The organism is Aneurinibacillus terranovensis DSM 18919 (assembly GCF_000430625.1).
Lineage (GTDB): Bacteria > Bacillota > Bacilli > Aneurinibacillales > Aneurinibacillaceae > Aneurinibacillus_B > Aneurinibacillus_B terranovensis.
The window spans coordinates 45,519-96,728 of the sequence record NZ_KE387174.1; the positions used below are offsets into that span (position 1 = coordinate 45,519).

General features: G+C 47.8%; 53 protein-coding genes and 1 pseudogene. 50 read left to right on the forward strand and 4 right to left on the reverse strand.

Annotated elements, in window-relative coordinates; all coding sequences use genetic code 11:
• Positions 1-127: 127 nt before the first annotated feature.
• The 13 genes from H525_RS0119065 to aroA all read left to right on the forward strand — a co-directional run bounded on the left by H525_RS0119065 (position 128) and on the right by aroA (position 13,749).
• Positions 128-904, forward strand: coding sequence for a CheR family methyltransferase (locus H525_RS0119065; RefSeq protein WP_027417490.1), 777 nt, complete (start codon positions 128-130; stop codon positions 902-904).
• 196 nt (positions 905-1,100) lie between these two features.
• A complete protein-coding gene (aroC, locus tag H525_RS0119070) occupies positions 1,101-2,261 on the forward strand; it encodes a chorismate synthase (RefSeq protein WP_027417491.1) in 1,161 nt (386 codons plus the stop codon).
• A 2-nt stretch (positions 2,262-2,263) separates the two neighbouring features.
• Positions 2,264-3,376 (forward strand): 3-dehydroquinate synthase, encoded by a 1,113-nt coding sequence (gene aroB, locus H525_RS0119075; RefSeq protein ID WP_027417492.1) that lies wholly within the window; start codon positions 2,264-2,266, stop codon positions 3,374-3,376.
• Entirely contained in the window at positions 3,377-3,772 is a 396-nt protein-coding gene (gene aroH, locus H525_RS0119080) for a chorismate mutase (RefSeq protein WP_027417493.1), read from the forward strand.
• Between the two features lie 257 nt (positions 3,773-4,029).
• Complete coding sequence (gene trpE, locus H525_RS0119085; RefSeq protein WP_027417494.1) at positions 4,030-5,547, forward strand: anthranilate synthase component I; 1,518 nt, start codon at positions 4,030-4,032, stop codon at positions 5,545-5,547.
• The gene (trpD, locus tag H525_RS0119090; protein WP_027417495.1) at positions 5,540-6,565 is read left to right on the forward strand and encodes an anthranilate phosphoribosyltransferase; all 1,026 of its coding nucleotides are present in this window, start codon (positions 5,540-5,542) and stop codon (positions 6,563-6,565) included. Before trpE ends, trpD begins: the two co-directional genes overlap by 8 nt.
• On the forward strand, positions 6,555-7,367 hold the full coding sequence (trpC, locus tag H525_RS0119095; protein ID WP_027417496.1) for an indole-3-glycerol phosphate synthase TrpC: 813 nt from the start codon (positions 6,555-6,557) through the stop codon (positions 7,365-7,367). The genes trpD and trpC overlap by 11 nt, the downstream gene beginning before the upstream one ends.
• On the forward strand, positions 7,364-8,092 hold the full coding sequence (locus tag H525_RS0119100; RefSeq protein WP_027417497.1) for a phosphoribosylanthranilate isomerase: 729 nt from the start codon (positions 7,364-7,366) through the stop codon (positions 8,090-8,092). The genes trpC and H525_RS0119100 overlap by 4 nt, the downstream gene beginning before the upstream one ends.
• Positions 8,073-9,278, forward strand: coding sequence for a tryptophan synthase subunit beta (trpB, locus tag H525_RS0119105; protein ID WP_027417498.1), 1,206 nt, complete (start codon positions 8,073-8,075; stop codon positions 9,276-9,278). The genes H525_RS0119100 and trpB overlap by 20 nt, the downstream gene beginning before the upstream one ends.
• The gene (gene trpA / locus H525_RS0119110) at positions 9,275-10,096 is read left to right on the forward strand and encodes a tryptophan synthase subunit alpha (protein WP_081413510.1); all 822 of its coding nucleotides are present in this window, start codon (positions 9,275-9,277) and stop codon (positions 10,094-10,096) included. The genes trpB and trpA overlap by 4 nt, the downstream gene beginning before the upstream one ends.
• Before the next feature lie 37 nt (positions 10,097-10,133).
• A complete protein-coding gene (gene hisC, locus H525_RS0119115) occupies positions 10,134-11,213 on the forward strand; it encodes a histidinol-phosphate transaminase (RefSeq protein ID WP_027417500.1) in 1,080 nt (359 codons plus the stop codon).
• Between the two features lie 145 nt (positions 11,214-11,358).
• The gene (locus tag H525_RS0119120) at positions 11,359-12,456 is read left to right on the forward strand and encodes a prephenate dehydrogenase (protein ID WP_027417501.1); all 1,098 of its coding nucleotides are present in this window, start codon (positions 11,359-11,361) and stop codon (positions 12,454-12,456) included.
• Between the two features lie 9 nt (positions 12,457-12,465).
• Positions 12,466-13,749, forward strand: coding sequence for a 3-phosphoshikimate 1-carboxyvinyltransferase (aroA, locus tag H525_RS0119125; RefSeq protein WP_027417502.1), 1,284 nt, complete (start codon positions 12,466-12,468; stop codon positions 13,747-13,749).
• 194 nt (positions 13,750-13,943) lie between these two features.
• Here the strand turns inward: aroA and H525_RS26720 are convergent, their stop codons facing one another.
• The gene (locus tag H525_RS26720) at positions 13,944-14,108 is read right to left on the reverse strand and encodes an aspartyl-phosphate phosphatase Spo0E family protein (protein WP_081413511.1); all 165 of its coding nucleotides are present in this window, start codon (positions 14,106-14,108) and stop codon (positions 13,944-13,946) included.
• 153 nt (positions 14,109-14,261) lie between these two features.
• Between H525_RS26720 and H525_RS0119135 the strand changes: the two genes are divergently transcribed.
• From H525_RS0119135 to H525_RS29215, 11 genes and pseudogenes are all read left to right on the forward strand, one after another.
• Positions 14,262-14,717, forward strand: coding sequence for a hypothetical protein (locus H525_RS0119135; protein ID WP_027417503.1), 456 nt, complete (start codon positions 14,262-14,264; stop codon positions 14,715-14,717).
• Between the two features lie 222 nt (positions 14,718-14,939).
• Positions 14,940-15,542, forward strand: a complete 603-nt coding sequence (locus H525_RS0119140; protein WP_027417504.1) for an RNA polymerase sigma factor — start codon at positions 14,940-14,942, stop codon at positions 15,540-15,542.
• Positions 15,532-16,155, forward strand: a complete 624-nt coding sequence (locus tag H525_RS0119145) for an anti-sigma factor family protein (RefSeq protein WP_027417505.1) — start codon at positions 15,532-15,534, stop codon at positions 16,153-16,155. Before H525_RS0119140 ends, H525_RS0119145 begins: the two co-directional genes overlap by 11 nt.
• A 43-nt stretch (positions 16,156-16,198) precedes the next feature.
• The gene (locus H525_RS0119150; protein ID WP_027417506.1) at positions 16,199-17,287 is read left to right on the forward strand and encodes a tetratricopeptide repeat protein; all 1,089 of its coding nucleotides are present in this window, start codon (positions 16,199-16,201) and stop codon (positions 17,285-17,287) included.
• 200 nt (positions 17,288-17,487) lie between these two features.
• Positions 17,488-18,570: a hypothetical protein gene (locus H525_RS0119155; protein WP_027417507.1), complete on the forward strand. Its 1,083-nt coding sequence runs from the start codon at positions 17,488-17,490 to the stop codon at positions 18,568-18,570.
• 151 nt (positions 18,571-18,721) lie between these two features.
• Positions 18,722-18,937, forward strand: coding sequence for an IDEAL domain-containing protein (locus H525_RS0119160; protein WP_051331171.1), 216 nt, complete (start codon positions 18,722-18,724; stop codon positions 18,935-18,937).
• 154 nt (positions 18,938-19,091) lie between these two features.
• Positions 19,092-19,544: a DUF2487 family protein gene (locus H525_RS0119165; protein ID WP_027417509.1), complete on the forward strand. Its 453-nt coding sequence runs from the start codon at positions 19,092-19,094 to the stop codon at positions 19,542-19,544.
• 182 nt (positions 19,545-19,726) lie between these two features.
• On the forward strand, positions 19,727-20,251 hold the full coding sequence (locus tag H525_RS0119170; RefSeq protein ID WP_027417510.1) for a ubiquinol-cytochrome c reductase iron-sulfur subunit: 525 nt from the start codon (positions 19,727-19,729) through the stop codon (positions 20,249-20,251).
• Positions 20,252-20,256: 5 nt separating this feature from the next.
• Positions 20,257-20,928, forward strand: coding sequence for a menaquinol-cytochrome c reductase cytochrome b subunit (qcrB, locus tag H525_RS0119175; RefSeq protein WP_027417511.1), 672 nt, complete (start codon positions 20,257-20,259; stop codon positions 20,926-20,928).
• A 39-nt stretch (positions 20,929-20,967) separates the two neighbouring features.
• A pseudogene (locus tag H525_RS24850) lies at positions 20,968-21,750 on the forward strand (c-type cytochrome); the annotation flags it as partial.
• The gene (locus tag H525_RS29215) at positions 21,745-22,146 is read left to right on the forward strand and encodes a c-type cytochrome (protein ID WP_342664299.1); all 402 of its coding nucleotides are present in this window, start codon (positions 21,745-21,747) and stop codon (positions 22,144-22,146) included. The pseudogene H525_RS24850 and the gene H525_RS29215, both read left to right, overlap by 6 nt.
• On the opposite strand, the gene H525_RS0119185 is transcribed toward H525_RS29215, so the two are convergent.
• Positions 22,135-22,326, reverse strand: coding sequence for a diadenylate cyclase domain-containing protein (locus H525_RS0119185; protein WP_027417512.1), 192 nt, complete (start codon positions 22,324-22,326; stop codon positions 22,135-22,137). The genes H525_RS29215 and H525_RS0119185 overlap by 12 nt on opposite strands.
• A 250-nt stretch (positions 22,327-22,576) precedes the next feature.
• Between H525_RS0119185 and H525_RS0119190 the strand changes: the two genes are divergently transcribed.
• Both H525_RS0119190 and H525_RS0119195 read left to right on the forward strand, forming a co-directional pair.
• Positions 22,577-23,173 (forward strand): DUF1405 domain-containing protein, encoded by a 597-nt coding sequence (locus tag H525_RS0119190; protein ID WP_027417513.1) that lies wholly within the window; start codon positions 22,577-22,579, stop codon positions 23,171-23,173.
• Positions 23,174-23,229: 56 nt separating this feature from the next.
• Positions 23,230-24,072, forward strand: coding sequence for a sporulation protein YpjB (locus tag H525_RS0119195; RefSeq protein ID WP_027417514.1), 843 nt, complete (start codon positions 23,230-23,232; stop codon positions 24,070-24,072).
• A gap of 21 nt (positions 24,073-24,093) precedes the next feature.
• Here the strand turns inward: H525_RS0119195 and H525_RS0119200 are convergent, their stop codons facing one another.
• Positions 24,094-24,951, reverse strand: coding sequence for a YitT family protein (locus H525_RS0119200; protein WP_027417515.1), 858 nt, complete (start codon positions 24,949-24,951; stop codon positions 24,094-24,096).
• 463 nt (positions 24,952-25,414) lie between these two features.
• Between H525_RS0119200 and H525_RS0119210 the strand changes: the two genes are divergently transcribed.
• The 17 genes from H525_RS0119210 (at position 25,415) to H525_RS0119290 (ending at position 43,174) form a co-directional block, all read left to right on the forward strand.
• Positions 25,415-25,723 (forward strand): nucleotide pyrophosphohydrolase, encoded by a 309-nt coding sequence (locus tag H525_RS0119210; protein ID WP_035102049.1) that lies wholly within the window; start codon positions 25,415-25,417, stop codon positions 25,721-25,723.
• 90 nt (positions 25,724-25,813) lie between these two features.
• Positions 25,814-26,614 carry a 4-hydroxy-tetrahydrodipicolinate reductase gene (dapB, locus tag H525_RS0119215; RefSeq protein ID WP_027417517.1) on the forward strand — a complete coding sequence of 267 codons (801 nt, stop codon included), beginning with the start codon at positions 25,814-25,816 and terminating at the stop codon, positions 26,612-26,614.
• Positions 26,615-26,627: 13 nt separating this feature from the next.
• Positions 26,628-27,074 carry a methylglyoxal synthase gene (locus H525_RS24855; RefSeq protein ID WP_035102032.1) on the forward strand — a complete coding sequence of 149 codons (447 nt, stop codon included), beginning with the start codon at positions 26,628-26,630 and terminating at the stop codon, positions 27,072-27,074.
• Positions 27,046-27,783 (forward strand): bacillithiol biosynthesis deacetylase BshB1, encoded by a 738-nt coding sequence (bshB1, locus tag H525_RS0119225; protein WP_035102034.1) that lies wholly within the window; start codon positions 27,046-27,048, stop codon positions 27,781-27,783. The genes H525_RS24855 and bshB1 overlap by 29 nt, the downstream gene beginning before the upstream one ends.
• Positions 27,780-28,919: an N-acetyl-alpha-D-glucosaminyl L-malate synthase BshA gene (bshA, locus tag H525_RS0119230; RefSeq protein WP_027417519.1), complete on the forward strand. Its 1,140-nt coding sequence runs from the start codon at positions 27,780-27,782 to the stop codon at positions 28,917-28,919. The genes bshB1 and bshA overlap by 4 nt, the downstream gene beginning before the upstream one ends.
• Positions 28,920-29,149: 230 nt before the next feature.
• Positions 29,150-30,445 (forward strand): CCA tRNA nucleotidyltransferase, encoded by a 1,296-nt coding sequence (locus tag H525_RS0119235; protein ID WP_027417520.1) that lies wholly within the window; start codon positions 29,150-29,152, stop codon positions 30,443-30,445.
• Positions 30,432-31,409 carry a biotin--[acetyl-CoA-carboxylase] ligase gene (locus tag H525_RS0119240; RefSeq protein ID WP_027417521.1) on the forward strand — a complete coding sequence of 326 codons (978 nt, stop codon included), beginning with the start codon at positions 30,432-30,434 and terminating at the stop codon, positions 31,407-31,409. The genes H525_RS0119235 and H525_RS0119240 overlap by 14 nt, the downstream gene beginning before the upstream one ends.
• Before the next feature lie 185 nt (positions 31,410-31,594).
• Positions 31,595-32,548 (forward strand): 3-methyl-2-oxobutanoate hydroxymethyltransferase, encoded by a 954-nt coding sequence (gene panB / locus H525_RS0119245; RefSeq protein WP_081413512.1) that lies wholly within the window; start codon positions 31,595-31,597, stop codon positions 32,546-32,548.
• On the forward strand, positions 32,545-33,483 hold the full coding sequence (panC, locus tag H525_RS24860; RefSeq protein ID WP_081413513.1) for a pantoate--beta-alanine ligase: 939 nt from the start codon (positions 32,545-32,547) through the stop codon (positions 33,481-33,483). The genes panB and panC overlap by 4 nt, the downstream gene beginning before the upstream one ends.
• Positions 33,398-33,781, forward strand: coding sequence for an aspartate 1-decarboxylase (panD, locus tag H525_RS0119255; RefSeq protein ID WP_027417523.1), 384 nt, complete (start codon positions 33,398-33,400; stop codon positions 33,779-33,781). Before panC ends, panD begins: the two co-directional genes overlap by 86 nt.
• Positions 33,782-33,863: 82 nt before the next feature.
• Complete coding sequence (locus H525_RS0119260; RefSeq protein ID WP_027417524.1) at positions 33,864-35,357, forward strand: tetratricopeptide repeat protein; 1,494 nt, start codon at positions 33,864-33,866, stop codon at positions 35,355-35,357.
• A 75-nt stretch (positions 35,358-35,432) separates the two neighbouring features.
• A complete protein-coding gene (gene dinG, locus H525_RS24865; protein ID WP_035102035.1) occupies positions 35,433-38,279 on the forward strand; it encodes an ATP-dependent DNA helicase DinG in 2,847 nt (948 codons plus the stop codon).
• 56 nt (positions 38,280-38,335) lie between these two features.
• Complete coding sequence (locus tag H525_RS0119270; protein WP_027417525.1) at positions 38,336-39,220, forward strand: ComEC/Rec2 family competence protein; 885 nt, start codon at positions 38,336-38,338, stop codon at positions 39,218-39,220.
• Positions 39,221-39,231: 11 nt separating this feature from the next.
• Complete coding sequence (locus H525_RS0119275; RefSeq protein WP_035102037.1) at positions 39,232-39,852, forward strand: redox-sensing transcriptional repressor Rex; 621 nt, start codon at positions 39,232-39,234, stop codon at positions 39,850-39,852.
• 155 nt (positions 39,853-40,007) lie between these two features.
• Complete coding sequence (ku, locus tag H525_RS0119280) at positions 40,008-40,847, forward strand: non-homologous end joining protein Ku (RefSeq protein ID WP_027417527.1); 840 nt, start codon at positions 40,008-40,010, stop codon at positions 40,845-40,847.
• A gap of 111 nt (positions 40,848-40,958) precedes the next feature.
• Positions 40,959-41,822: a non-homologous end-joining DNA ligase gene (gene ligD, locus H525_RS0119285; protein ID WP_027417528.1), complete on the forward strand. Its 864-nt coding sequence runs from the start codon at positions 40,959-40,961 to the stop codon at positions 41,820-41,822.
• 56 nt (positions 41,823-41,878) lie between these two features.
• Positions 41,879-43,174, forward strand: coding sequence for an amidohydrolase family protein (locus H525_RS0119290; RefSeq protein ID WP_027417529.1), 1,296 nt, complete (start codon positions 41,879-41,881; stop codon positions 43,172-43,174).
• Positions 43,175-43,263: 89 nt separating this feature from the next.
• Here H525_RS0119290 and H525_RS0119295 read toward each other — a convergent pair whose 3' ends face one another.
• Positions 43,264-43,446 carry a hypothetical protein gene (locus H525_RS0119295; protein ID WP_027417530.1) on the reverse strand — a complete coding sequence of 61 codons (183 nt, stop codon included), beginning with the start codon at positions 43,444-43,446 and terminating at the stop codon, positions 43,264-43,266.
• Positions 43,447-43,563: 117 nt separating this feature from the next.
• Between H525_RS0119295 and H525_RS0119300 the strand changes: the two genes are divergently transcribed.
• The 7 genes from H525_RS0119300 to yhfH all read left to right on the forward strand — a co-directional run bounded on the left by H525_RS0119300 (position 43,564) and on the right by yhfH (position 50,992).
• A complete protein-coding gene (locus tag H525_RS0119300; RefSeq protein WP_027417531.1) occupies positions 43,564-44,046 on the forward strand; it encodes a cell wall elongation regulator TseB-like domain-containing protein in 483 nt (160 codons plus the stop codon).
• Between the two features lie 118 nt (positions 44,047-44,164).
• The gene (locus H525_RS0119305; protein ID WP_027417532.1) at positions 44,165-44,686 is read left to right on the forward strand and encodes a hypothetical protein; all 522 of its coding nucleotides are present in this window, start codon (positions 44,165-44,167) and stop codon (positions 44,684-44,686) included.
• Complete coding sequence (locus H525_RS0119310) at positions 44,679-46,208, forward strand: AAA family ATPase (RefSeq protein WP_027417533.1); 1,530 nt, start codon at positions 44,679-44,681, stop codon at positions 46,206-46,208. The genes H525_RS0119305 and H525_RS0119310 overlap by 8 nt, the downstream gene beginning before the upstream one ends.
• Positions 46,209-46,363: 155 nt before the next feature.
• The gene (locus H525_RS0119315; protein ID WP_027417534.1) at positions 46,364-47,542 is read left to right on the forward strand and encodes a pyridoxal phosphate-dependent aminotransferase; all 1,179 of its coding nucleotides are present in this window, start codon (positions 46,364-46,366) and stop codon (positions 47,540-47,542) included.
• 306 nt (positions 47,543-47,848) lie between these two features.
• The gene (gene aceB / locus H525_RS0119320) at positions 47,849-49,450 is read left to right on the forward strand and encodes a malate synthase A (protein ID WP_027417535.1); all 1,602 of its coding nucleotides are present in this window, start codon (positions 47,849-47,851) and stop codon (positions 49,448-49,450) included.
• 20 nt (positions 49,451-49,470) lie between these two features.
• The gene (aceA, locus tag H525_RS0119325) at positions 49,471-50,763 is read left to right on the forward strand and encodes an isocitrate lyase (protein ID WP_027417536.1); all 1,293 of its coding nucleotides are present in this window, start codon (positions 49,471-49,473) and stop codon (positions 50,761-50,763) included.
• A 103-nt stretch (positions 50,764-50,866) separates the two neighbouring features.
• Positions 50,867-50,992 carry a protein YhfH gene (yhfH, locus tag H525_RS26725; protein WP_081413515.1) on the forward strand — a complete coding sequence of 42 codons (126 nt, stop codon included), beginning with the start codon at positions 50,867-50,869 and terminating at the stop codon, positions 50,990-50,992.
• Positions 50,993-51,210 lie beyond the last annotated feature (218 nt).

Here is a 51,210-nt window from a genome sequence, read left to right on the forward strand (position 1 = left end):
CCCTGCAGAAAAAGGACGAGCGGCAACGCCCGCGAGTTTTTCTCATTTTTCCTGTACAATAAGAAGGAGAAGGCGAACATTGCACGAATAAATAGAAAATGGTTTGGGAGACAAAGGGGATGTGGCGATGGAAGATAAAGATTTTCTCCAATTTATAGAGAAAGTAAAGAAAAAAACAGGCATTGACCTGGCATTGTATAAAGAGGCACAAATGAAACGCAGATTGACTTCGTTGCGGATGAAGCGGGGATTCAATGATTTTTCCGGTTTCTTTGAAGGAATGGTAAAAAATCCGGAACTGTTTAACGAATTTTTGGACCGGATGACGATTAACGTGTCCGAATTTTTTCGTAATCCGAGCCGATGGAAGGTGCTGGAAACAAAAATCATTCCCCGCCTGCTGAAGGAAAAAGGAAAGATTAAATGCTGGAGTGCGGCTTGTTCAACAGGCGAAGAACCGTATTCACTCGCGATGTTATTTTCGCGGTTTATGCCGCTTTCCCAAGTGGATATAACGGCGACCGACCTTGACGAGGGCGCCATTGCCAAGGCGAAACGCGGCCTTTATGCCGAACGTTCTTTGCAGGATGCGCCGCCGGATTTGGTAAACAAATATTTCCGCAAAGAACCTCCGATGTTTGCGATTTCTGACGAGATCAAGCGAGTGATCAAATTTAAAAAACACAACATGCTTGCCGACCCTTTTGACAAAAATTACGATTTAATCGTCTGCCGGAATGTCATGATTTATTTTACGGAAGAGGCGAAGAACGAACTCTACCATAAATTCAGCGATTCTTTGCGGCCCGGCGGTGTGCTGTTCGTCGGTAGTACCGAACAAATTTTTCAGCCGCAGCAGTACCGTTTTGAGTCGGAGGACACGTTCTTTTACAAAAAAGTATAGGTGGCTGGAATGGAATGGTCCGTTTTATTTTTTGTACGTCTTTCCTTTGCGAGGAAGCTGCAACTGACCGTGTTCTGCCAAAAAAGGGGTACCCTGTCCGAAACATCTGGGTAGCTCGACATTCCCCCCCTATGATTTTCCGAATTGCTATACTATAATAGCACATAAAAGCGTTAAAGGATGGGAGAGAAAATTCATGCGTTATTTAACAGCAGGAGAGTCACACGGACCACAACTAACCGCAATTATTGAAGGGGTTCCCAGCAATTTGCCCCTTTCCATTGAGAAAATTAATGAACAATTGCTGCGGCGGATGAAAGGGCACGGCCGTGGGCGGAGGATGCAAATCGAAAAGGATGAAGTAAAAATCGTTGCAGGCGTTCGCCATGGAAAAACAACCGGGGCGCCCATTTGCCTCGTTGTGGAAAATAAAGATTGGACGCACTGGGAAAAAATTATGAGTGTGGAGCCGATCGATGATGAGGAAGATAAGCGCCGTGTAGCACGCCCTCGCCCGGGTCATGCGGATTTGAACGGGGCTCTGAAATACAATCAGCGTGATATGCGAAATATTCTTGAGCGGTCCAGCGCCCGTGAAACAGCGATTCGTGTAGCAGTCGGGGCGGTAGCCCGCCAATTGTTAGAACAATTCGACATTGTTGTTGCAGGTCAAGTGCTGCGCATTGGAGAAGTGGAAGCCAAACGGCTTCAGCTTGATCTTAAAGAGTTAATTCGCGTCACAGAGGAATCCCCTGTGCGCTGCGCCGATCCGGAAGCTACACAGAAAATGATGGATTTAATCGATAAGGCAAAGGCGGACGGCGATTCTCTTGGCGGTATTGTCGAGGTGCAGGCGGACGGTCTTCCGGTCGGGCTGGGAACCCATGTGCAGTGGGATCGCAAGCTTGACGGGCGCCTTGCCCAGGCCGTTATGAGCATCCAGGCATTTAAAGGCGTCGAAATCGGTATCGGTTTTGAAGCCGCTGAACGTCCGGGATCCCAGGTTCACGATGAAATCATTTTAAATGAACAAGGAACGTATACCCGTGGCACGAATCGGGCGGGTGGACTTGAAGGCGGAATGACGAACGGGATGCCAGTTGTTGTTCGCGGGGTGATGAAGCCCATTCCAACGCTATACAAGCCGTTGAATAGCGTGGACATCGATACGAAAGAACCGTTCGCCGCCAGCATCGAGCGTTCGGATAGCTGTGCGGTTCCCGCCGCGAGTGTGGTGGCCGAGGCTGTCGTGTGTTGGACGCTGGCCGAAGCGATCATGGAAAAATTCGGCGGGGACTCGCTAGAAGAGATGAAAGATAACTACAAGCGATATGTTGAATATGTGGAGAGGTTTTAAAGATGGAAGATACCCGGTCATTGAAATGCCTTGAAGTCGCTTTAGGGGAACGGTCCTACCCGATTTGGATCGGCCCGGGTGCGGTCGATGAATTGCCCCGCCTTTTCAGGGAACAGGGGATCGGCACGAACAGGCGGCTGTTTATAATTACAGATGAGAATGTTGCCCCCTTGTATTTGAACAAGGTTGAACATATGTTGACCGTTGCAGGTTATATCGTATCGCACGCTGTCGTTGCCGCGGGTGAAAAAGCAAAAAGTTTACCCGTATTTGAACAGATGATCACCCGTGCGCTAGAAGCGGGGCTTGACCGCAAATCTGTTTTTATTGCCTTGGGCGGCGGGGTAGTCGGGGATTTGACAGGTTACGTAGCCGCCGCGTACATGCGAGGTGTAGACTTCGTACAGGTGCCCACCACTTTACTGGCACACGACAGCAGTGTGGGCGGCAAGGTCGCGGTTAACCATCCGCTGGCCAAAAATGTGATTGGAGCTTTTCACCAGCCAAAATTTGTTGCGTATGACACGGCTCTACTTACGAGCCTGCCTGCGCGGGAAGTGGCAGCCGGCTTTGCCGAAGTAATTAAGCACGGCCTGCTGTGGGACGAATCGTTCGTAACGTGGATAGAAGAACATGCGGCGGGTTTACAGGCGCTTGACCACTCGCTGCTCCAGGAAGCGATTTACCGGGCCTGCAGCATTAAAGTGGCCGTTGTGTCGAAAGATGAGCGGGAAAGCGGCCTGCGCGCGATTTTAAACCTTGGGCACACGTTTGCCCACGCATTTGAATCACTCACAGGGTATGGAACAATAAACCATGGAGAAGCTGTCGCCATTGGTATGGTGGCTGCCGCCCGTCTGGCTGAAAAACTCGGATTGGCTGAAAATATTAGCCGTCGAACGCAAACCATTCTGGAAGATTTCAAGCTGCCCGTACGGTTAACCGAAGATTTAGACATCCCAACCATTATTGAAGTCATGCGCCGCGACAAAAAAGGGGAGAACGGGAAACTTGTATTTGTTCTGCCCGCTGCAATCGGCAAGGTTGTCATAAAAAAAGATGTGCCGGAAGCACCGGTGTGTGAAGTGCTACATGAATTAAAAGGAGGAAGCTAAATGGCTGTACGTGGTGTTCGCGGTGCGATTACCGTGCCTGCAAACGAGGAAAAGGAAATACTTAGCGGAACGGAAACGTTAGTTCGAAAAATGATTGAAGTCAACGAAATTGAAGCGGAAGATGTAGCCAGTGTCGTTATCACGGTTACTCAGGACTTAAACGCTGCCTTTCCGGCACGGGCTGTCCGCTGTATTTCCGGGTGGGATCTCGTCCCTCTGATGTGTTCGACAGAGATTTCCGTTCCGGGCGGTCTGGAGCGGTGCATCCGGGTGATGATGCTTATCAATACGGAAAAAACGATTGGGGAAATCCACCATGTCTTTTTAGAAGGTGCCGTTGTTCTGCGCCCGGATTTACACGCTAGAGAAAACAACTTGAAAGAAAGTAAGTGTTGACAGAAAAGTAGAACACATTTATTATAAAAACAACCATAAACAGATATGGTAGAGCAAGCAGAGTTGAGAGATAGACCGACAGAACAGCCCGCCGTTATCGGCCGTTAAGTGTGAGTTGAGAAGAGTAGAGCCTGAGGAGAGACATAATCTGTTTGTATTGAACGGGATACGTCTGTCCGGAGCGTTGTGCTCCGGACTTTATTTGCATATTTTCCTCCAAGGCCCTCTTCATCATGAAAGAAGAGGTGAAGCGCCAAATGTATACTCCAACTGTTGATGAAGTGCTCGAACTTCGTCAAACATACAACCTGATCCCGATTCGCTATACGTTTTTAGCCGATCAGGTTACCCCGATTCAGCTGTATCAGACGCTTCGCGCGGACGATACGTTCCTGCTCGAGAGTGTAGAAGGCGGGGAGCGCTGGGCCCGCTACTCCTTTATTGGCATCAATCCATTTCAAACCGTGAAAACGAAAGACACGACGATTGAATTCACACACCGCTGCGGGAAAACGGAAAAAATGGAGGGCAATCCCCTGGAACTGTTGCGTTCCCGGATTTCCCATTACCGCAGCCCGCAGGACAGTCAATTGCCGCCATTTACCGGAGGGGCAATCGGCTTTCTCGGGTATGATACGATGCAGCATATTGAAAAATTGCCGAAACCCAAAAAAAGTTCGCTGCAGCTTCCGGATATCCATATGTTTTTTGTCGACGAGGTCATTGCATACGACCATTTGAAACAGGAAGTGCAGGTCATTGTCAATCTGTATGTCGAAGAACAGGCGAATGAAGGAGAAATTAAATCCGCCTATGAACAATGCTGCAGGCGCATTATGGAAATTGTCAAACAAATGACAGAACGTTCCTTTTCCTTGCAGCGCGTCGATAATATTCCAAAGTCGGTCGAACCGATTCCGGTTGTTAGCAATATTTCAAAAGAAACTTATCTGGAAATGGTGCGCCGGGGAAAAGAATACATTGCAGCAGGCGATATTTTTCAGGTTGTGCTGTCCCAGCGGTTTCAAGCCCCTGCAAAGTCCGACCCGCTGTTTGTCTACCGGATATTGCGCGTGACAAACCCTTCCCCCTACATGTACTATTTTCAAACGTCAGATGCAACAGTTGTCGGCACTTCGCCGGAATTGCTCGTAAAAGTCACCGGGAATAAAGTGGACGTCCGCCCGATCGCGGGCACCCGGCCGCGCGGAAGTGACCAGGCCGAGGATGAACGGTTAAGGGAAGACCTTCTGGCAGATGAGAAAGAGCGGGCTGAACATTTGATGCTGCTTGACCTGGGGCGCAATGATGTGGGCCGAGTTTCACGTTTTGGCAGCGTTGAAGTGAGCGAACAAATGGTGATCGAATTGTATTCGCGTGTCATGCATATGGTTTCACATGTAAGCGGGCGGCTGGCAGAAGGGAAGGATTCCTTTGATGCCCTGCTGTCATGTTTCCCGGCCGGGACCGTTTCAGGGTCGCCGAAAATCAGGGCGATGGAAATTATTAATGAACTCGAACAGGAATCCCGCGGCATCTATGCCGGTGCCATCGGATATTTTAGTTTCAATGGAAATCTTGATTCTTGCATTGCAATTCGAACCATTGTGTTTCAAGGCGGCCAGGCATATGTGCAGGCCGGGGGAGGCATCGTAGCCGACTCGATTCCGGAAAATGAGTATGAAGAGACGAGAAATAAGGCAAGGGCCATGTTTCATGCATTGAGTTTAGCAGAGCAAATGATGAGAGTAGAGGAGATGAGCGTGGATGTTTAAAGACCTTCTGCACCGGGTTGTGGCCGGTGTATCGTTAACACGCGAGGAAGCGAGTCTCGCGATGCGTCTGATTATGGAAGGGGAAGCGACTCCCCTGCAAATCGCAAGCTTTTTAACGGCACTTCGCATGAAAAATGAAACGGTGGAAGAAATGGTTGGTTTCGTACAGACGATGCGAAACAAGGCAGCGTCCATTGATACATCGCGCGACTATTTGCTTGATACATGTGGAACCGGCGGGGACGGCGGTATTTCATTCAATGTTTCTACCGCTTCTGCCATTGTAGCGGCGGCAGGCGGAGTGCGCATCGCCAAGCATGGAAACCGGGCCGTATCCAGCAAGAGTGGGAGCGCCGATGTACTCGAAGCGCTCGGTGTAAGCATTACGTTAACGCCGGAGGAGGCAACCCGGTGTCTGGAAGAGACGAACCTGTGCTTTTTGTTTGCTCCCCAGTACCACCAGGCGATGAAACATGCGGTAGAGCCCCGCAAACAAATTGGGTTTCGCACCGTTTTCAATCTGCTTGGCCCGCTGACCAATCCGGCAGGAGCTGACCGTCAGCTGATTGGAATCTACGACCACAATCTTGGGCATAAGGTTGCCGAAGTTCTGGCTGAGATGGGTGTCAAGCGTGCGCTTGTCGTTACGGGAGAAGACGGGCTTGATGAAATTAGCATTAGTGGTCCGACCCATGTGGTCGAACTCGACCACGGAACCATTGCAGACTACCGGATTGAGCCTGATATTTTCGGTTTGCCCACCTATCCGCTGCAGGCAGTAGCGGGCGGGGCCGCAGATTTGAACGCTAAAATTATTCGGGCGGTGCTCAACGGTGAAAAAGGGGCATATCGCGACATTGTGCTACTCAATGCCGGAGCAGCCCTGTATTTAAACGAGCAGGTTTCATCGATTGGCGAAGGGGTCAAACAGGCAAGGGATGTTATTGACTCAGGGAAAGCGAAACAAAAGCTGCAGCAGCTTATAGAGGTAACAGGAGGTGTCAGCCATGCTTCATAGAATTGTCGCGCAAAAACAGCAGGAAGTGGCTTTATTAAAAGAACGGCTTACCGTCCGGGATATGGAGCAGCATATTGCGGCACTTCCTCCGTGTATTTCGATGAAAGAACGTTTTCGCAACCGTACGCGTCCTGTCGGTGTGATTGCAGAAGTTAAAAAAGCATCGCCTTCCAAAGGAGTAATTCGGGAGTATTTCGATCCGGTTGACATTGCCAGTCGATATTCGGATGCAAATGTAGAAGCGATTTCCGTTTTAACCGACCAGACTTTTTTTCAGGGTGATGTATCCTATCTTGCTGCAATAAAGCATAATCTCACAAAGCCTATCCCTCTTTTGCGCAAAGACTTCAACATCGACCCGCTGCAAATTTATGAGGCAAGGGCCAATGGGGCGGATGCGGTTCTTCTCATCGCGGCCATTCTCGATAAACAGCGAATGAGTGAACTGGCGCGTGAAGCGGGCAATGTAGGCCTTGAGATTCTCGTGGAAGTGCATACGGAACGTGAACTTGACGGCGTGTTAAGCAGCATTGAACCGGATTTACTCGGCATTAACAACCGCGATTTAAAAACGTTTACCACCTCGCTGTCGAATACGTTCCGGTTAATTACCAAGATTCCTTCGTCTATAATAAGAATCAGTGAGAGCGGAATCCGCACGAAAGAAGATATTGCCCTGCTGCATCAATCCAATGTGGACGGTGTTCTCGTCGGGGAAACATTTATGCGTCAGGCTGACGTTACCGGTGCTGTGTTCAACCTGGTCGGGCCTGCACCGGTGCAAAAGGACGTTCTCGTATGACCGGTTTGTTTACGAAACATCCGCTCGTCAAAATATGTGGAATCACGCAGGCTGATACGATTACAGAAATTGTTGAACGGAGGCTGTCCGTCGATTGGCTCGGTTTTGTCTTCGCTCCAAGCCGCCGGCAGGTTGCCCCGTCGCGCTGGCAGGAGCTGGCTGGCTTGATTCCATCCGATATAAAAACCGTCGGCGTGTTTGTCGATCCGGCGCTGGAAGAAATCGCAGCTGTTTTTAACACGGCGCGGCTTGATATCGTTCAGCTTCACAGTGAAGCTTCCCCGGCTTTTTGTCAACGCGTAAAAGAACAATTTGGCTGCCAATTAATTAAGGTGTTTGGGATTAACGAACCTGGCGGCATGCAGCATAACTCTGACAATCCCTGTGACGATGAGGAATATAAAATCAGCTCTGTGCTTGATTCTTACCTGGGAATCGTCGATTATGTACTGCTAGATACTGTTACAACGTCTCAGGCAGGGGGAACAGGCAAAGCGTTTGCGTGGGATGAAATGACCCCATACCGTGCATGGTGCGAAACCCACGGGTTGCCGCTTATCGTTGCCGGGGGCATCAACGAGCGAAATGTTGCCGAACTGGTACGAAAATATAATCCCGACGGTATCGATGTTTCAAGCGGGGTAGAAACCGATGGCAGGAAAGACGCGGACAAAATTCAAACTTTAATAGAAAGGGCGTTATGCGATGAACGGAGCAGAGCTTGAAAAGAAAATAAGAGGAAGATTTGGCGCTTTTGGCGGCCGCTATGTTCCGGAGACGCTCGTCAATGCGCTCGACGAGCTGGAAACCGCCTATGAAAAAGTGATGACCGACCCCGGATTTCAGAAAGAACTGTCTGCATTTCTGCGCCAATATTCCGGTCGGCCGACTCCGCTTTATTTTGCCGAACGCCTCACGGAAAAAGTGGGAGGTGCGAAAATCTACTTAAAACGGGAAGATTTGAACCACACCGGCGCGCACAAAATCAATAATGCGATCGCGCAGGGCTTGCTCGCGAAGTACATGGGAAAGACGTCAATTATCGCTGAAACCGGTGCCGGTCAGCACGGAGTGGCTGCGGCTACCATTGCGGCACGGCTTGGTATGTCATGCAAAGTATTTATGGGTGAAGAGGACATGAAGCGCCAGAAGCTGAACGTATTTCGTATGGAAATGCTTGGTGCGGAAGTGGTACCGGTGTATTCCGGCACTCGGACACTAAAAGATGCCACGAGTGAGGCGATCCGCTACTGGGTAAGCACGGTTGATACGACGTTTTACATGATTGGCTCGGTTGTCGGTCCCCACCCTTATCCGCAGATGGTTCGCGATTTTCAGCGGATTATTGGAGACGAGACGAAAGAGCAAATCCTCACACAAGAGAATCGCCTGCCCGATTATATCGTGGCCTGCGTAGGCGGGGGCAGCAACGCAATGGGCATATTCTACCCGTTTATAGCCGACAAAGAAGTTGCCCTTATCGGCGTTGAAGCCGCAGGTGTCGGGATTGACACCGATAAACATGCCGCCACTTTTTCCAAGGGGAGCCGAGGAATTATTCATGGAGCGATGACGTATCTCCTCCAGGATGAATACGGCCAGATTATTGAGCCCTATTCCATTTCCGCTGGTCTTGACTACCCGGGGATTGGTCCGGAGCACTCCTACCTGCATGACAGCGGCCGGGCAGCATACCGTCCGATAACCGATGATGAAGCGCTCGCCGCCCTCCATTTGTTGTGCGAGGTGGAAGGAATTATCCCGGCTCTCGAGAGCGCCCATGCGGTGGCGGAAGCGATAAAGATTGCACCTGAGCTGGATAAAGACAGCATCATCGTTGTGTGCCTTTCAGGCCGTGGAGATAAAGATGTCACGCAAATCTATGAAAGAGAAAAGGGGGAGCAGGCATGATAACGAGTACTGGAGGCACGAAACGAATCGAGGGTGCGTTCGCAAAAGGGCGGCAGGCATTCATCCCTTTTATTACGGCCGGTTTCCCGACACCTGAAACAACCCTTTCGCTTGGGCTCGCCCTGCAGGAAGCAGGAGCCGATTTACTTGAGCTTGGTGTGCCGTATTCGGATCCTCTTGCCGATGGGCCGACGATCCAGTTTGCTTCCGCACAGGCTCTCACCCACGGTGTTACCATTCAGCGGGTGATTGAACTGGCGGGAGCGATGCGGGAAAAAGGGGTAACCATTCCGATTATTTTATTTACGTACTATAATCCGGTGTTGCGCTACGGGATTGACCGTTTATTTGAGGAAATGGCTGCTGCGGATATAGACGGTATTCTTATCCCGGATTTGCCTTTCGAAGAAGCGGAGGAAGTGGAAGAGATCGCTGCCAGGTATGGCCGTCCTCTCATCTCGCTGGTTGCTCCGACCTCGCAGAAGCGCATTCAAATGATCGCCTCCCGTGCCCGTGGGTTCCTGTACTGTGTCTCTTCGCTCGGTGTAACGGGTACTAGAAAAGAATTGGGAGAGCATATCGTCCCCTTCCTTGAAGAAGTGAAACGCTATTCAGGTGTTCCTGTTGCGGTTGGGTTCGGAATTTCAAGCCGTGAACAGGCCGAGCGGCTGGCGCCATACAGCGACGGGTTTATTGTCGGCAGTGCTCTGATTGAAAAAATCCGTGAACTTTCACCCCGGCTGATCGCTCCTGATTCTTTGGAGGAGGCGTTGAACGACGTAAAAATATTTGTAAAACAGCTTCACTCTGCGGTATGATGAAAGGAATAGACTGCATATTTAATGAGGTGAATATATGATTCCTAAATCGCAGATTGTAAATTTACCAGTATATGAACCCGGCAAACCAATTGAAGACGTAAAGCGGGAGCTAGGCCTCACCGAGGTGATTAAACTCGCGTCCAATGAAAATCCGTTTGGATATTCACCTAACGTACGCGAAGCTCTGCTTTCGCAATTAGACCATCTGCCGATTTATCCGGATGGGGCCTGTCTTGAGTTGCGCGAAGCGGTCGCCTCGTTTCTTGGTGTGAAAGGCGATGAACTTGTTTTTGGCAACGGATCCGATGAACTTGTTGTCCTCATTACGCGTGCCTACTTGCAGGGCGGCACCAATACGATTATGGCTGTGCCAACATTCTCGGTATACAAAACGAACGCGGAGATTGAAGGGGCGGATGTCATTGAAGTACCGTCGATTGAAGGGGCGCACGATCTCGACGGCATGCTTGCCAAGGTTGACGAGCGGACGCGCGTGATCTGGATTTGTAACCCGAATAACCCGACGGGTACGATGATAACCGAAACCGAACTGGTCCGTTTTTTGAATCAAGTTCCGGATCACGTACTCGTAGTTCTTGACGAAGCGTACAGTGAGTACGTGAAAAGTGAGGAATATCCGAACTCAATTAAGTTGATGGACGAATACAAGAATCTTATTATCCTGCGCACCTTCTCAAAAATATATGGGCTTGCCGCCCTGCGCGTCGGTTATGGAATTGCCAGCGCCGAAATCATAGATAAGCTTAATCGCGTACGTGAGCCGTTTAATGTCAATCATCTCGCACAAAAAGCCGCACTGGCTGCGCTGGCGGACCAGGAATTTGTCCGGAGTTGTCAACAGGCCAATGCCGAAGGATTGCAGCAGATGTATGCCGGGCTTGATGAGCTCGGTGTCAAATACTACCGTTCCGAAACGAATTTTGTTTACATTATGCCGGAGCGGGATTCAAGGGAAATCTTTAATGAAATGCTGAAGTTGGGCATTATCATCCGCGCATTTCCCGAAGCAATCCGTGTGACGGTCGGCAGCCGCGAACAGAATGAGAAAATGCTGGCAGCGATGCGGGCAGTGTTGACTCCAACCGCTTCCTGAGCGGGCGGATTAAAAATCTCCTTCAGTCATGGAGTGGCCTTTATAACCGGAGGTCACTCCATGCTGTATAGCAGATGCATCGTCTGAATTTTGTTGCCAAGCTTTCTTTACAGGGGAATTACGAGTGGAGGGTTTAGACAGAACGATGAGACAGGTAGCCATTCTTGGAGTGGGGCTTATTGGCGGTTCGCTGGCTCTTTCCTTAAAAAAGCACGAAGACGTACATATTACCGGTTTTGATGTAACGGAAGATAATTTACGCATGGCCCAATCCCTCGGGGTGATCGACAGAGGGACAACGCAATTGGCTGAGGCGGTCGCCGCAGCTGATTTTATTTTTTTGTGTGCTCCCGTCGGAAAATTGCATGAATTGATTTCCTTTTTGCGGTATACTCCATTGAAAAAAGGAGTCGTCATTTCCGATACCGGGAGCACAAAGGCGTGCATTATGGAGATGTCGGAGGGGTTTGCCAGCAGAGGGGTTTATTTTGTCGGGGGACATCCGATGGCTGGCTCGCACAAATCCGGAGTGGAAGCATCGAATGAGCGCCTGTTTGAGAATGCGTATTACGTACTAACACCGGCCGCTGACACGCCTCCGGAGGTAATTGAGCAGATGAAGGAACTTCTTGCTCCAACCCGGGCGAAGGTGATTGTGCTGGACGCGGGGGAACATGACCGCATCGTCGGTGCAATCAGCCACTTTCCTCATATTATCGCCGCTACCCTTGTTAACCAAGTTGCCGGTTACGATGACGGAAATGACTGGTACAGGCGTCTTGCCGCAGGCGGCTTTCGCGATATTACACGCATTGCGTCGAGCAACCCGCGGATGTGGCGGGACGTACTGCTGAACAATCGTACGGTGATGATTAACCTGGCTCGGGATTGGAGGAGTACACTGGATGACATTATCTCGCTTGTAGAAAAAGCAGACGGCCCCGGAATAGAGAAGTTTTTTGCGGCGGCCCGTTCGTTTCGTGATCAGCTTCCGGAAAAACAAAAAGGAGCGATCCCGCCGTATTTTGAGTTGTATGTGGATATTCCCGACCATCCCGGTATCATCGGGAAAATTACGACAATGTTGGGCGAACACGAAATTAGCATCACCAATATACACATTCTCGAAACCCGTGAGGATATACTCGGCGTTCTACGCGTCTCTTTCCGTAACTTTGAAGAGATGGAAGCTGCCGACGATGTATTGAAAAAAGCAGGATACCAGACATATCAGCGAGAGTAGGGGGTTATCATGAAACAAGTATTGCCTGTTCAAGCGGTGCAGGGAAACGTGAAGGTTCCCGGGGACAAATCGATATCCCATCGTTCCGTTATGCTAAGTTCACTGGCGGACGGGACGACAAACATCTACGGCTTTTTGCCCGGAGCGGACTGTTTAAGTACGATTTCCGCTTTTCGGCGGCTCGGCATCACGATCGAGCAGCATGAAGACCGGGTGACCGTATACGGAAAGGGCTGGTATGGTTTACGTGAGCCGAGCGAGATTCTCGATATCGGAAACTCCGGCACAACGATCCGGCTGATGATGGGGATTCTCGCCACTCTCCCTTTCCACAGTGTATTGATTGGAGATGAATCGATCGCCCGTCGGCCGATGAAACGTGTGACCACTCCCCTGCGTGAAATGGGTGCAGAAATCGACGGGCGTGCAGGCGGGGAATTCACACCGCTTTCCATTCGCGGAGGAAAGCTAAGAGCGATCGAGTATCATTCTCCGGTAGCAAGCGCCCAGGTTAAGTCGGCGATTTTGCTGGCCGGTCTGCAGGCCGATGGAGTCACTACGTTATATGAACCTGAATTATCGCGCGACCACACGGAACGCATGCTTCGCTCTTTTGGTGTCGATGTCGAATCATTCCCGGGTGGCGTCCGGGTGCGCGGCCGACAGACGCTTACTTCACCAGGCGAAATTCATGTGCCGGGTGATATTTCCTCCGCCGCCTTTATCCTTGCCGCCGCAGCGATCCTGCCGGGAAGCCATGTGACCGTGGAAAATGTAGGGATGAATCCGAGCCGGACAGGTATTATTGATGTTCTTCAGGCGATGGGTGCTGACCTCACCCTGCATAACGAAAGGGACATCAACGGCGAACCTGTTGCCGATATTGAATTGAAATACACTCCACTACATGGAACGGAAATTGCCGGGAATCTCATTCCGCGTTTAATTGATGAAGTACCTGTTATTGCGGTTATCGCAAGCCAGGCGGAAGGAACAACGGTGATTAGGGACGCGGCGGAACTGAAAGTAAAAGAAACCAATCGAATTGATACGGTGGTTAGTGAACTGGGCAAAATGGGCGCTCGTATTGAAGCGACAGAGGATGGGATGACGGTTCATGGACCAGTACCCCTGATGGGAACTGTATGTGACAGTCACGGTGACCATCGAATCGGCATGTCTATCGCCATTGCCGGCTTGAAGGCTGCGGGGGAGACCCACGTTCGTGATGCGGAATCCATTGATGTCTCATTTCCTGGCTTTTTTGCTGTCTTAAAAAGCATAAGCTGTTAACTTCAGAAAATAAAAATTGCACAGGAAATTTGTTGACATTTTACTTATATCACCTATAATAATCGTATAGTATGGTTTCTCTCCACTCCTATCCATAATATGGGTTATCCCCATTCCACTCGTCTTGCAGGCGGGTGGTATTTTTTTGCTTGCCGACTGCATCAACCGGCGCAATTCGTAGGGGCAGGTTTTTGTTAAACCGATAATCTTTGCTTCATAATTTCATTAACAAGACAATCGATTTCTTGACTGATTTTAAGCACTTTTTTGTCGAGCAAATTCCTGTTCGATTGCTTATAAATCTGGTGCATCGATGTTCTCTTCTCTATAATCAATTGAATTAACTTATTTTCCTCCATAATTTGACCTCCAAATACGTAAAATCACAAGTTTTATTTTATTATGCGAGGTGAATTTGTAAAAGCCCTAATCATTCGACAAATAGCTACAAAATATTTTTTGTATGTTTTACTACTCGATTCATATGTTTGTACAAAGGAGGGGATATAAACATGTTTCTTCGTTATGTATTGTTCTCAATGAGTGTAATTACGGGTTTAGTCATCCTTAAAATAAATATATTTCCATACCTGCTGTGGCAGTTCGGAACTGTCGGTGACACAGGAGCTGTTCTTTATGAAATGCTTTGTTTAGCGCTTGGCGGTTTGGCGCTTATTGTGTATCTCGCATTTGGCCATTGTGGAAGATACAAGTATCGTCTTCGGGCCGATTTGCATTTTTTAGCTTCTTTATTGTTGCAATGGCCATTTATCATTCCGGGGTGGTCTGATATGCGGCCTCATGCCCCGGCCACATGGATGTACTCCTTTATCGAAGGATGGTGTTCCCTGTTGGCCGAACCGATACGCCTATTGCTGTTCACCTATCCGTGGACCGATATTCTCGCCGTCTTTCTTAGTTTATTGTTAATTTTTGTCGGGCGCAGAGCCAAGTTTTCTTTACCGTAAATTAGGGGGTTTACATTTTTTGTGGAACATCATACGATAGGAGATGTGTCTTATAATAAATTTTTTAGCAAACGGTGCAACCTTTTGCCACCCATCTGTCGTCTAAAATAGAGAAATGTATATTTCATGTCTTGTTTTACATATGGTAATTTGTACCCCGTTTTCTGGTTTTTGCGTACATAATCCGCTGGGGCATGGAATCGAAGGAGGTTACCCGTATTGATGACCGATTCCCAATTAATTCGTGAGATCAAAGATGGGCGAATCGAATATTACGCTGAATTAATTCGCCGGTATGAGCGTAGAATTCTTGCTTTTATTTTACATATGCTTAAAAGCTATCATATGGAAGATCAGGCGGAAGATTTAGCTCAGGAAACATTTTATAAAGCGTTTCGCAATTTACAGTCTTTTCGCGATGTCGAAGCCTCCTTTTCTACTTGGCTTTATACGATTGCACGCAACACGGTGCTTAGTGAACTGCGCAAGAGCCGCAATTCCGAAGTATACTTGGAAGATAATAACCAGCAGCCGGCCCGCATTTCGACAGACAGGCTGCCGGAACAGGAATTATTGCGAACGGAGCGTGTGGATCTCGTTCGCCGGGCGATTAACCAATTACCGGAAAAACAGCGAACCGCTTTAATTTTACGGGAATATGAACAGCTCGATTATAAAGAGATTGCCGATATTCTTGATACAACGATCAGTTCTGTTAAATCGCTCCTTTTCCGTGCAAGGGGGAGCATAAAATCACAGCTTGAGCCATATATTCTTGACTCAAATGATGAACGGGTGAAGGGTGTGGCAAGCAATGGATTGTAAAACCGTACGTCTTTTACTTGATGCTCCTACTCTATCAGCAGAAAATAAACTCAAAGTAGAACAGCATGTGGAAGAATGTCCGGTATGTCGGGAAGATTATTCATTTTACATACGAGTTACATCAGAAAGTGAAGATTCTCCACTACATACGATGAAACTTCCGGCCGAATATGGAGACTTCTCGATAGCAGATGGCGTGATGGCCCGCATTTGGCAGGAAAATAAATGGGCCGACCCTGTTAAACAGAAGGCCGGCCAATTAACGAAAAGAAAGCAGCGGTATTTGCTTTTCATCACCGTGCTTCTTCTGGTGGCAACTCTGTTTCCTATTATTGTAAATGAAGGGGATAACGGGTCGACCTCGTTTGCCCAGAGTGCGGACGGCACGACGGATACCATTTCTTCTTTCGATCAGTTGCAGTTGCAAAATACTGAGTCCGGCCACTCTAAAATTAAATACGGAATTGTCGCAAGTGTTGAAAATCCCATCATTTATCAGGTGGAAGATACGGACAAAGATTTTCGTGTAAATTATGGTTTGCTCACTTCTTTATTTGGTATACTGGTTACCGTAGTCAGTTTAAGCTGGCTGACGCGGTGTAAGAGTAATTAAACCGTTCACAAGAGAACGGTTTTTCTTATATGGAGGAAAATGTATGTACGAACAGTGGCAGAAAGAACTGGATACAGCCATGCAAGTAATAGAGAACGGAAATATTGAAGAAGGCCTTATGCTGCTTGGGGAATTGCGGAATGAAGCGTTTGGGGAGCCTGTTCTGTCGCTGGAACTTGTCCGTCTTTACCATAGTCTGGGACATCATACGACCGCTCTGTTGCTGCTCGATGAGCTGGACAGTTGGAAAGATGAACATGATAGGGAACTGCGTGCAGAGATTCAAATCTATCGCGCCTCTCTTTATATGGATATGGATAGATTAAATGAAGCAATGGAGCTTCTTATTGAATTAAAGGAAACCGTTACGGATGATTATCGTGTGTATGCACTGCTTGGCGAACTTTTTCTTATCGAAGGCCTTCCGGAAGTAGCCATACGATATTTTGAACAAGCGCTTGAAATTGACCCCGGCCAGGAAGAAATTCAATACTGGGCGGGGAAGCTGTATGCGGAGCTGGGCGAAAGTGGCCGCGCACTGTCGCAATGGGAAACGATGGAGGGTTTTGACCGAAATGAACAGATCCTGCTTGAACGGGCTGCTCTTTCGGCAAAGCAGGGGCTGTTTGAAGAGGCGCTTGAGTTGTATGAGCGGATTCTTAAGGAATCCGGCGACCATGTGGAAGCATTGTATGGCTGTGGAGTGGTTGCCTACCAGCTTGGAAACTGGCAGCAGTCTATCAGCCGGTTTGCTAAACTGCTGGATGTAGACGAAGAGTACGTGGCCGCTTATCCGCTGCTGGCGGAGTCATTATGGAAGCTTGGGTTGAAAGATAAGGCCCTGGCCGTTTACCGTCAGGCTCTTCAACTGCAGCCGGAAGAGGAGATTCTTACGGAATGCTATGTAACGAGATTGGCTGAACTGGAAAAATGGGACGAAGTAAATGAATGGGCCACCCATTTGTTAGAAAAAGACGAAGAGGATATGACCGCATGGTACTGGCGCGCGCGTGTAGCTGAAGGAGAAGGCGACCGCGAGCTCGCTCTGCAGTATTATGAGTATGTGATAGACAGCGGCGAAGAAGTATACGACACGGCCCAACGGTATGCCTACCTCCTTGAACACTTATAAAAAGACGACGGCGAACTAACCTCGCCGTCGTCTTTTTTTGCGTCGGCGAACGAACGTAGTTTCAGAGAAGTGTGCAATGGAATCATTTGTTTTTACAAAAAAATAAAAACAAATGATTTCATCTACCTGAATGCAACCTTTTCCAACGGTCAATACTGAACATATATACATACTAAAATCGGGTAAAGGGGCGGCGACTCATGAAGTTATCGGAGACGCTCGGGATCGTGGACATTAAACAGCTTAATCAGCTTGCTTCAACATACCGCTGTGAATGCAATCTCAATTCTAAACATGAACTCATTCAAAGCCTTTTTGTGAAATTAACGCGTAGGTCGTTCTATGGTGAACAATTTCAAAGGCTCAGTCCAAAAGAAAAAAGATTTTTGTTGCAGCTAATCAGCGACCCGAAAAGCACCTACAGTAAAAGCGCCCTTTATGTGAAAGCGCGCTGTGCCTGTGAAAGGGGTCAAACAGACCGGACGCTTATCGATCAGGCGCTTGCCAACGGCTGGTTATATCGCGTTAACCTTCAGACGGAAAGCTACGTGTTTCCGGAAGACGTGCGGGCTGGTTGGCGACGCTGCTTGCTTGAGCAGGGAAGAGAAGCGGTTGAACCGATGCCGGATGCACCGGAACTATACCGCGATGATACATTTATTCTCGCCGGAGATTTGTACATACTTCTCACGCATCTAAAAGAAAATAGCCTTCCCCTGTCTAAGACAGGCACACTTTACCGCAACCATCTCGTAAATATAATGAAAAGGTTTGCCGTACAGGAAGCTTTACCTGAAAAACATGAATGGAGATTCGGCTATGGCAGGAGATTCAGAGACTACCCTGATAGGTTTGGCCTGCTCTATGACTTCGCCTATCAACAGGATCTTATTGAAGAAAATGCCGTGTTGGGGCTTATTCTCACAGAGAAAGGCTCTATGAGTATTCATCCGGACAAATGGAACGTACAGGAGGTTGCGCAATCCCTTGTAACATACTGGCGTAAGACGTTCGGAAAATCTATTTCTGCATTAGACGGGTTATGTATACTAACAGGCGGCATATGCACGGAATGGACGGATGAAAAGATGCTGGCCGACTACCTTTCTGATTGGGTGACTTCCTTTTACTATGACACACCCGTAGAGATTATTAAGCGCCGGGTGCTGGGGATGATGGTCCATACAGGTTTGCTGCGCAAAGGGGTAAGTGGTGAATCAAACACCGTTTACCGGTTTACCGTCTGGGGTAAATCAATACTAAGCAAGTTACTAAATTGTTGATATTTTAGTACCAAACAGGCGGACGAGAATACAATATAGTAGGATGAACAAACGTATATCGACAAATCCAATTTCAAAACGAGATCTGCTTTAAAAATTCCAATTATTGAGTAAATATTGCACAAGATTGACGAAGAGTAAAATCTTTGAAATGGAGGGATCGAAAGTGGAAAAACAAAAATTAGGCATAGCCAGCGGCCCGCTTCTAAGCCTTTTGGCGGAAATGGTATTAGATGAGGCAATTACAAGCTTTCGTATACAGGATTTATATACAAAAATAGATAAAGCACTCGAAGCGAAAGACGAAGAAGCGTTCTATCGATTGACCAGCGAATTAAAACAAGTTGTCCCGACTTTTAAAAAGTAGCGAGACGTCATAATATATGGTACGCTAAAACCCGGATTTATCCGGGTTTTATTTCGCTTGTAATAAAGGATAACCTTATAATTGCGGCTATGGCAATCGTTTGCGCCTTCGGCCTGATGTTAGCCAAGTACTCATTATTTTGGAGGGGATTGAATTGCGTTGGAAAGTGGAAGATATGAAGAAAATTTTGGACATGCAAGATTACATAGATACCGTCATTTACCCTGTGTGTGTGTCGCATGTGCCGTGGGATAAAAAATCGATAGCCGAGCCATTCTGGGTGGAAAAAGTGAGCGCAGCCGCGGAGCAGCAGCTCACCGGACGGGTTCTTCTGTTCCAAACGCTTTCGGCAGTTTGGCACGATCAATACATAGACACCACATTCCCATACGTGATGCAAAATCTGGAAGCTCTGAGAGGCGGTTTCCCTTATTGTCTCGTTGTTACGAATGCAGAAGAACTGGCGGCAAAATTGCGTGAAGCAAATGTGGAAGCGTATGTTGTAAGAGCAGTTCCTGAGGCAGCGGTACAATCGAAAAACTTTTTGGAGAAATCGCTCGTTGAAGGAAACCGGATCGTTCAAAAGATAATTTCCGTATGGAATTAGTATTTTTCGACAATGTTCACACAAATTTTACAATTATAAAGTTAACAAGTTCGGCATAGGGTTAATATATCAAAATATTCTTGACAGTCTAAAACCCATTCAGTATGATGAATCTGTCCTAGTAATAGATGTGTATTTATAAGTCCGAAACGGACGTTATTATAGGGATAGGAGGTTAGAGGATGAGCGAGAAGAAAGACCAGGGGGTCTCCAGACGGCAGTTTCTTAATTACTGTCTGACTGGAGTAGGTGGATTCTTAGCTGCTGGGATGGTGGCGCCAATGCTTCGCTTCGCAATTGATCCGGCTTTGAAAAAAGCGGGATCAGCAGGTGGGATGGTTCCTGTTGCGAGTGAAAGCGATATTACAGAAGAACCTAAAAGTTACAGCTTCAAAGTGAAAGTCAAAGACGTGTGGACCGGCGAACAAGAGACTTCTCAAACGGCCTGGGTCTACAAATATCAGGGGCAAATTATCGCATTGTCCCCCATTTGTAAGCACCTCGGTTGTACCGTTAGTTGGGGTACGAATAAACAATTCCCCAACCAGTACCACTGCCCATGCCATGGAGGGCGTTATGAGAAGAACGGAAAAAATGTTCCGGGTACTCCGCCGATGAAACCGCTTGACCAGTATCAGTTGGCGGTAAAGGATGGAAAAGTGCTGCTCGGCAAAGTAGAGCCTAACAAGATAGCAGGGGGGGCGTAACCTACATGATCCGTAAAATGTATGATTGGGTCGATGAACGTCTTAACGTTACGCCCATGTGGCGTGATATTGCCGACCATGAAGTGCCTGAACACGTTAACCCGGCCCACCATTTCTCCGCGTTTGTTTATTGTTTTGGCGGTCTGACATTTTTTATTACGGTGATTCAGATTTTATCCGGTATGTTTCTTACTATGTACTATGTTCCAGATATTATTAATGCCTATGAATCGGTTAAGTATTTACAAAACGAAGTAGCTTTTGGTGTCATTGTGCGCGGCATGCATCACTGGGGTGCAAGCCTTGTAATCGTAATGTTATTTTTACATACGTTGCGTGTATTCTTCCAGGGAGCGTATAAGCGTCCACGTGAATTAAACTGGGTTGTCGGAATGCTAATATTTTTCATTATGCTCGGTCTCGGGTTTACAGGTTACCTGCTTCCCTGGGATAACAAAGCTTACTTTGCAACAAAAGTAGGGATCCAGATTGCTGACCAGGTACCGTTGGTTGGTCCTTTTATTGCGACATTGCTGCAGGGCGGGGATCTGGTTGGGGCTGAAACGCTGGCGCGTTTCTTCGCCATCCATGTATTCTTCCTTCCGGGCGCCTTATTTGCTCTTCTGGGTGCACACTTTATCATGATTCGGAGACAGGGGATTTCCGGACCACTATAAGATGGAGTTGGGGCTCCATAAGACAAGGGGGGTAATTAAATGTCAAACCATAAAAAGGACATCGAGTATGTGGGGGACTCGCGTGTTCCTGCGAAGCGAACGCCGAATATCTCGCCGTCCTATGCGGAGTTTCCGGGCAAGTCGGAAGCTTTCTGGCCGAATTTTCTGTTAAAAGAATGGATGGTTGCCGCGGTTGTATTAATCGCTTTTCTTGTATTGACTGTAAGTCATCCGGCTCCGCTTGAAGCAAAAGCGGACCCGAATAACGCAGGGTATATCCCGTTGCCTGACTGGTACTTTCTGTTCCTGTATCAGCTTCTCAAATATCCTTGGGCTTCCGGTCCGTACGTAGTATTTGGTTCACTTGTTATTCCGTTGATTACGTTCGGATCGCTCATTCTTGCTCCGTGGATTGACAAAGGGCCCGAACGCAGGCCCAGCAAGCGCCCGATCGCAACGAGCGTCATGCTGCTTGCTATCGTCAGCATTGTTTATCTTACATGGGCGGCAATGGATGAGCATAGTAAATTACATCCGGCAGCGGCTGCAGGTGCCAGCGGCGGATCTGCAGCAAAACCACCGGCTGATTTCAAACCGGCTGCCATTTGGACGGATAAAACCAAAACAAGCTGCCAGGCTTGCCACGGTGCAAACATGGAAGGCGGGGCGGGTCCTGCCTTATGGAATGTGGGAAGCAAATTAAGTGAAAAACAAATCCTCGATAAAATCAAAAATGGTGGGGGAGCAATGCCGCCTGGAGGTATGTTCCAGGGAACAGAGCAAGAAAAACAAGAGCTTGCACATTATCTTTCTACCCTGAAAGGCGGTAATGGAAGCAGTTCCGGTGCATCGTCCGATACATCGTCTGCACCTGCTGCCGGTTCAGATAATAAAGCAGCAGCGCCTGCCGCAAGTTCGCAGCCAGCTGCAAATAACGCTGGCGCAGCAGCACCTGCCGGTGGCACAGCAGCCGCTGGCGGAGCCGTTAGCGTGGCGGCTGGACAGGATCTCGTTAACCAGAACGGTTGTATGGGCTGCCATGGCCAGGACTTAAAAGGCGGAGCCGGTCCTAATCTTCATGGCGTTGTTGACCGGTTAAAGCCGGAAGGTGTGAAAGAGGTTTTAACGAAAGGCCGTAATTCCATGCCTCCGCTCGCTGCTTCCTGGACGGATCAGCAGAAAGATTCAGTAGTTGCTTACCTTAAATCATTGAAGTAATGAAATAAAAGCCGGATGGGACTGCCCGTCCGGCTTTATTTCTTCTATTTTGCCTAATAATATGCAGCCGTTTTCAGTCTTTAGAATTTCCAGACTGTTGTCAAGTTCATGCGTGATCTGCTGCAGGCCATCGTTTAATTGTTGTTTCATGAATGAAAAATCGCAATCACTCTCGTTCATGCTACACGTTTCAACCCCTTATTTGCCATTGGAACGTTTCTGTTATTTCTTTACGGTTAGTATCTATAGGTCGTTGCTTGTTATACCGTACCGATCTTAACCATGTTCGTTCCGTTCCGTGAGCGCCGTGACCGGTGCTGTTCGCTTCTCTGCCGATTGCTTTTTTTCCTTTGGACCAGTAGCATAGAGAGTAAAATGTAGCTAAGATTAATCTATTGAATAATCGTACATAGAAGGTTGGGGAAAAGACGTGAATTTTATGTGGAAGTGGTTTATCGCTTCGCTGCGGACGAAATCGTTTTTGTGGATGATGATTATTATCAACTTTCTTGGCTCTGTTTACGGTTTTTACTGGTACAAAGATCAACTTGAACAGACCCCCGCTTATTTGCGGATTTTTGTTCCGGACAGTCCTACCGCCAGTTCATTATTTACGCTTGTGCTTATTGCCTATCTGATTGGGCGCAGCATTCCCACACTGGAAGCATTCGCAGCTGTAACGAGCTTTAAATATGGGGTGTGGGCGGTAGGCGTTATTTTGGCCGGAGCCGCACTGGGAGACCAACTGGTCTGGCAGCATTACATGCTGATGATTTCCCACGGGGGGATGGCGGTGGAAGCACTGTTGTATGCACGGTTTTATACGATTCAGCTTCGCCACATTTTTTACGTGGCTGTCTGGACGCTGCTTAATGATTTGCTGGATTACACGCTGAAAATCCATCCGTGGTTGGCTGACCAATTAGAACCGTATTATATCACGGTCGGCTGGATCACACTTTGCTTAAGCTTATTCAGCCTGTGGTTGATTTACGCATTGACTAAATTTTATAAAAAGGCAAGATAGCAAGCATATCCTTCCCTTTGTCTCCATACATATGGGATAGAAGGGGAGGACGAGTCGTGAAAAAAACAATTATAATTTCTGTAAGTTTGCTGCTACTCGTTACGGGGATTCTATACGGGCCCGGTATGATCCGGAATAAACCGATTGATCCGCCTCAGCAGACGATGTCTGCTTATCAAAAAATGGACCAGCTTTCGCAGGATATTTATCAGTTGACGAAAGAAGAAAAATATAGCGAAGCCAAACAATTGATTGACGGGCTTGGAATTATGTTCGCGAAGACAACCCCGCCCAAAGGCTTATCCATCGAGGCGCTTGATACAATAACGGAAACGATTGTAAAGGCCAAACGTGCTTTTACGATGGTAAAACCGGATCCAAGTAAATTGCTCTGGTATTCCCTTCAATTGCGCCTTACCATCGATAGTTTGACACATGAAGAGCAGCCGCTCTGGAAGAATTATTACAATGCTTATAAGGAACACCTGAACAAAATGATGCTGCTTGCCGCCAGCCATAAGCAGCACGAGTTCGCTTATGCTTTTGCACAAAATATGCAGCTCTATCAAACACTCAAACCTGCGCTGAGTGTACAGGCTTCCTCGCAGGATATGGAAAAACTCCTTTCAATATACAGCTTTTTCCTCAAGGAGACGCGGAAAGTCGAATACAATTGGGGGGATATTTCCAATGTTTTACAGGAGTTAACTGCGCTTATCGATAAAATCTTCCTCGGTAAGGATGAATCTACGCTTGCCATGGGAGTTCCTCCTGAATCGCCAACGATTTTAATTGCTCTTATCGGCTCCATTCTTTTGCCGGCGCTGAGCTATGTTGCCTGGAAAAAATATAAAGCCGAAAAAAAGGTTCGGCGGTACAAAAAGAGAAGCCACGATTAATGGGCTTCTCTTTTTTTTACATTACTTAACCAGAGGATTTTTATTACCGTCCAATGTAAAGCCTTCCCCAAACACTTCATGTACATCATTAATAATAATAAACGCGTACGGGTCGGTCTCATGTACCATATTCTTAAGGCGAACGATTTCATTGCGGCTAACCACACAGTACAACACCTCTTTATCGATTCCCGTGTAGCCCCCCCGTCCTTTCAGCAGGGTAGCCCCTCGTCCCATTTCTTCCATAATTTTTTGAGAGATCTCTACTGCGTGTTCTGAAATAATCATAATTGCTTTTCCCGCGTACGCTCCCTCCTGGACAAAATCAATGACACGTGCCGCTAAAAATACTGCTACAAGCGTATACATAGCAAGATTCAGATTCAAATAATAGAGTGAAATACCGATGACAACAAAATCAAACATAAACATCGTACGGCCGATGCCCCAGCCAAAGTATTTGTTAAATAAACGGGCGATGATATCTGAGCCGCCGGTTGTTCCGCCAAAACGAAATACAATCCCTAATCCCACTCCGACGGTAACTCCGGCATACAGCGCGGCAAGAAGAGTGTCATTTGGTATTGGGTGGCGAAACGAACCAAACAGTGAGAGGAAAAACGAAACAGACAGTGTGCCGATAATGGTATATACGAGTGACTGCCTGCCTAACGTTCGCCAGCCCAGAATAAGCAGCGGGATATTTAGAATGAGGTTGGTTACTCCGGGGTCCCAATTAAATATGTATTTAAGAAGGAGGGTAATCCCGGTAATGCCGCCTTCGGACAGGCGATTGGCAATATTAAAATAGTTAATGCCAAAGCCCATAATGGCGGATCCAAAAATAATAGCAAGTATATTACGGATATGAAATTTCATAAATGCCTCCAAAAATGGATGGATGATAGGTGACGATTGCTATTATACCGAATGGTGAATCATCATGCCAGAGCTGGGAGGGAATAAAGTATTCCATACACGAGGAATATCACGTTTTTATCACGTTGGCTCCCGCTATATTTTTAACAATTGACAAGGTTAAAAAACCAATTAGAATCCGATCAACAAATAAAATATATTCGAAGGTGAACTTCTTACTGCCTAATGCAGAACCTTCAACTGTCATGGGTTTTCCCATGACAGTTTCCCTTTTTCCGGTCTTTTTTATGGTTTTATCGTTTCATCCTGTGTCTGCAAAAATGAAAATTAATCAAGTTTGTTTATTTAACATGATTGTGAATCAATTGTCAACGTTCTACATTCTGATGTAACATAGAGGAAAGCTGACCCGCAGAGGAGGAAAATAAAAGTGAGTGAACATACACCTTTAACTGTGCAGGAGATGCAGCAGATTGTAGACAGATATATTGGACAATTTAAAGAAGGATATTTTTCTCCACTGGCAATGATGGCCCGCCTGAGTGAGGAGGTCGGTGAGCTGGCCCGGGAGATTAACCACTATTATGGCGAGAAGCCCAAGAAAAAGGATGAAGCAGAAAAGCCAATTGATATGGAGCTGGCTGACTGCATGTTTATTCTGATTTGCTTTGCTAATTCACTCGGCGTTAACCTGGAAGAAGCTTTTTATGCGATGATGGATAAGTTCAATACGCGTGATAAAGATCGCTGGACGAGAATTGACACGGAGTAATCCGGCCACAATCGTACATAATTCAACCAAACACAAGTTGAACGCATTATTACAATATATCAGACATAACCGAAAGAAGAGGGATATAACATGAATGTCATTCGCGTAGCTGTAGCCGGACCAAGAGGCAGGATGGGCTCTGAGGCAGTAAAAATGATTTTGCGGGATGAGACGTTACAGCTCGTCTGCGGAATTGACCCGAAGTATAACGGGGAGGATGTGGGAACCGTGCTAGGAATCGGCCCGGCGGATGCGGTGTTGGTTCCAGACATTAGACAGGCTTTGGATCACTATAAGCCGGATGTGCTCGTCGATTTCACTACACCGCTTGTGGTCAAGCAAAATATGATTGCTGCGATTAAAAAAGAAGTTCGCCCGGTGGTGGGTACAACGGGTCTTTCCCCGGAAGATATCGCCGAATTGGAACACCTCTGCCAGACGAACCGTGTGGGTGCGATTATTGCCCCGAATTTCGCAATCGGGGCAGTTCTCATGATGAAATTTGCCCAGGAAGCGGCTAAATATATGCCCCACGTGGAAATTATTGAACAACACCACGATCAAAAACTGGATGCGCCCTCTGGAACGGCGATTAAAACGGCGGAACTGATCCAAACAGCCCGAATGGAAATGAGGCAGGGGCATCCGGAAGAAAAAGAGGTAATTGAAGGCGCACGCGGCGGCTATTACAATGGGTTCCGGATACACAGCGTCCGCCTGCCCGGCCTCGTGGCACATCAGGAAGTGATTTTCGGTGCGGTCGGGCAAACGCTGACCATTCGCCATGATTCTATCAATCGGGAATCATTTATGCCGGGCGTCAATCTTGCGATAAAAAAAGTGATGAATCATACCGGACTGATTTACGGACTTGAAAATATAATGGAATAAGGGGGAGTGCAAGATGAATATTGCATTGATTGCTCATGATAATAAAAAGAACGAAATGGTTAACTTTTCCATCGCCTACCAGGATACGCTGGCGCATCACACCGTATATGCCACCGGTACAACCGGGCAACGCATCAGAGAAGCGACGGGGCTTCCTGTTAAGCGGGTTCTTTCCGGCCCACTTGGCGGGGACCAACAAATTGGAGCCCTTATTGCCCAGGATGAGATGGATCTGGTTATTTTTCTCCGAGATCCGCTGACTGCCCAGCCGCATGAACCGGATGTAACGGCTCTTTTGCGATTGTGCGATGTTCACAGCATCCCGCTAGCCACGAATATTGCCACTGCGGAAATGCTGATTCACGCACTGCAGCATGGAAGTTTTAGCTGGCGCGAAATTGTGAATAAATATAAAGGAGAGAACGTAGTACATGATACTAGACAACGAGCCGAAGATTGATGTTCTCGCGTTTGGCGCCCATCCTGATGATGTAGAAATCGGAGCGGGAGGGGTGCTGCACCGGCTGTCCGCCAAAGGAGAAAAAGTGGCGATATGCGACTTGACCCTTGCCGAGAAATCATCGAATGGCACGGTGGAACGCCGCCAGCAGGAGGCAAAAGAAGCGGACCGTGTGCTCGGTATTTGTTTGCGGCGCAATCTTCATCTCCCGGACAGGGGCTTACGCCTTATGGATGAGCACATACGTCCGATTGTCCGCACAATACGTGAACTGCGTCCGGATATCGTGCTTATGCCTTATTGGAAGGACCGCCACCCGGACCATGAAATGTGCCATTCACTCGTGAGGGAAGCGGTTTTTAACGCTAAAATCCGCAAATATGAAGTAAGCGGCGACAGGGAGCCGCTGCCGCCCCATAGCGTCAGCCGCCTGTTATGTTATTTTATAAATGACCATGTGGAGCCGCAGTTTATGGTGGATATCAGTAACGATATCGAGGCGAAACTCGCCGCTCTGTCGGCGTACCGCTCCCAGTTTGAAAAAGAAAGCGGTTCGGTGACCACACCTTTGACAGAAGGATACATAGAGCGGGTTCGTGCGCGGGAATATTTGTTCGGACAGGCTTCAGGCGTGGCGTATGCGGAAGGTTTCGTTAGCTATACGCCCCTGTTATTACATACTTTGCCAGGAAAGGAATCTACCATATGAGAATTGGGATCACCTGTTATCCATCCGTCGGCGGTTCAGGCGTTGTTGCGACGGAACTTGGGAAATTGTTGGCGGAAAAAGGGCATACCGTGCACTTTATTACCTCCGGTATGCCCTTCCGGCTGGGACAATATTACCGCAACATTTATTTTCACGAGGTGGATGTAAACAGCTATTCCGTGTTTCAATATCCCCCTTATGATTTAACGCTGGCAAGCCGTATGGCACAGGTGGCCAAAACAGAACAACTGGACTTGCTCCATGTACATTATGCGGTGCCGCATGCCATTTCCGCCTACCTCGCCAAACAAATGGTTGGCGACCGGCTTAAAGTGGTCACTACGCTGCACGGGACGGATATAACCGTATTGGCCAACGACCGCACGCTTAAAGATATCATTCGCTTTGGCATTGAACACAGCGACGCGGTTACCGCTGTCTCCCGCAATCTAATCGAAGACACAAAACAGATGCTGCAGGTTAAACGTCCGATTGATCTTGTGTACAATTTTATTGATAAACGTGAGTATTATCCGCGGGATATGTGCGACATTCGGGAAGAATATGCGCCCAATGGTGAAAAGGTGTTTATCCATATTTCGAATTTTCGCCAGGTGAAGCGGGTACCTGACGTGGTGAAAATTTTTCATAAAGTGCGCCAGAAAGTTCCGGCTAAATTGCTTCTGATTGGTGAAGGCCCCGAATTGCCTGTCGTGCGGGAACTCGTGTATGAACTTGGCGTGGCCAGGGACGTCTTTTTCCTTGGAAAACAGGACAGCGTGGCCTGCGTATTATCCATGGCGGATATCCTGCTACTGCCTTCAGGCCAGGAAAGCTTCGGGCTTGTGGCACTGGAAGCAATGGCTTGCGGCAAGCCGGTGATCGCAAGCGATGCGGGTGGACTGCCTGAAGTTGTGCAGAACGGAGAAACAGGGTTTACGTGCGCGATAGGTGATCTGGAAACGATGGCAGAACGGGCGATTCAACTGGTTGAAGATGAAGCAATATATGAGCGGTTTTCCCGCGCGTGTATCGAACGGGCGTATGGTGAATTTTCGCATACGTCGATTACCGAACAGTATGAGGCAATATATAAGCGGGTTTTGCAGACAGAAACGGAGCCGTGTTCCCGTTAGTCATATCGTGCTGTTAGTAGGCGTTCGTAACGGATGAGCTTATTTGCGTCGGCTGAGCTTAACGCTTTGCACGACTTTGGATATGAGAACGACCATGCCAATAAAAAAACGGTTCATAAGGATCCTCCTTCATTTGTCCGCAGATCTGAGGAGTTCGTCTGCGCTTAATTCTATTATATGTGAAAATGAGGTTGATTTTTCATGTATTTGTTAAACGGGGGGCTGCAAAATTGAAAGGGAATGTCATACGGGCCGGCACGCGTCTGCTCGAAACGTTAGAGCATGCCGGCTATACCGCCTATTTTGTCGGGGGGTATGTGCGCGATTTTTTTTTAAACCGCCCTGTGAACGACCTTGATGTAGCTACCTCGGCCGCACCGGAAGAAGTAATGAAGCTGTTTGAACGGGTGGTGCCGACCGGTCTCGCGCACGGCACGGTTACCGTTCTGATGGATGGGATTCCGATTGAAGTGACCACGTACCGCACGGAAACCGGCTATGCAGACTACAGAAGGCCGGATCAAGTAAAATTTGTCACTTCGATTGAAGAAGATTTAGCGCGCCGGGATTTTACGATAAATGCGATGGCAATGGATGTGCGGGGAAAACTGGTCGACCCGTATAATGGGAAATGCGACCTTCGACGCAGGCAAATTCGCGCTGTCGGAGAGGCGAACGAGCGCTTTGCTGAAGATGCCCTGCGCATGTTTCGCGCGCTCCGGTTCGCCAGTCAGCTTTCGTTTGAAATCGAAGCTGCGACAATGGCGGCCATTGCAGACAATGCCAGCCTGATCAGCCACATTGCCGTCGAACGCATCCGCGCAGAATGGCACAAGCTTATCATGGGGACGGAACCCGAAAGCACGATCATTTTACTGGCTGGAACCGGACTTGCTGCGCATATCCCCGGGCTGTCCCGTCTTCTTCATACAACGGAATGGATCGACCCTTCAGAAGGGAAGCGAACGGTTACACTGCGGGAGTGGTCCGACCTGCACGTCAGGTGGGCGGTTCTGCTTTTGCTGTCCGGCACAGGCAATGAAAGCACAAACATTATGCGGGCTCTCCGCTGTGAAAATAAATTGATTAAAAAGTGTAAGCAATTGATACACCTTGTCATGAATTTTGCGGAAAACACGGAACCGGTCTCACAAAGCACAAAATCACCGGCAGCTTCTATGACGGTGCCGGAAGAAAAAGCGCTGTGCATTTTGCTTACCCACGCATACGAAGAGGTTGTAGCAGCCGCCAGCGTGTACGATCGTCTTATCGGGGCAGGGGGAAGATCTTCTCCCTGCGGCCTTGAGCCGTTTTTCCGGCAGAGGTATGAAACGATGGCTGTTAAAAATATTAGCAGCCTGGCTGTGAGCGGCGCCGACCTGCAGCGGGCCACTGGCCGTTCACCCGGCATGTGGATCAGTCGCGTCTTGCTGCAGCTTGCGCTGGACGTGAATACAGACTGCGTGGCCAATACAGCGGACGCGCTGTTGGCCCGGGCGAGGATGATGGTGAATGAATATACGTGAAGGAATGCTCCAGCTTTTAAAGGAAGCAGGGGACAATTTTATCTCAGGGGAAGAAATCAGCAAACGGCTTGGTGTTTCCCGCACGGCGATCTGGAAGCATATCGAAGAACTGCGCGAAGAGGGGTATGTTTTCGAAGCTGTGCGCCGTTCAGGATATCGATTACTCGCCACCCCTGATGTAACGTCGGCCGAAGAAATTAAACTTGGTCTGACAACAAAGACATTCGGCTGTGCAGTCCACCATTTTGCGGTGGTCGATTCCACGCAGAATAAATGCCAGGACCTTGCCAAACAGGGGGCACCGGAAGGAACGCTGGTTGTGGCGGACCAGCAGATCGGCGGCAAAGGCCGTCTTGGCAGGGTATGGTACTCTCCTGCAGGGAAAAACATTTCCATGAGTTTATTGCTTCGCCCTACGCTGGAACTGCAGGAATGCCCGCAGATTACCTTACTCGCAGCCGTTGCTATCGTGGAGACAATGCGGGACATTTGTGGAGTGGAAGCGTCAATTAAGTGGCCGAACGACATCCTCGTGAATGGGAAAAAGGTTTGTGGAATTCTCACAGAATTGAATGCGGAGGCCGAACGTATCAATTGGCTTATCATTGGTATGGGGATTAATGTGAATACTTTAGAAGAGGATTTTCCGCCGGAGATTCTGGAAATTGCCACATCGCTGGCCATCGAAAAAAAAAGGCAGTTTCGCCGGGCTGAAATCATCCAAGGAATTTTAAAGCGCCTGGAAGAACTTTATTTGCTCTACATTGATGAAGGATTTGCACCGATAAAAAAAAGGTGGGAATTATACGCGGTAACGATCGGCAAACGGGTGACTATTCGCACCCTGCACGGTTCCCTGACAGGCTATGCGGAAGGGATCGACGAAACCGGCGTTTTGCTTGTGAGGCGGGATAATGGCAGCCTGAATAAAGTATATTCCGCCGATGTAGAAATACATGCTTAAAAAATTCTTTTCTGATATAATAAAGAAAATTGCCGGTGTATGTGCGCAAAAGTTGACACACCGCGAGAGGGCTGTATCAATTCGAACGGCACCTTTTCTTTTCTTAACCAAACCCATAATCACATCTGCTCTGAGCCTGCCATGTGAGGACCGAGACAGAAGGAAGCTAGCTGGATACACTGCGTATGCACGCTTTTATAGAGCGCCTTCTCCTTTCGGTGAAGGCGTTTTTCTATTCCTTCGCTACCTTAGGATGCGGCTGCAAGCAGGTAAAGGAGGATTTTTTAGTGACGAACCCGATTACAACGGCCAGCCTGAAAGAAATGAAAAAGAACAAGCAACCGATTGTCATGCTCACCGCCTACGATTATCCTTCTGCAAAACTTGCGGACGAAGCGGGTGTCGACATGATTCTTGTCGGGGATTCGCTTGGAATGGTTGTGTTAGGCTACGAATCAACGATTCCTGTGACAATGGAAGATATGGTTCACCACACAAAGGCGGTAACGCGCGGTACGGCGAGAGCGTTTGTTGTTGCGGATCTCCCTTTTTTAACCTATCACGCAACGATCGAGGAAGGTCTGCATAACGCGGGTCGCCTTATGCAGGAAGGGGGAGCAAAAGCGGTAAAAATGGAAGGCGGAGAAGAGCTTGTTCCGCTTATTCGCCGCTGCACACAGGCGGGTATTCCTGTGGTCGCCCACATCGGACTTACTCCGCAATCGGTTCACCAGTTTGGCGGCTATAAAGTCCAGGGAAAGACGCCGGAAGCAGCTCGAAAATTGCTGGACGATGCGCTGGTTCTGGAAGCGGCGGGGGCTTTTATGATTGTCATGGAATGTGTGCCACGGCAGCTTGCCCGCCTTATTTCTGAAAAATTGACGATTCCGACCATCGGAATCGGGGCAGGAGCTGGCTGTGACGGGCAGGTTCTGGTTTACCATGATATTTTAACTTATGGAAATGACCGCGTACCAAAGTTTGTAAAAAAATATGCGGCCATCGGTGAAACAATAAAGGAAGCAATTGCCGGTTATGCACTGGAAGTGCGGACGGGTGAGTTTCCTAAGGAAGATCATACGTTTACGATCAAAGAAGAACTTATTGAACAACTATACGGAGATGGGGTAAAACAATGAAATGTGTAACCACGATTCATGAACTTCGCTCAGATCTTAAGCCGAGCCGTGGAAAAATAATCGGTTTTGTCCCAACTATGGGATACCTGCACGAAGGACACTTAAGCCTGGTTGAGCGGGCGAAAAAAATGTGTGATGTTGTGGTCATGAGCATTTTCGTCAATCCGCTGCAGTTTGGCCCAACGGAAGATCTCGAGAAGTATCCGCGTGATTTAGCACGTGATACGGCCCTGGCTGAAGCAAACGGGGTTGATTTTCTGTTTACGCCTTCGGTTGAAGAAATGTATCCAACAGCAAGCAAAACACTGGTAACCGTCAAAGACATTACCGATTCACTGTGCGGTGCCTCTCGCCCGGGCCATTTTGACGGGGTGGCGACGGTTGTGTCCAAACTGTTTAACATCGTGCAGCCTGACTATGCATTTTTCGGTATGAAGGATGCTCAGCAGGTGGCTGTTATTCAACAAATGGTGTCGGATCTTAACATGCCTGTAACGATTGTTCCCTGCGAAATTGTCCGTGAAGCGGACGGGCTCGCGTTAAGTTCCCGCAACGTGTACCTAAACGAAGAACAGCGCAGGCAGGCGCTTGTCTTATTCCGTTCTCTCAACACGGTTAAGCAGGCGTTTGATAATGGTGAACGCCGTACCGCCGCATTAAAAGAAGCAGCCGTGTCAGCCATCAGCAAGAGTCCGGAAGCGCGCATTGATTATGTTGAAATTCGCGAGTACCCGTCCCTGGCGGAAATCGAAACGATCGATGGGGAAGCTCTGGTCGCACTCGCCGTATACTTTGAAAATACCCGTTTAATTGACAATATAAAGCTGTCTGTAAGAGGAGGAAACGCACATGTTTCGCACCATGATGAAAGCCAAAATTCACCGGGCCACGGTGACAGAAGCGAACTTGAACTATGTGGGCAGTATAACAATTGACCGCGATATCATTGATGCGGTGGATATTTTGCCAAATGAGAAGGTTCAGATTGTGAATAATAACAACGGTGCCCGCCTGGAAACGTATGTGATTGAGGGGGAACGGGGCAGCGGAGTGATTTGCCTGAACGGGGCAGCCGCGCGCCTTGTCCAGCCGGGAGACACGGTCATTATTATTTCGTATGCAATGATGACCGAGGAAGAAGCCAGAGGGTACCAGCCGACGATTGCCATCATGGATAAAAACAATCATATTGAGCAGTTAATCGGGCAAGAAATCCATGCCACCGTGCTGTAATCGATATGGAAACATAGCGGATTGATAAGGCCCCCCTTCTTGAGACACACTGAATGTATGGACCAAGAAAGGGGGCTTTCTTTTGCTTTCACACTTTTTTGCTGCATTGAACGAACGATTGCTTCAGATCCAAACGAAGCTTGCCGGAAATAAACAAAAAGAAAAACAAAAATATTACAATGAAATTATGGAGCTGCGTGCACTCAGTGATTGTTTCGTCGAAGAATGGCTGGCATTTGAAGAAAAGCTTATCGACCTGCAGCGGATGATGGAACGGGAATGGGAATCGTCGGCCGGAAGTTCAAAGGGTTCGTCCCATGGCCATGGCGCAGGTTTATCTGCGATAAATCAGGCGGAGGTTTCACCATCTGTCATCGATGCAGACGGTGGGTTCGCATCGGAAAGCGAGGCAGCGATCCCTCTCCCTGTCGCGATGAATTTTCGCAAAGGACAAGGATATTTTGCCCTATCCATGTATGACGAAGCCGTCAAATCGTTCAGCGCGGTCATCGAGCATGAACCAGATCTTACCATCGCTCGCTTATACCTCGCCTTCGGATTTTTAATGTCCAATCATCTGGAAGTTGCCTACAAACAATTTCAATTGCTCGTTAAAACGTCGAATCATCCGCTGATTAAGGCGGCTTCGCTAAATGCGCTCGGCTGCATTTCTGTACTTGAAAGCCGCACAGACCTTGGGCTCAAATGGTTTGACCGCGCATTGGAACAATACCCGGAGTTTCAGGATGCGGCGTTTAACAGAATGCTGACGCTTTATCACGCCGGGGAGTATAATGCATGCGTTCAGGCTGTGTGCTCCATTCGCGATGCCGATGCGGATTTGGAAATCCAGTTCCTGCTGTTCAGTGCGTTCCTGAAGAGCGGCCGCAAGAAGGAAGCGAAAGAATGCTTACGGCGGGCCCGCCGAATTGCGTCGCAGCAGGAAGGGACACCCCGCGATTGGCAGGTCATCGCGCACGGATATGAGCAGTTGTACTTGTTTAAGGAAGCTGCATTTTGCTACAGGCGGTTGCTTCCGGATTTGCGGAAAGAGGCATGGGTCTGGCACGGCATCGGCTGGTCTTTGTGGCAGCAAAAAAAAGAAGCAGACGCCGTTCCTTATCTTAAGCGGGCACTGGCGCTTGAGCCGCATAATGCGGAATACGCCTGTTCGTATGGCTGGGCAATGCTCGGGCTGGGTGAAACAGAAAAAGCCTATCAAATTTTCAGTCTCATCGACCTCCAAAAAAAAGGAACGCATGAAGCCGTACTTGCGGTAGCCGGCATGATTGAGGCTCTTTTACAAAACCCGGAGATAGGTGAAGGGCTTACAGAAGCCGAAACGCTGACCCGGCGGATGCTGTATGATGCCCGACCGAACACACGGGCGCTCGGTCATTTCCAATTGGGGAAAATTTGCATGGTGCAGGAAGACAAAGACGGAGCGATGCACCATTTTTCATTAAGCGAGTCATTGATTCGTGAAGGGGCTTTGTATACCGGGCTGCTTCACTATATGAAAGGGAACCGCCTGAAAGCGTATGATAAATGGGAAATGACCCCGCCGATTCTGTAGAAATCGGCATTTTTATCTTGCACTTCACGCCCCGGTGATTCAGAATAGATGGAAGAGCTTTCTGAGGTGAAGTGATTGAATACATTTGTAGTAGTTGACTTTGAAACAACAGGCAATAAAGCAAAGGACGGGGACAAAATCATCCAGATAGGCGCCGTGCGCGTTGAAAATGGAGAAATCGTCGACCGTCTGGCAACCTTTGTGAATCCCGGAGTGGATATCCCTCCTTTTATAGAAAAGCTAACCGGCATCACGAACACGATGGTGGAAGGCGCACCGGGAATCGAAGATGTGCTCCCTGATTTATTACGCCTGCTCGACGGTGCCTCGTTTGTCGCTCATAATGTTTTTTTTGATTTGTCTTTTTTACAGAATGCTTTGCTGGATGCGGGGTACAATGCTTTTACCGGTCCGCTTCTCGACACGGTAGAATTATCCCGCCTGCTGTTGCCCAGCCAGGAAGGGTACCGCTTAACCGATCTTTCCATGGGGCTTGATATCGATCATGACCGCCCGCACCAAGCGGATTCGGATGCGGAAGCTACCGCCGTGCTGCTAATGCAGCTGTTGGAAAAGCTTAACCGGCTCCCCCTTGTTACGGTCCAGCATCTCCAAAGTATAAGCCGCTCGTTTCAATCTGATATCGGGCCTCTGCTAACGGCGATTGAACAGCGCAAAATTCATGAGGGGCTGTTTGAACCCGGTGAAGGGCTTGAGGTTGTCAATCAGGTCGCATTAAAAATAAGAACGGAACCGGAAAAGATCGGTTTTTCTCCGAAAGAGACGATTCCATTTGATGAATTCGTCGATAATCTGTTCGGGGAAAATGGGGGACTGCAGCTTCATATGCCCGGTTTCGAGCTTCGGCCCGCCCAGGTTACAATGATGAAGCAAGTGTATGATTCGTTTGCCAGCGGACGGCATTTGATGGTGGAAGCGGGAACCGGGACAGGCAAATCACTCGCGTATTTAATCCCGGCTGTTTTCTGGGCCAAACAAGAACAGGAAACGGTGGTGATTTCGACCCACACGATTCAGCTTCAGGAACAGATGTATACACGGGATTTGCCTATACTCCAGGCTCTTTTTCACAATGATTTACCCCGTGTATCCATCCTCAAAGGCCGCAACAATTATTTGTGTCTTCGCAAATATCACCACAGCCTTAGTGAAGAGCAGGATAATTATGATGTTCAGCTTGCCAAATCACAAATGCTGGTCTGGTTGACAGAAACGGAGACAGGCGACGTAGAAGAAATCAACCTGCCGTCGGGCGGCCAACCGTACTGGAAGCAAGTTCAAAGCGATGCCAACTCTTGTCTGAACAGGCATTGTCCATGGTTTTCCCGTTGCTATTATCACCAGGCGCGCCGGAAAGCGCAGCAAGCGGAGGTCATTGTAACGAATCATTCGCTGCTCTTCACCGATGTCGGAGCAGAACACCGCATTATTCCGTCGTTTCAGTATGCGATCATCGACGAGGCTCACCACTTTGATGATGTGGCGAGCCGCCATCTTGGCGACAAACTATCGTCGTATCAACTGGAGGGAATGCTGTTCCGTCTTCGTCCGGACCGGGGAGTGGGTCTGCTGGAAGAGATGGAAGAAGCGGTGCGGGCATGGAAAGTATCGCGGTATGATCAAATCAAGCATCAGGTAGAATTGACATACCAGCAGGTGAAAGAATGCAAGGAATCAGTGCGGGAGATGTATCATCTGCTATACCAGTGGTCGCACCAACGGGCCAAAGAAGCGGATGAAATCGGACGGACGGTCCTCAGGTACAGCCAGGAAGATTTACAGAACCGGTGGGGACGAGCCGTTCTGTCCGCGGTAAAGAATAGCGTCGACTTCTTGTTAACGGTCGGGCGCAGCCTGGAAACGATTTATTCCAAGCTCCACGGGGATGATGACATGCCGGTGGAACTGCGGGGACTTACGACCGATTTGAACGGCATGATGAAAGATGCGCTGTCTTATGCCCAACTCTTGCATGAAATGATGTTGAGCGACGATAATCAGTATGTATACTGGGTGGAACTCGATATACGCAGCAGCACCCGCAAAGGAATTTATTTAAACCGGGTACCAATCGACGTGTCCGCGCTTGTGCGTGAGTTGTTTTTCGAAAAGAAAACAAGCGTGGTCCTTACATCCGCAACGATGAGTGTGAATTCATCGTTTACGTACGCGCTCGATGCCCTGGGATTATCTGATTTGCACGCCAGCAAAGGAATTGGAACATCGGTTCTCCCGTCGCCGTTTGATTACAAAAACCAAACGCTCTTATGCATTCCGAATGAAATACCGAACATTAAGGATGCATCCGAAGCCGAGTTTACAACCGCTTTGATCGAATCACTCGCCCGGGTGGGGATCGCAACAAAAGGCAGGATGCTCGTTCTGTTTACCTCTTATTCCATGCTGCGTTCCGTGTATGAACCGTTAAAAGATCTCCTGAAGGAATACGGGATTACCGTGCTCGGCCACGGGATTGACAGCAGCAGCCGCAGCAAACTGACGAAGCAATTCCGCTCGCTTGATGAATGTATTCTGCTTGGAACGAGCAGTTTCTGGGAGGGTGTGGACATCCCGGGCAGGGACCTTTCTGTGCTGGCGATTGTCCGACTTCCTTTTGTTCCGCCGAATCACCCGCTTGTCGAAGCGCGCAACCAAATGTTAAAGGAACAAAACAAAAATCCGTTTATGCAGCTTTCCGTACCGCAGGCAGTTATTCGTTTTAAACAGGGGTTCGGCCGTCTCGTGCGAACGAAAGAAGATCGTGGGGTGGTTCTGGTGTATGACCGCCGTTTAATTGATGCCCGGTATGGACGCCTGTTTTTAACCTCCCTGCCGGAGACAACTGTTCTCTGTCAACCCACAGGAGAACTTCTGCCTGTGATTAAGCAATGGATTGAATAATTATTCTTCCTTTCCACATATTCTTATAAAAGAGTGTGTGGGAAGGAGAAATGACAATGACACGAAGAAAATGGCCCGTCTTCCCCCTGAGTATTCTGCTCCTGCTTTTTACCGGTCTCGGTTGTTCAGCAGCGATGAATGTGGGAAGTTCGATGTTTGACCGCAATACATACAAAGAAAAGCTATACACACCCGCAGCCCTTGATGCTCAATTCCTCGGCATTCCAGATGGAGAAGCAACCTTGCTGCATTTTCCGTCTTATAATGTGCTCATTGACACAGGCACGAATATGAGCGGGCGGTCAGTGGTTGAGTTGCTTCGAAAACAACATATTCTACAGGTAGACTTGCTGGTGCTCACCAACAATCTGGAGGATTATGCCGGCGGTGCTGGTGAAATCATTCACGAACTTCATGTTAAAAAGCTGATCGTGCCTGCCTCGCTTGCCCCCTCAATTCTCCGGCGGATAGGGGCATTGGATATGCCGGTCAGGCGAGTAAAAAAAGGGGATGTACTTGTTTTGCCTGAGGGGGCAAAAATTCAAGTTCTTCTGCCAACCGACCCGCTCCTTCTTTCACCGGAAGACAATTCACTTGTCCTGCAATTGACGTATAATAAAATGAAGATGCTTTTTACAAGCGGGATCCACGCAGAAGCAGAACGAAGATTGTTAGGGTATAATCTGCGTTCCCAAATCCTGAAGGTAAGCGACGAAGGCTGCAATGCCGCAACCGACCCGTTTTTTCTAAAGAAGGTCGACCCCCAGACTTCTATCATATTTACCGGCTCGGACGGCCTTTCACGAAAAGATGTGGTACGACGGCTTGCCGAGGATTGGAGCGATGTTTATCAAGTTTGCAGTAAAGGGACGGTTCATGTTCTTACCAATGGGCATGACTATCAAATTTATACGGAGCGGTTAACAAAGGGGAGTATGTAAGGAGTGAACTTATTATGAAGACATTAAAAATTTCTGAAGCGGTTGTTCGCAGACTGCCTTTATATTTACGGTACCTAAATCGTTTGATGAATATGAACGTCCGAACGGTCTCATCCCAGCAGCTTGGCGACGGGCTCGATTTAAACCCTGCCCAGATTCGAAAGGATTTAGCGTGCTTTGGCGAATTCGGCCGCAAAGGGATTGGCTATGAAGTGGATTATCTGATTGCGAAAATTAAAAATATTTTAAAGCTTGACCAGCAAATTAACGTCGTTCTGATCGGTGCCGGACACCTCGGTTACGCAATTAGCAACTACAATGCGTACCTTAAGGATAATATGCGCATCGTGGCTATACTTGACACAGACCCCGCCAAAGTGGGCAAACAAACGGCTGGCATTGAAATTCAACCTCTGGAAAGGTTAGAGAAAGTTGTGGAAGAAAAGAATATACGGGTCGGCATTATCGCGGTTCCCGCCGAAGCGGCCCAGGCGGTTGCGGACGCGCTGGTACGAGTCGGAATTTCCGCGATCTTGAACTTTGCCCCGATCAATTTGCGCGTGGCCGATGGAGTACGCGTCCATTATGCTGATGTGACTATGGAATTATATAGTCTGGCATACTATCTGTAACTGTTTGTAACTATCTGCAAAATTTGCAACAATCTGCAACGATTCATCGGGTGGTTCTTCTGCCTTAAGCGCCGGCAATTGCCAGACGTTTTTTTTCATGTCATCCGATTAGGAAGCTGCGCATTACCCCACACTATACAGAGGGGGTGCACTCTATGCATACGATGTGGAAAGGGAGCATATCATTCGGCCTGGTCAACATTCCGGTGAAGATGTTTGCAGCAACGGAAGAAAAAGACATTCATTTTCGCATGCTGCACAAAACGCTGCATGCCCCGATTAAATATGTAAAAACGTGCGAACAGTGTGAGGGCGAAGTTCCCGTATCCGATATCGTTAAAGGATACGAATACGAGCCCGGCCATTATGTCATTGTCGAGGAAGACGAGTTAAAAGCGATTACGCCTCATACACGAAAAGCGATTGAAATCATGGATTTCGTGGACATCAAAGAAATTGATCCGATTTATTTTAACAAGACCTATTTTCTCTCTCCAAACGAAACCGGGGATAAAGCGTATGTATTGCTCCAGTCCGCGATGCAGAAAACAGGGAAAATTGCGATTGCCAAAATTACCATTCGTTCCAAGCAGAACCTTGCCTGTGTCCGGGTATACGAAAACGCCCTTGTGATGGAAACGCTGTATTATCCTGATGAAGTGCGCGAGGTCAAGCAAGTTCCCGGGCTGCCTGATGCGGCATCGACAGAGGTTAATGAGAAGGAGTTGACGATGGCTGAACAGCTCATCGAACAACTTTCGGGGCCGTTTAATCCGGCCGCGTATGAAGATGAATACAGAAAGCAGCTGCAGGATCTTATCCAGCAGAAAATCGACGGCAAAGAGGTCCGGCACGTTGCGGAGGCACCGCGCGCCCGCGTCGTTGACCTGATGGAGGCGCTGCAGGCAAGCATTGAAGAATCGAAAACCAAAAAAGCCACGGCTAAACGAGCGCCGGCGAAACGTAAAAAAGTAAAGGCGAGCGCAAGTGGGTAAACGATAAGCAGGTACACGAGAATAAGACCGGGCAGCTTCTCAGCGATGGCGGGCTGCCCGGATTCATTCTCAACCTCTCATGTCCCTCACTGTCGGAAATGGAGTGGTAACGTGAAAAACATCTCTGTTACAAATCCGGATAAAATTTTATGGCCGAAAACCGGAACAACAAAAATGGAATATCTCACGTATCTATTTGCTATGGCCGATTATATCCTGCCCTATACCAGGGAAAGGCTGCTCACCGTCATTCGCTTTCCAGACGGTGTTGAAGGCAAGTCCTTTTATCAAAAGAATGCCCCCGCCTACACACCGGAATGGATTAAAACCTATTCATGGCATCAAAACGAATACATTGTATGCAACGATAAAGAAACGCTTCTCTGGCTTGGCAATCAGGCAGCGCTCGAACTCCATGTAGCGTTTAACCGGGTGGGTGCGGAAAATATGCCGACGGAACTCGTTTTTGACCTTGACCCGTCCACAGAGGGATTTGATCATGTTAGAGAAGCGGCCTTATATGTCCGTGAGGCGCTGGAGAAAATCGGACTGATTTCGTTTGTCAAAACGTCGGGTGCGACCGGTCTTCAGGTGTACGTGCCGATCACATTTACCTATACATATGAACAGACCCGGCGAGTCGGTAAGTTTATCGCCGAATTTCTCGTAGAAACGTATCCGTCTTTGCTGACAGTCGAGCGATTTAAAGGAAAAAGAGGGGACAAATTATATATTGACTACGTGCAGCATGCTCCGGGAAAAACGTTGCCCCCGCCCTATTCCGTTAGAGCCAGGGCGCTTCCAACCGTTTCGGCGCCCGTGACATGGCAGGAAATTGAAAAAGGATGCCGGCCGGAAGATTTCACCATTGGGACGATTCCGGATCGTGTGAAAACATACGGAGACCTATTTGCACCGCTTACAAACGAGTCGAACCGTCAGCCACTGGACGCCATTTTAAAAATTCTTGATTGAAGCCTTTTTACACAAAAGGTAAAATAATGTGGATGATGAATGGAGAGGAGTTTCAAATGAAAACACTAATCATGAACGCTACGGTTCTTACAGTAAATTCAACAAATGAAGTGATATATAACGGAGCCGTTGGGTTCGAGAATGGAACCCTGACTTATGTGGGCCCGACTCCTGAGCAGGTGGATACATATGATGAAGTGATCGATGCAGATGGCCGGATCGTTATGCCTGGACTGGTGAATACGCACGGGCATACAGCCATGTCGCTTCTCCGGGGTTATGCGGATGATTTGCCGTTACAGGAATGGCTGGAAACAAAAATGTGGCCGCTGGAAGCCCGGTTTACGGAAGAACATGTGCGCTGGGGAACCTCGTTGTCAATCGTGGAAATGCTAAAAACAGGCACAACGACCTTCGTGGATATGTATGACCACATGGATATGGTCGCCGGGCTGGCTGCTGCTTCCGGCATGCGCGCCGTTCTCTGCCGCGGTGTAATCGGATTGTGCCCTCCGGATGTGCAGACGCAAAAGCTTGAAGAAGCAAGCGCATTTGCCGCCAAGTGGAATAATACGGCCGATGGGCGCATAAAAACAATGATGTCTCCACATGGCGCGTATACGTGCCCGCCTGATTTTATTGAGCGAATCGTCGCAAAAGCGAGAGAACTTGATTTACCGATTCACATTCATATGTCCGAGACCGAATGGGAAATTCAGCAGAATGTGTCCGATTACGGTTCGCGCCCGGTTGCCCACCTTGAAAAACTTGGTGTATTTAATCGTCCGACCTTGGTCGCCCATGCGGTTCATTTAACGGATGAAGAGCTCGATACGTTGGCGAAATATGATGTGAAAGTGTCACACAATCCAATTAGCAATCTGAAGCTTGGCAGCGGCGTTGCACGCGTTCCTGAAATGCTGGAGAGGGGCATTTGTGTTTCCCTTGGCACCGACAGCTCGGCAAGCAACAACAATTTGGATTTGTTTGAAGAAATGAGAATGGCGGCTTTACTTCATAAAGGAGTTCGGCATAATCCCGTTTTGGTTCCGGCAACGGAAGCGATCCGCATGGCAACGATTTATGGGGCGAAAGCGCTTTGGATAGATGATAAAACGGGGTCGCTTGAAGTTGGGAAACAGGCGGATTTTATTGTGCTAGAGTCGCACAGCGTCTATTTTCAACCGGCGCACGACCCCATTTCCCATGTTGTTTATTCGGCAAGCGGTCGCGATGTCAAAGATGTGTATGTCCAGGGCAAGAAGCTGGTTGAAAATGGACAGTGTGTAACGATGGACGAAAAGAAGATTGTTGCGGAAGCGAACCGCATGTTTTCCACCCTGCAAAAATAAACGAATTCATAAAGAAAAAACCCCTGCCCACAGGCAGGGGAAAAAGAAGGATAGGTAGGGAGTAATGGTCGTACAGCTTGAAAAGATCATCAGATATCTTCCATACTGATCCATGAGGAAATATTCGGTTGGCGAAAGGCTGCAAAGGGAAGATCCGGTGTTGTGCGGAACGGTGATGAGAGGTATAACCACGAAGGATTATGCTCGTCGATCAATCCGGAAATTTCCACCGGCAAATCCTCCGGCAGGTGGTGTGCAAAAATGGTTTGCACGTTCGCTCACCTCCTTGCTTACCTATAGTATCTCCCGCCGTGGAGTCAGTATGTTGCCCAGATTTTACACCGCTCCCCATCTATTGCAGACACGAAAGAACAAAGGAGAAAGTAAACGTGAAGAATTGGTTACTCGGTGCAGCGGGCTTGCTACTTGTGATCCTGTGTGTAAGCCTTGGGTTATACCTGCACCTGAATGGGCAGCAGAGAACGCTACTCGAAACAGGCAAGACACTGGCCCATGAAAAAACCGATATCAACGAAGTGCTTTCCGTAGATCAGTATAACGGCAAGGTACCATATATAGTGGTTCAGGGAATTACAAAAAAAGGGGAGCCATTAGTTGCCTGGTTTAAAGGGAACCAGGTGGATGCCGTTGAGGATATGAACAGGCTGGTATCAAAAAAGAGTGTCATCCAGGCGATTGTCAATAAAAATCCGCGGGCGGAAATCATTCATGTCATCCCTGGCGAAGATGGCCAGCAAAAGTTTTGGGAAGCATTATTTGTTGATTCAAAAAATAAATTTAATTATTATTATATTGATATGTACACGGGCCAATTTATAAAATCCTACCAATTACAGCAGGCAACCTCATAATTGTACAGAGGTTGTCTTTTTTGTGACAGAAAAATTAGTATTCACCACAAATAAGTTATTTATGATATACTACGTGATATATAAAATTATATCACTCAGGTAGAAAGGGGTAGAATAGATGAAGGTACGTACAATGCCCATCTTTTTATCCATTTTGATAAGCAGTATCGTTCTTTTCGGAGGGTGGTATGTTTTTCAAAGTCAATTCGTAAAAAAACCAATCGCCACTGAGATTGCCGCGATGAAAGGTGTCAAACTTGGCGCCATTTCAGTAGGACGCGATTCGGTTGATGTGAAAGTAACCTTTACGAACCCGGATACATTCGCCGACCAATATAAAGCCATCCAGCGGCTCGTTGCTGAGAAAACGAACGGAAAACCTGCAACGATCCAACTCAATTCCCCTGACAATCGACTCCAGCAGATATGGAATAAAAATGCGTTTGCCATTGATGAAGCGCTGGATCTGCATACGTACTCCAAAATTCCTGCTGTGCTGAATTCGATGAAAAAGACGTATGGCCTTACGGCTGCAAGTTCACAAATTGATGACCAGAACATTTATGTTTATTTAAATGACGGTAAGAACCCTTACTTTACCGTTCTTCCCAGATATAAAGAGGTGAGCCGCAATGGGTAAAGAGATCATGATTGGCACCATACCGGTTGTCATTGCGTTTTTGGTTTTTATCGGGGTGAATGTGGCGCCGTTTATTATAGCCGCAGTCATTCTTAGTTTTCTGACGTTTGTTATTATGCGCCAGGGTGGAATGTCTGTTGCACAGAAGAAGACGCCGATTGATACTCCGAAGACGACGACGAATTTTAACGATATCGGCGGTCAGGAACGCGCCAAGAAAGAAGTAAAGGAAGCGCTGGATTTCCTTATTCATAAAGATACGTTAAAGCAATACGGAATTCGTCCGCTGAAAGGCCTTTTGCTAACGGGACCTCCGGGAACCGGAAAAACGCTTATGGCGAAAGCGGCCGCGAACTATACGAATTCAGCGTTTGTGGCGGCTTCTGGCTCACAGTTTGTCGAAATGTACGTAGGCGTAGGTGCGCAGCGCATCCGAGATTTATTTAAAGAGGCGAAACAGAAAGCCGAAAAGAATAATCAGGACAGCGCCATTATTTTCATCGATGAGATTGATGTGCTCGGCGGAAAACGCGAAGGCAGCCAGCACCGCGAATACGACCAGACACTTAACCAGCTGTTGACAGAAATGGATGGTATTTCTACATCAGAAACCCCCCGCGTTCTCATGGTGGCGGCAACCAACCGGGCGGATATGCTTGATGACGCTCTAATCCGGCCGGGCCGATTCGACCGGCAAATTGTTGTTGACCTGCCGGATAAAAAAGCACGCAAGCAGATTTTAGAAATCCATGTAAAAAACAAACCGCTTGCTGCTGACGTGGATATTGACGCGATCGCTCGTGATACCTTTAATTTTTCCGGAGCTCAGCTGGAAAGCGTAACGAACGAAGCGGCTATTTATGCGTTCCGTGAAAACAGCAAAGAAATTACCCAGCGCCACTTCTCGCATGCGATTGACAAGGTGATGATGGGTGAACAGACGGACCGCGAATCGACAGCAGAGGAGCGGGAACGGGTAGCGAATCACGAATTAGGCCATGCGATTGTCTCTGAAGTAGTGCGTCCGCTTTCTGTTTCACAAGTCTCCCTGCGTCCGCGCGGACAGGCTTTGGGTTATGTCCGGCAAAGCCCGCAGCAGGATCGTTATTTGTATACAGTTGAAAACCTTGAGCACCAGATTATGATCGCGCTCGGCGGCGCCGTCGCGGAAGAAATGCTGTATGGCGGCCGCAGCACGGGGTCCCGCAATGACTTCGAACAGGCGCTGAATCTGGTGAATACGATTATTGATTGCGGCTTATCGCAGCTTGGCATCGTAAAGATGGATATGGTTTCACGTGAAGCGCTGCATGAAGAACGCCAGCGCATCTTAAATGAACTGCTTGAGGAAACCCGAGCCATACTGCGGAGTTATTTCCCGGTCTTTCAACACGCGTTCGACCATTTGATTCGTGAGGAAGTATTGAACGGTGAAGAATTCCGTGCCATGATGGCAGAAGCAAAAGCAATGCCGCGGAAAAACAATGTGGAAGACCTGGAATCTCACTTGATAAATTCATAATTTCTTACTAAGCCCGTACAATTATCCCAAATTGTGCGGGCTTTTTCGTGTTTTCCCTTGTAATTTTTAAGATTCACGTTAAAATGAGAATATAATTTATTTTATTTTGCACAAAACATATTATATTTATTTACCTATATACAGGAGGCTCAATCATGAATTTATCGCAGCGAGTTGAACAGGTAACCCCTTCAAAAACACTGGCAATCACGGCTAAAGCCAAAGAATTAAAAAGCCAGGGATTTGATGTTGTTGGGCTTGGGGCAGGGGAACCGGATTTCAATACGCCCCAGCATATTATTGATGCCGCAGTGAAGGCTATGGAAGAAGGTCAAACGAAATATACAGCTGCTTCCGGTATCATTGAGTTAAAAAAAGCCATTTGTGAAAAACTTGCTGACGATAACGGTTTGTCCTACCAACCTTCACAAATTCTTGTTACGAATGGCGCTAAACACGCACTTTATAACTTATTCCAGGCACTTTTGAACCCTGGCGATGAAGTGATTATCCCAATACCTTACTGGGTCAGCTACCCGGAAATGGTCGTTCTAGCCGAAGGTGTGCCGGTGTTTATCGAAGGTAAAGAAGAGAATGAATTTAAAGTAACGCCTGAGCAAATTGAAGCAGCCATTACGCCGAAAACACGCGCATTTATTCTTAACTCACCAAGCAATCCGACAGGAAGCATTTACAGGAAAGAAGAGCTCAAAGCAATCGCTGACGTGTGCCTCCGCCATCATATTTTAATCGTTTCAGATGAGATTTATGAAAAGCTGATTTATGATGGACTGGAGCATGTAAGCATTGCAAGCCTCAGCCAGGCAGCGTATGAAAACACAGTTGTGATCAATGGGATGTCTAAACCGTATTCCATGACGGGTTGGCGTATCGGATATGCGGCTGGCAATGAACAGCTGATTAAAGCTATGACCAATTTATCCAGCCACAGCACCTCGAATCCGACAACGTTTGCCCAGTACGGCGCTTTAGCCGCGCTGAAAGGTTCACAGGAACCTCTCCGGGTAATGAAGGAGGAGTTTGACAAACGTCGCAGGGCTATTACAGAACTTATGAATGATATTGAAGGTGTGTACTGTACGATGCCGAAAGGAGCTTTTTACCTTTTTGCCAATGTGAGCGAAGCCATGCAAAAGGGTGGGTTTACGAATGTAGACGAATGGGCGCAGGCATTATTGGAAAAAGAATATGTGGCGCTTATACCCGGATCAGGATTTGGTGCCCCCCATCATGTCCGCATTTCGTATGCCACATCCCTCGAACAGCTGCAGGAAGGCGCCGCCCGCATCAAACGCTTCGTGGAAGGAAACTAATATCTTTATATAAGCCAAATATAAGCCAAGACGCTTTTATTGACTACGAATTTAGTCAATAAAGGCGTTTTTATTTTTTTGCTAAACTATTTGCTAATTTTTGAGAAAAATTTTTTAAAAACGTATTGCTCAATTTGAATTGTTATATTACAATATAAAAAACCGGATACGTTGTTATATAATACAGCTGAAAATGGTAAAACATTAAGGGAACACATTGGCTGTATCATAATAATTTATACAGAAACATATTGTTATATAATAACGATCCGAAAAAATATAAGTTTTGGAGGGAGGCTTTAATTCATGGGTACAACAACTTATCCAGCGGGTGTCGAGCTTCTGGAACCTGTAACCGAAGCATATGCAGCAATTCTTACGCCCGAAGCACTTGGATTTGTAGCTTTATTGCAGAGAAAATTCAATCAGACACGTATTTCCCTTCTGCAGAAAAGGGAAGAGAGACAAAAAGAAATAGACGCGGGCAAACTTCCGGATTTTTTACCGGAGACAGAACATATCCGCAGCGGTTCCTGGACGATTGCTCCTCTTCCACCGGATCTGCAAGACAGAAGAGTCGAGATCACCGGACCTGCGGGAGATCGTAAAATGGTCATCAATGCCTTGAATTCGGGTGCAAAGATGTTTATGGCCGACTTTGAGGATGCTAATTCTCCGACCTGGAGCAACACGATTGAAGGTCAAATCAACTTAAGGGATGCGATTCGGGGAACCATTCAATTTGTAAGTCCGGAAGGTAAGCAATATTCACTCAAAGAGGATACCGCTACATTAATTGTTCGTCCGCGTGGTTGGCATTTGGAAGAAAAGCATGTGCTTATCGACGGAGAACCTGTTTCCGGCAGCTTATTTGATTTTGGACTTTATTTCTACCATAATGCGGACGCTCTTCTTAGCAGCGGCACAGGTCCTTATTTTTATTTGCCGAAGCTGGAAAGCCATCTGGAAGCGCGGTTGTGGAATGAAGTTTTTGTTCTGGCACAGCAGGAACGAGGGATTCCCCAGGGAACCATAAAAGCTACGGTTCTTATCGAAACAATTTTGGCAACATTTGAAATGGATGAAATTTTGTATGAATTACGTGAACATTCAGCAGGTCTAAACTGCGGCCGCTGGGATTATATATTCAGCTACATCAAGAAGTTTCGCAATCAACCGGATGTGATTTTGCCTGACAGGTCCACCGTAACGATGACAGTGCCGTTTATGAGCGCCTATACACAGTTAACGATTAAAACATGCCACCGGCGCAATGCTCCGGCCATCGGCGGTATGGCGGCCCAGATACCGATTAAAAATGACCCGGCAGCAAACGAAGAAGCGTTTAACAAGGTTCGGGCGGATAAGGACAGAGAAGCAAGAAATGGTCATGACGGAACGTGGGTCGCTCATCCGGGGCTGGTTCCGGTTGCGATGGAAGTATTTAACGTATTAATGCCGCAGCCGAATCAAATTGACAACAAACGGGAGGATGTGCAAGTGTCGGCTCAGGAACTTCTTGCTGCACCGGAAGGAGTGATTACAGAGACAGGGCTCCGCACAAACATCAGTGTGGGTATCCAATATATTGAGGCCTGGCTGTGTGGATTTGGAGCGGTTCCGATTTTCAATCTCATGGAAGACGCAGCTACGGCGGAAATTTCCCGGGCGCAAATATGGCAGTGGATTCGCCATCCCAAAGGCATCCTTGATGATGGAAGGAAGGTTACGACGCAGTTATTTGAGCAGCTGTTAACTGAAGAACTGGAGAAAATCAAAAATATAGTCGGAGAAAGCCGCTATCAATCTGGTAAGTACCAACTGGCCAGTGAGCTGTTATCCAATCTTATCCTCAACGATGAGTTTGAAGACTTTTTAACTCTCCCTGGTTATAAATATATTAAATAATTTTTGAAAGGGTGGAAGAGATGAAAAAAGAACATTTTGATCATTATGTGTCGCAATTGGAGCAAAGCTGGAAAGATGAACAGCGTTGGGACGGTATTACAAGGCCTTATTCAGCAGAGGATGTCATTCGGCTCCGCGGCTCGATTCAAGTCGAACATACACTCGCACGCATGGGTGCCGAGCGTCTCTGGTACCTCGTAAATAATGAAGACTATGTAAATGCACTGGGCGCTTTAACAGGTAATCAAGCGATTCAACAAGTCAAAGCCGGGTTAAAAGCGATCTACTTAAGCGGCTGGCAGGTTGCAGCTGATGCCAATCTTTCCGGAAACATGTACCCTGACCAGAGCTTGTATCCGGCTAACAGCGTACCGCATGTAGTAAAACGGATTAACCAGGCGCTGCAGCGGGCGGATCAAATTGACCATTCGGAGGGAAAAAACGATACGTATTGGTTTGCTCCCATCGTTGCTGACGCCGAAGCCGGGTTTGGCGGTCCGCTGAACGTATTCGAGATGATGAAAGCGATGATTGAAGCAGGTGCGGGAGGAGTTCATCTGGAAGACCAATTATCTTCTGAGAAGAAATGCGGACACCTGGGAGGTAAAGTTCTGCTGCCAACCCAAACTGCTGTACGCAATCTCATTGCTGCACGATTAGCTGCCGATGTCATGGGGGTTCCCACTGTATTAATTGCAAGAACGGACGCCAATGCAGCCAACCTGATCACGAGCGATGCCGATCCGTATGATGCTCCGTTTATTACCGGCGAACGCACTCCGGAAGGTTTTTATCAGACGGAGGCAGGACTTGACCAGGCAATCGCCAGAGGGCTTGCGTATGCGCCGTATGCCGATATGATCTGGTGTGAAACTTCTGAACCGAATATCGAAGAGGCAAAACGGTTTGCCGAAGCCATCCATGAAAAGTTTCCTGGTAAATTGCTTGCATACAACTGCTCGCCTTCTTTCAACTGGAAGAAAAAGCTGGATGAAAAAACGATTGCCGTTTTCCAGGAAGAACTGGGCAAAATGGGCTACAAGTTCCAATTCGTTACACTTGCAGGTTTCCACGCCCTGAATTACAGTATGTTTGATTTGGCACTTGGCTATAAAGAACGTGGTATGGCCGCCTATTCAGAATTACAGCAGGCTGAGTTTGCCGCTGAAAAATACGGATACACCGCCACGAGACATCAACGTGAAGTCGGTACCGGTTATTTCGACGAAGTTTCTCAAGTGGTTAGTGGCGGCACATCTTCAACGGTAGCGCTTAAAGGTTCAACAGAAACGGAACAGTTCACCAAAGCATAATGTACTAACGTATTCTTCCTGTTATCCGTATGCATTAAATTAATGGATAATTAAACTTAATTATATAACGTAGGTTAATAAAATTAAAGCGGGGGAATTAATAATGTATTCGGATTCTTATGGGGATACCTCAAAAAAGGTATGCAGTGAATGCGGTTGTGAAATCCAGGAACAAGTCGAATCGTATGTGCATCTTTGTGAACGCTGTATGAATAAAGTACACGAGTAGAAATTTTCAGGATAGACATCCATGCCGCTAACGCAGCACCATCAGATGATGAAAATGGGGTGCGTGTTGTATAATTTTCTTACGGCTGGCGAAGGTAGGTCGTGTTACTATGGTGTCTCGAACCCGCAGGATAGACTGATCACAGCGACCAGGTGCACCACAGATTGTTGCTCCCTCCACGGAAGCACGCAAGATAGAATAACCGGGATATGGTTGTT

Excerpts from the sequence above, each read along its gene's own strand:
- trpC (WP_027417496.1), top strand. The coding sequence starts at position 6,555 with ATGCTTCATAGAATTGTCGCGCAAAAACAGCAGGAAGTGGCTTTATTA.
- H525_RS0119185 (WP_027417512.1), bottom strand. The coding sequence starts at position 22,326 with ATGAACGAGAGTGATTGCGATTTTTCATTCATGAAACAACAATTAAAC.
- H525_RS0119200 (WP_027417515.1), bottom strand. The coding sequence starts at position 24,951 with ATGAAATTTCATATCCGTAATATACTTGCTATTATTTTTGGATCCGCC.
- H525_RS0119290 (WP_027417529.1), top strand. The coding sequence starts at position 41,879 with ATGAAAACACTAATCATGAACGCTACGGTTCTTACAGTAAATTCAACA.
- H525_RS0119270 (WP_027417525.1), top strand. The coding sequence starts at position 38,336 with ATGACACGAAGAAAATGGCCCGTCTTCCCCCTGAGTATTCTGCTCCTG.
- H525_RS24855 (WP_035102032.1), top strand. The coding sequence starts at position 26,628 with ATGAATATTGCATTGATTGCTCATGATAATAAAAAGAACGAAATGGTT.
- H525_RS26720 (WP_081413511.1), bottom strand. The coding sequence starts at position 14,108 with ATGGAGGAAAATAAGTTAATTCAATTGATTATAGAGAAGAGAACATCG.
- H525_RS0119210 (WP_035102049.1), top strand. The coding sequence starts at position 25,415 with ATGCAGCAGATTGTAGACAGATATATTGGACAATTTAAAGAAGGATAT.
- aroC (WP_027417491.1), top strand. The coding sequence starts at position 1,101 with ATGCGTTATTTAACAGCAGGAGAGTCACACGGACCACAACTAACCGCA.
- panC (WP_081413513.1), top strand. The coding sequence starts at position 32,545 with ATGAAATGTGTAACCACGATTCATGAACTTCGCTCAGATCTTAAGCCG.
- qcrB (WP_027417511.1), top strand. The coding sequence starts at position 20,257 with ATGATCCGTAAAATGTATGATTGGGTCGATGAACGTCTTAACGTTACG.
- H525_RS0119160 (WP_051331171.1), top strand. The coding sequence starts at position 18,722 with ATGGAGGGATCGAAAGTGGAAAAACAAAAATTAGGCATAGCCAGCGGC.
- ku (WP_027417527.1), top strand. The coding sequence starts at position 40,008 with ATGCATACGATGTGGAAAGGGAGCATATCATTCGGCCTGGTCAACATT.
- aroB (WP_027417492.1), top strand. The coding sequence starts at position 2,264 with ATGGAAGATACCCGGTCATTGAAATGCCTTGAAGTCGCTTTAGGGGAA.
- H525_RS0119135 (WP_027417503.1), top strand. The coding sequence starts at position 14,262 with ATGTTTCTTCGTTATGTATTGTTCTCAATGAGTGTAATTACGGGTTTA.
- H525_RS0119100 (WP_027417497.1), top strand. The coding sequence starts at position 7,364 with ATGACCGGTTTGTTTACGAAACATCCGCTCGTCAAAATATGTGGAATC.
- H525_RS0119150 (WP_027417506.1), top strand. The coding sequence starts at position 16,199 with ATGTACGAACAGTGGCAGAAAGAACTGGATACAGCCATGCAAGTAATA.
- aroA (WP_027417502.1), top strand. The coding sequence starts at position 12,466 with ATGAAACAAGTATTGCCTGTTCAAGCGGTGCAGGGAAACGTGAAGGTT.
- aceB (WP_027417535.1), top strand. The coding sequence starts at position 47,849 with ATGGGTACAACAACTTATCCAGCGGGTGTCGAGCTTCTGGAACCTGTA.
- H525_RS0119170 (WP_027417510.1), top strand. The coding sequence starts at position 19,727 with ATGAGCGAGAAGAAAGACCAGGGGGTCTCCAGACGGCAGTTTCTTAAT.
- H525_RS0119315 (WP_027417534.1), top strand. The coding sequence starts at position 46,364 with ATGAATTTATCGCAGCGAGTTGAACAGGTAACCCCTTCAAAAACACTG.
- hisC (WP_027417500.1), top strand. The coding sequence starts at position 10,134 with ATGATTCCTAAATCGCAGATTGTAAATTTACCAGTATATGAACCCGGC.
- H525_RS0119240 (WP_027417521.1), top strand. The coding sequence starts at position 30,432 with ATGAATATACGTGAAGGAATGCTCCAGCTTTTAAAGGAAGCAGGGGAC.
- panD (WP_027417523.1), top strand. The coding sequence starts at position 33,398 with ATGTTTCGCACCATGATGAAAGCCAAAATTCACCGGGCCACGGTGACA.
- trpB (WP_027417498.1), top strand. The coding sequence starts at position 8,073 with ATGAACGGAGCAGAGCTTGAAAAGAAAATAAGAGGAAGATTTGGCGCT.
- panB (WP_081413512.1), top strand. The coding sequence starts at position 31,595 with ATGCACGCTTTTATAGAGCGCCTTCTCCTTTCGGTGAAGGCGTTTTTC.
- trpE (WP_027417494.1), top strand. The coding sequence starts at position 4,030 with ATGTATACTCCAACTGTTGATGAAGTGCTCGAACTTCGTCAAACATAC.
- H525_RS0119065 (WP_027417490.1), top strand. The coding sequence starts at position 128 with ATGGAAGATAAAGATTTTCTCCAATTTATAGAGAAAGTAAAGAAAAAA.
- dapB (WP_027417517.1), top strand. The coding sequence starts at position 25,814 with ATGAATGTCATTCGCGTAGCTGTAGCCGGACCAAGAGGCAGGATGGGC.
- bshB1 (WP_035102034.1), top strand. The coding sequence starts at position 27,046 with ATGATACTAGACAACGAGCCGAAGATTGATGTTCTCGCGTTTGGCGCC.
- H525_RS0119155 (WP_027417507.1), top strand. The coding sequence starts at position 17,488 with ATGAAGTTATCGGAGACGCTCGGGATCGTGGACATTAAACAGCTTAAT.
- yhfH (WP_081413515.1), top strand. The coding sequence starts at position 50,867 with ATGTATTCGGATTCTTATGGGGATACCTCAAAAAAGGTATGCAGTGAA.
- bshA (WP_027417519.1), top strand. The coding sequence starts at position 27,780 with ATGAGAATTGGGATCACCTGTTATCCATCCGTCGGCGGTTCAGGCGTT.
- aroH (WP_027417493.1), top strand. The coding sequence starts at position 3,377 with ATGGCTGTACGTGGTGTTCGCGGTGCGATTACCGTGCCTGCAAACGAG.
- H525_RS0119305 (WP_027417532.1), top strand. The coding sequence starts at position 44,165 with ATGAAGGTACGTACAATGCCCATCTTTTTATCCATTTTGATAAGCAGT.
- H525_RS0119145 (WP_027417505.1), top strand. The coding sequence starts at position 15,532 with ATGGATTGTAAAACCGTACGTCTTTTACTTGATGCTCCTACTCTATCA.
- trpD (WP_027417495.1), top strand. The coding sequence starts at position 5,540 with ATGTTTAAAGACCTTCTGCACCGGGTTGTGGCCGGTGTATCGTTAACA.
- aceA (WP_027417536.1), top strand. The coding sequence starts at position 49,471 with ATGAAAAAAGAACATTTTGATCATTATGTGTCGCAATTGGAGCAAAGC.
- H525_RS0119310 (WP_027417533.1), top strand. The coding sequence starts at position 44,679 with ATGGGTAAAGAGATCATGATTGGCACCATACCGGTTGTCATTGCGTTT.
- H525_RS0119120 (WP_027417501.1), top strand. The coding sequence starts at position 11,359 with ATGAGACAGGTAGCCATTCTTGGAGTGGGGCTTATTGGCGGTTCGCTG.
- H525_RS0119140 (WP_027417504.1), top strand. The coding sequence starts at position 14,940 with ATGACCGATTCCCAATTAATTCGTGAGATCAAAGATGGGCGAATCGAA.
- trpA (WP_081413510.1), top strand. The coding sequence starts at position 9,275 with ATGATAACGAGTACTGGAGGCACGAAACGAATCGAGGGTGCGTTCGCA.